The organism is Olsenella sp. AGMB03486 (assembly GCF_040884255.1).
Taxonomy (GTDB): Bacteria; Actinomycetota; Coriobacteriia; order Coriobacteriales; family Atopobiaceae; genus Olsenella_L; species Olsenella_L kribbiana.
Window position 1 is genome coordinate 1 of sequence record NZ_JBEVTM010000002.1, and the last position, 57,671, is coordinate 57,671.

Here is a 57,671-nt window from a genome sequence, read left to right on the forward strand (position 1 = left end):
TGCTCCGCGCAGCATGCTCAACACCCATGCCATATCTGACGGGATGGGGCAGCTGCGGCATGAAGCAAGTTTTCTGTGCTGGCAGATGTCTCTGCCGTGTACAACTGACGCATATCCGTGAGAAGGGATGGCTATGGCTACAATCGAGGACGTGCACGAGTTCCTGAAGCATACGGCACCGACCTATATGCTTGCGACAGTGGATGAGAAGGGTAACCCGAGGGTGCGTCCCTTCGGCACGGCAGACCTCTTCGAAGGCAGGCTCTATATCCAGACCGGCAAGAAGAGGGAAGTCTACAAACAGATCGTTGCCCATCCCGAGGTGGAGATCTGTGCCTGGAAGGGTGCCGACTGGTGGCGCATACAGGGAGAGCTGGTGCCGGACGAGCGCATCGTGGCGAAAAAGCACATGCTCGATGCCTATCCCGGACTCAGGAAGATGTACGACGAGAACGACGACAACACTATTGTGCTCTGCTTCAGGCATGCGACTGCCACATTCACCTCGCTTGCCGGCAAGCCATCCGAGACCGTGAGCTGGTAAGCGGAAGGCGCGCAGGCAGTGCAGCAGAGTCGCCCTCGGGCGGCTCTTTTCGTCTAGAGGATGCCTTCTGCCATAAATAAGACGATGAGGAGGGCATCTATCGCAAGGAAGAGCCAGAGACCCCAGCGGAAGTAGGCCCTCCTTGTCTTGTGGTGGAAAAGATGCATGCCCAGAAGGGCGCCGGGGGCGCCTCCGGCAAGGCCGACGCCCAGAAGGACTGCTTCAGGGATGCGCGAGCCAACATGCACAGCCTGGTGCTTGTCGATAGCGAAGAGGGCAAAGTCGGCGAGATTCGCGATTGCGAGATAGATGGCAAGTGGTGTGTGGTCACGTGCAAGCGATGCGAAGAAGGCATCTGCCGTAACAGAGATGGCGCCCGATGCCAGGATCAGGATGAGGACCCAGAGGATGGAGAAGGCAAGGCCGCAGAAGAAGCGGGCGACTGTTGCTTTCGCTATGTGTGTGCGGGTCACGAGAAAGGCAGCAAGCGTGCCGAAGGCGCCTCCTGCGGCAGAGACTGCAGCCCAGAGCGGCCAGGGAAGAGGGTCTTTGCCCCTCCGGTCACGTCCGAGATCGCAAAGCATGATTGCGAAGGCAATGAGGCTCACAGCAAGGATATAGGCAGGCAGGACAAGCTCGTGCGGCATGGTGGCTCCTTGGATTGGATCATCCCATGATAGCAGGCAGCGCAGGAGGCTCCTGATTCTGCTCATCCTCCGATGCCCTCATCTGAACGGAAATACTGCTGTCTCGCATCCAATGCGCTGCACGCCTGAAAGCATGCTGGAAGACTGTCTTGCCATATCGCATGGAAGCAATATATGCCTCATCTTTTCCAGGGATGCGATGTCAGATGCCATCCCCTGCAGTAGGGGCAGCGGTAGACTTCGAGACCATAGGTACCGTGCTGGGCACAGGCGCGGGCGGTCTCTTCTGCCTCTGCGCGCGTTGCATAACGCTGCTTCGAGAGGCAGGCCTTCATGAGGCGGGCTTCCTCCTTCTGGTCTGCCGCTTCGCGCTGATGTGCCTCTTCTGCGGCAAAGGCATCATCCATGCCGCCAAGGCCCGAGAGGAACTCCTCCCGCTCTCTCGCACGTGCCGAGTGCTTCCTGCTGCCCATGGTCTTCCTCCTGCTCCTCTTCAGGAGACATATTGCCGAAGAGTCCTGCTCTATGCAGAACGTAGGACCGATTCCTCCAAGCTCCCACAAGAAGGGCATGTCTGCCTGATATGTCTGGCATCTATGGCAGAAACGTATTTGGGGCATGGATGTCCTGATGGACCGAAGGGTAGAAAGAGACCGATGCAAGGGCTGTCCCGGCTGGGTGCCGGGATGCAGAGGAGGACATGATGGAAATTCCGGGAAACAAGTCGGTCATGACACCAGAAGGCGTCTATATCATCGCTACCTACGACGAGAACGGCGTGCCGAATGCGATGAATGCTGCCTGGGGCGTGCAGTGCGGAGAAGGGGAGATTGCCTTCTTCCTGGGCACGCACAAGACGACAGAGAACCTCAAGGCCACAGGCGCCTTCACGGTCTCATTCGGAACGGCGGATACCGTCGAGATATCTGACTATTTCGGCATTGCCACAGGCAGCAAGGTGAACAAGATCGAGCAGGCTGGCGTCCATGTCCACAAGAGCGCCCATGTCGATGCTCCTGTGATCGAGGAATATCCGCTCACGCTCGAGTGCACGGTCGAGCTCTTCGACGAGGAGCATGGCCTGCTTGTCGGCAAGGCCGTAGCGGAACAGGCAGATGAAAGCATCCTTACGGATGACCATGTCGATCTCGGCAAGCTTCGTCCCATCATCTTTGACCCCTCCGTCAATGGCTACCGTGTGATCGGCGAACAGGTCGGCACGGCCTGGCATGACGGGCTGGGACTCATGAAGAAGTAGCTGGAGGCCGGCAAAGGAAATGGGGGCTGCCATATCGCTGTGGCAGCCCCCATTGCTCTGCAGCTGGATCTGCCTGAGCAGACTTAGTGGGAGCGGTGGAGCTCTTTGTGCAGGGGCTGGCCTACTGCCTCCGGAGGAGCTCTTCCATATAGAGGCCGACGCCGCCTTTGTCATTGCTCTGGGCAATATGGTCTGCTGCGGCAAGGCATTCAGGCCGTGCATTTGCCACGGCCACGCCGTCTCCTGCTGCCTTGAGCATCGCGATATCGTTGCTCGAGTCGCCGAAGGCAACGGTCTCCTCCACAGGCACGCCCAGGTGGTCTGCCAGCCAGAGGAGCCCTGCTCCCTTGTCTGCGCCGTTCTTCGTGACTTCTACGTTGCAGGGCTGCGAAGAGGCCCTGATGAGGTCGGAAAACGAGTCCACGGCCTCCCAGACCCTGTCTCTTGTGTCGTTGTCGAGATAGAAGATGTTGATGCGGCAGATGTTTTTGGCTGCATCGATCATGTCCTCGACGCTTCCCGGATAGCAGGTCCTGACTTCCTTGATGTGAATGCGGGTGGGCTCGGTCACGGGAATCTCGTCGAGGAAACGCCAGCGGTCCTCTGCGGTCAGGACATGGCCATCCGCGAAGAGGTCGAATGTTATGGGCAGGCCCTCGAGGGCACGGAAGAGCTGATGGACCTCTTCCTTCTCGATGTCCACCTCATGAATCACCTCGCCGCGATCGAGATCTGCGACGAGGGCACCGTTGCAGCAGATCGCATAGTGCACACAGCCATACTCTGCAATGGAAGAAGGTATGCCATTCGTGTTCCTGCCGGTGCAGGGGACAAACTGGATTCCTCGCCCGCATGCCTCTTCGAGCATCTCACGGTTCTTGTCCGGAATGGTCTTGTCCGTCGCGAGGAACGTGTCGTCGAGATCGGAGAATATGAGGCGTACCATGGGTCTCCTATCAGATTTATTGGCAACCAACTACTTGTTTCTGGGGGACAAGCCGTGTGCTGGGATTCCTATTCCGATTCAGGCATTCTCCCAAGGTAGGCAAGAATGCCTCCGTCAACATACAGAATATGGCCATTCACGAAGTCTGAGGCAGATGATGCCAGAAATACCGCTGGTCCTTTGAGATCGTCGGGTGTTCCCCAGCGACCGGCAGGAGTTTTGGAAAGAATGAAAGAGTCGAAAGGATTCCGCTTCCCGTCAGGAAGGCGTTCGAGAAGGGGAGCAGTCTGCGAAGTCGCAATATAGCCAGGGCCAATCCCGTTGCACTGGATATTGTATTTTCCGTATTCAGAGGCGATATTGCGCGTAAGCATCTTAAGGCCGCCCTTGGCAGCGGCATATGCTGATACAGTTTCACGGCCAAGCTCGCTCATCATCGAGCACAAGTTGATGATTTTTCCAGACCGACGTTCGACCATATCTGGCAACACTGCCTTCGACATGATGAATGCTGATGTGAGATCAGTGTCGATGACTTTCTTCCAGTCTTCGAGACTCATTTCATGCATTGGAAGGCGTTTGATGGTAGCCGCATTGTTCACGAGGATATCGACTGCGCCAAACCTACGTTTAATGTCCTCGATCATTTCGTGCATCTGGCGCTCATCCGTAACGTCATTGACATAGCCGGTCGCAACGATTCCTTCGTCGCGGTATTGGCTCAAAGCCTTGGACAGATGCTCCTTGCTGTGGCAGTTGAATACTACCTTTGCGCCGGCTTCGCCAAGAGCTGAGGCAATCGCGAATCCGATGCCATGCGATGCCCCTGTCACAAGGGCAACCTTGCCTTCAAGACTGAACATCTCTTTACATTCCATTGACTTGCTCCTTTCGAAACTGCTTTCTTTTCAACGAAATCGAAGAATTGCAGCGTACTGACCTGGGGTTCTTCTCTTTAATTGTGGAAACCGTAAGAAAACGCAAGAAAAAAAGGTTGTATAAGCTGTAATCTTCGAAAACAACCTTCAGTGCAGAACCATGCCCCCTAGGATACGAATTGGATAGTGCCAATAAAATACCAGATAAATAGCCTTAAATGCTCGATAAAAGTAATCTTTAATGCCAGAGATGATTGCCTCTATAGAATTTAAGTACCGTTTACGAACGAAAATATACCGCTTGCCTATGGTGCGCTCCTGGCAGCAACCAAACAGCCGATAGTAATGATCGCGAGCTGGAAGACAGGAGGCAAAAGCAATGGAACTTAATGAACTGCTTGACGAAGACATCATCGAGCTTGATCTGAAAGCAACAACAAAGGATGAGGTGCTCCACGAACTCTCGAAGTTGCTCCTGGCTCATGACTACATAGATGACGTAGAAGGATTCGTATCTGACATATATGCACGCGAAGCCGAAGGCATCACTGGTATGGGAGATCACATCGCGATTCCGCATGGCATCAGTTCCCATGCCAAGAAAATTGGAATCGCCATCGGCAGGACATCCTCAATGGTCGAGTGGGAGAGCTACGACGACGAGCCGGTAAATCTCATCTTCTTGTTCTGCATTCACGGTGCAGAAAACTCAGGAACTTATACAACCAAACTTCAGGCAGAAGCCGAACTTGCCAGACGTTTGGGGAGCGCCGGAGTTATTGACAAGCTTCAGCACGTCGAGTCAAAGAAGGAGCTGATAGACGTTCTTACCAAGTAGCAGATAACGACAGCAATGGGGTTCGAGAGAGGATTAGCTTCATGAAGATTGTCGGAGTAACCGCCTGCACAGCTGGAATTGCACACACGTACATCGTCGCGCAGAAGATTCAGGAGGCTGCCGAAGCCGCAGGGCACCAGTGCAAGATCGAGACTCAGGGCACGATCGGTGCAGAGAACGTCCTCACGGAAGACGAGATTCGTGATGCGGACGTTGTAATAATCTGCCATGACATTGCGGTAGACAAGAGCCGCTTCAAGGACAAGCGCGTTGTCGATATCCCCATCAGAATTGCAATGAAAAATCCGAAGAGCCTCATCGCGACGATTGAGAAGAAGCTCAACGTGTAGTTGTTGTGTTTCGGGTTGGCAAGGACAAGGCAAGAGGAGAGAGAAAGAAGAAGGAAGGAGTTCTCATGGCAGAGAAAAAGAAGTTCGAGATCCAGAAGCCAGTCATGACGGGCATCTCATACATGATCCCAATGGTTGTCGCAGGTGGCATTCTCGGCGCTCTGGCAAAGGGCTTCGGTGGCTACACCATCGGCTCGCTTTACGATACTACAGGATGGGCAACACCATTCTCGGGCATGGAGCCATTTACATGGCAGGGCTTCTGGTGGGGTGTCAACATGCTCGGGACCTACGCGATGAATTTCGCGGTAGCAGTCCTTACGGCAGGCATTGCTTATGCCATTGCTGAGCGTCCTGGCATTGTTCCTGGATTCATCATTGGCTATACATCGGCAATGTCAAAGGCAGGCTTCCTTGGCGGCCTTCTCATGGGCTTCGTCATTGGCTACTTTGTTCTGTGGATGAAGACCTGGAAGCTCCCGAAGTGGGCAGTAGGCCTTATGCCGGTGTTTATCATTCCTGTCATTTCGACTCTCGTATGTGGCGGCGTATTCCTCTGCTTCATTGTTCGTCCGCTTGCATCTGTCATGACGGCATTTGAGGGCTGGATTGTCTCGCTCAATGGCGGTTCGAAGGCTGTGATTGGTGCGGTTATTGGTGCATGCATGGGCTTCGATATGGGCGGCGTTGTAAACAAGACGGCTTCCATGGCTGCAAATGGTCTCGGTGCTGATGGTGTCTATGGTCCTATGTCTGCAAAGATTATCGGCGGCATGACTCCTCCCTGCGGTGTCTTCATCGCAAGCCTCATTGCCAAGAAGAAGTTCAGCCAGGCAGAGCGCGATACGGCAATTACTGCATTCCCGATGGGCCTCTGCTTCATCACTGAAGGCGTTCTTCCCTTCGCAGCAGCAGATCCTCTCCACTTCATCCCTGCATCCATGGTTGGTTCTGGAATTGCTGGCGCTATTGCAGTCGGCATGGGCGTTGAGTCGGTTGCCGGCCATGGCGGAGTCTTCGTCTTCCCGATGATGACCAATCCGCTCTGGGCTGTTATCGCCCTTGTTGTCGGTTCGCTCGTCACTGGCGTTATCTACGCAATCATCAAGAAGAAGCCGGAGGAGGAAGAGGGCGCCGAGGAAGAGATTGTTGACCTCGACATTGACTTCTAACCCAAGGCAGTAAGCCGATCTAACCTCAAAGAGGAAGAGAGTCCAAACTCATGCTAGTTTCCATGAAGAGCATCCTCGACCACGCAAATGAACACACCTATGGTGTCATGGCAGTAAACAGCATCAATATCGAGATGGTGCGTGCCGTGATTACAGCAGCGGAAGAGGAGCGCTCGCCAATCATCGTGCAGATGGGGCCTGGGCAGATTGCAAAGCACGCCCATCTCGATGAGATTGTTCCGGTTGTCAAGGAACTTGCCAAGAAAGCTACTGTGCCTGTTGCCTACAATCTCGATCACGGTTCGAAGCTCGAGGACGAAATCCGTGCAATTCAGTATGGTTTCACGAACGTTATGATTGATGCCTCCTCTCTTCCTTTTGAGGAAAACATCAAGCAGACTTCGACTGTCGTCAGCCTTGCACATCCGATGGGGATTTCTGTTGAGGCAGAGCTTGGCCATGTCGGACAGGCAGCAGATGGTGACGGGCGTACTGACGATATGTACACCAATGTTGCCCAGGCTCGAGAATTCGTGGACCGCACGAAAGTCGATGCACTTGCTGTTGCAATCGGAACTGCTCATGGAAACTATCCTAAGGGATATGTTCCTGTTCTCGACTTCAACCGTCTTGCTGAACTCAAGGACGAGCTGCAGATGCCGCTTGTGCTGCACGGTGGGTCTGGATCGGGCGAGGAAAACCTTCGCAAGGCAGTCGCGGGAGGCATCAACAAGATCAACGTCTGCACCGATGCGTTCCATGCTGCGAAGGATGCCATGACAGACCTTCTCGCCGAAGATCCGAAGGCCGATTTCATGGCACTCCAGATTGCGGCAGAAGCAGGCGTGAAGAAGTTCGTTAAGAACTATATCCATATCATCGGGTCCAACGACCAGTACGTTTATGGCGGAGCCTATTCGGATTCGAAGGAATAGCTCTTTGTGGGGTGCGGTGCATCTGCGCCGCACCCTTCGAATTTGGGACATCTTAGAAAGCAGGTCAGACAATGAAGATTGCATTGATCAACGAGTTCTCGCAGGCATCCAAGAACGAAATCATTCTCTCGACGCTCAAAAAAGTAGTTGAGCCCCTTGGGCACACCGTTTACAACACTGGCATGCAGCAGATTGACAATCCGAACGATTTGCCTTCGGATTACACCCCCGAGAATCCTCGCCTTACCTATCTCCATATCGGCATCCAGGCTGCCCTGCTGCTCAATTCCAAGGCAGTTGACTTTGTTGTGACAGGTTGCGGCACGGGGCAGGGTGCTCTGATGAGCTGCAATATGTATCCTGGCGTCGTTTGCGGCTACTGCATCGAGCCGACGGATGCCTATCTGTTCCTTCAGATCAATGATGGCAATGCTCTTTCTATTCCGTATGCGAAGGGCTTTGGCTGGGGTGCCGAAATCAATCTCGAGAACATCTTTACGAGGGCTTTCAGCTCTCCGAAGGGCATGGGATATCCTGCGGATCGCAAGGAATCGCAGAACCGCAACGTCAAGCTTCTGGACGATGTGAAGAGGCGCGTTGCGAAGCCGCTTCCTGACATCATTCGTGCACTCGATCCAGAAATGGTCAAGACCGCTCTCACTGGCCACTTCCTGGACTGCTTCTATGCCAATTGCCAGGATCCGGAGCTCGAGGCTCTTGTCAAGGAATTTGCCGAGTAATGGCCTGCTGACAGCAAGCCCCCGGTTCACGAGACTCTATGCGCCGGTGCCATTGGTTAAGGCGCCGGCGCATATGTCTTTTCAGGAGAAGATAGCGATGCAAATCTCAGAGGTAATACAGCTTATTTCTGCAGGTGTTGGAATATGTCTTCTGGCAAAGGCGCGCGTTTCTTTTGCCGCCAGAGCTGCAGAAGATTCAAATGTGAATTCCTACACCCAAGCAGAGAAGAGAACGCGGATTGCTTCCATGATCTGCATCGGCGTTGCGCTTGTGCTCGTCTTCTTTCCCTTTTAGATAGCTAGATGACGGAGGTTCCCATGAATCTATTCAGCTACGATGCATCACGGCCGCTCGACATCATCTTTCTCGGGAGAATAGCTCTTGATTTCAATCCCGCATATAGCGATACCGTCAAGGAAGAATTCAAGCCTCTCAAGGACGTGCATTATTTCGAAATGTTCGTCGGCGGATCTCCAGCAAATATCGCGGTAGGAATCACGCACCATGGCATGAAGGCGGGATTCTTTGCCAAGATATCCGATGATCAATTCGGCGACTACGTATTGGATTATTTCAACCGTCTGGGAATCGAGACATCGCATATCACAAGGTGCACCAATGGAGAGAAACTCGGCCTCACCTTCACCGAAATGCTGAGCCCGTCGGAGTCCGACATCCTCATGTATAGAAATAACGCCGCCGATCTGAGCCTGAATGTCGATGATATCGATGCGGATTACATTAGCAAGGCGAAAGCCATCTTGATTTCTGGCACAGCATTGGCGTCGAGCCCGTCCAGGGAGGCTGCTCTCAAGGCCGTTCTTCTCGCAAAGAGACTTGGAACCAAGGTAATCTTCGATATCGACTATCGTCCATACAATTGGGAAAACGACGATGCGATCTCAATCTACTATTCTGCCATTGCTAAAGAGGCAGATATCATCATGGGCTCGCGTGAGGAGTTCGATCTGACGGAACGGCTTGTTTTGCCCGGCATGGATGATAGGCAGAGCGCATCCTATTGGCAGGACAGAGGCGCCTCCATTGTTGTCATCAAGCATGGCATGCAGGGGTCGACAGCCTATACGAACGATGGCAAGAGCTATTCGATAAAGCCTTTCCCGGTGGAAGCCAGAAAGGGTTTTGGTGGTGGAGACGGATATGGCTCAGGTTTCCTCTATGGCTTGTTCCAGGGATGGGATATTGCCCGCTGTCTGGAATTCGGTTCTGCTGAAGCATCGATGATGGTAAGAAGCAATAACTGCTCTGATTCTCTGCCAACAGCATCAGAGGTGGCCGAGTTCATCAAAGACGAGAAATCACGCTACGGAGAGATGGTGGCACGTGCGTAGTGTTTCGTCCCAGAACCAGGCATGCAATGATGGGCGCAGCTCCGATTGCGAAGTGAGGGAATCCAAGCTGATACATCTCGTCATGAGAATCGTCATCTATTGCATTGGGCTTGTGCTGCTTGCTGCTGGCATAGTCGTTCAGACAAAGAGCGGGCTGGGTGTTGCTGCCCTGACATGCTTTGCGACCGCGCTTGCTGCTGTGCTGCATGTGACACTCGGATCGATGGTGTTTGCGACCTATGTCATATATGTCGCGATACAGGCATGGATTACGCGCAAGCATTTCAGGCCGAAGATTCTGCTGGAGTTGCTCTTCTCCGCAATGATGGGCGGATTGGTAGATTTAATGTCTGCTTGGTTCGTATTCAGTCCTAGCAATATGTTCCAGCAGGTCGTTCTCATGCTTCTGGGACTGGCAATAACTGCAGTGGGCGTCAGCACGGTTGTCGGCATGGATATCGTGCCTAACGCACCTGACGGTCTGGTCCAGTCTATCGCGGACAGCCTGGGAAAGAAGTTTGGAAGCATAAAGGTAGTTTTCGATACAAGCCATGTGGCTGCATCCTTGATGCTTTCAGTCTGCATGCTGGGCAATCTTGCCGGTTTTGGGCTTACGACCGTGGTCTCCGCACTGTTCCTTGGCCATGTCATCAATATTGTCGATCGATTCCTCCAGAAACCACTACGTGGTCTTGCATTTGGAAATTAGCTTTGATTGGAAGTGCATAAAGCGTGGCACGCGAATTTCTTGTACCAAAGAAAATTGTCAATGGCGAAGGCGCATTGACTGAAGCAGCTTCTGCTATTGCTGGCTGCGGAACGAAAGCCCTCATTGTTACAGATGCTGTCATGAAAAAGCTGGGCAATCTGCAGCTGCTGACGGAAGCTCTCGACACGTTCAGCGTGCAGTATTCGGTATACAGCGAGGTCAATTCAGAGCCGACAGACAAGATGGTCTATGAAGGAGTCAGACGTTTTGCTGCAGATGGATGCAATTTCCTGATTGCTCTTGGCGGCGGCTCGCCGATGGACACCATGAAGGCCATTGCCCTCATGAATGGCTATGAAGGCAGAATCTCCGATTTCATGGGCAAGAAGTTCACGAGACCTACTTGTCCTATGGTAGCCATCCCAACAACAGCAGGAACTGGTTCCGAAGCGACGCAGTTTACCATTATCACTGACACCTCTGCACAGGTAAAAATGCTGATAAGCAGCGAGTCGCTCATTCCGGATATTGCTGTAATCGATCCGATATTTACGAAAAGCGCTCCGCATGGAGTCACGGCAAGTACAGGGCTCGATGCTCTCTGCCATGCGATCGAATCATATACTTCTCGAAAGGCCCAGCCGCTTTCCAAAGTGTTTTCGCTTTCAGCAGCGAAACTGATTTTCGATAATTTGGGAAAATGCTACGAGGTGCCAGATGATATGGATGCACGATCTGCAATGTCGCTGGCTGCCTTGCAGGCTGGGATAGGGTTCAACAATGCTTCTGTCACGATAATTCATGGTATGTCCAGACCCATTGGTGCCCTGTTCCATGTGCCTCATGGACTCTCAAATGCGCTGCTCATGGAAGCATGCCTTCGTTTTGCAGCTGTTGGTGCACCTGACAAATTTGCTGCTATTTCTCGCTATTGTGGATTGTCTGATGACCTGAGTGACGAGGCAGCTGCCGAATCTTTGATCGAGAGAATTCATGAGCTGCTGGTTGAGCTCCACATTCCAGCAATGTCTGAGCTGGGTATCGGAAAGGATGCCTTCTACGGCGCCCTTGACAAGATGGCTGATGACGCTCTTGCAAGCGGGAGCCCCCAGAATACGTGGAGACAGCCGAGCAAGCAGGACATCATCGCGCTGTACAAAGAAGTCTACAGGTAAGGTTGCTTATGGACTCGACCGTCTTGACCGCTCTTGTAATAGTGCTGGCTGCTTTTCTTGTTGCACGCGGTGTCCAACTCTGGCCTTCGTACAGCGGAACTATCTACCAGGAGCTGTTTTCCAGCTTTCTTGAATACTTTTGGCGCATGAGATTCAAACACGACCTTTCTGCATCTTCATATCTAAAGAGCAGGATCGGAAACCACCGTATCGTATACAACGCTGCAATCGGGAAAAAAGGTGCAAAGCTGGCGGACTTCATCACGGTATTCAGCGAGCATGGCTTCGTGTCGATCTGCTCGCTGCCATACAGCGGGAATATCTCTTCAGCAACAGGGAATGGCAAGTGGAAGGTGACGCAGCAAGGAAAGACGGTACGGATACCTTCGCCATTGGTTCTGATCGCGCAGCAAAAGCAGTTTCTGAGGAAAACCCTTGGCGACAAAGTGCCGGTTAAATACGTAATCGCATTTGGCAATGGGTCTGTTTTCGAGCATATCAGCTCGCCGGTGCCGGTCAGGACAGCGAAAGAGGCTGTCGAAGACCTATGCGATATGCGTGAAGGCGGGATAGGCCCCGATGAGGTAGCTGAAGCATTTGGGCTGTTCAGAGAGGCATGTATAAATGACTAACCTGAAGAACAAGAACGATACATACACGCTCTCCAATGGTGTCCGCATCCCATGCATCGGGTATGGGACCTATAAGACACCGGCTGATGAGACCGGAAAGGCTGCGGTGCTTGCTGCGCTGCAGCTCGGATTCAGACATATCGATACTGCCACTTCCTATCATAATGAAGAGATGGTTGGCTGTGCTATAGAAGAAAGCGGCATTCCCCGCGAGAGCCTCTTCATTACAAGCAAGCTCTGGAATGATGATCAAGGTTATGAAGAGACGCTTGCAGCATTCGAGCGGAGCTGCCAATGGCTTGGGACGGACTATCTCGATCTCTACCTCATTCATTGGCCTATCTGCCCTGGGTTCCAGGAAAGCTGGCACGAAAGAATCTGGGATACCTGGAGAGCTTTCGAAAAGCTTTATGCGGATGGAGCAATCCGTGCAATCGGAGTAAGCAATTTCCTGCCTCATCATCTTGATGTGCTTGCGCAGCAGGCAGATATCATGCCAATGGTGGATCAGCTCGAACTGAATCCGTCATATCAGCAACGCGAAGCGGTGCAGTACTGTAAGGAAAGAAGTATTCAGCTTGAGGCATGGGCGCCCCTGATGAGAGGTAAGGCATTCTCGAATCAGAAGCTGAAGGCCATTGCCGCCCGCCATGGCAAGGATGTTGGCCAGATATGTGTGAGATGGTCTCTGCAGAAGGGATTCCTGCCATTGCCAAAATCGGTTCATCCAGAACGGGTCAAGTCAAATGCAGAGGTATTTGACTTCTCGCTTTCGGCTGAGGAAATGGAAACCCTCGATGCAATGAATACAACCACCGAATATACCTTCCACCCAGACCATTGCGATGAGTGGTTCCGGAAACCTGCGCGATAATCTGAGCCGTTGAAGGTTCAAAGCTATGGAGGTATCCTGATGAGCCGCCAGCAGGATAAGATGCTAGCCGATGAACGGCGAGCCAGGATTATGGAAGAACTCGAGCATAAATCCACAGTGCTTGTTGCGGATCTCTGCAAGAAGTTCGATGTGTCGGAAGTTACTGTCAGAAGCGATCTGAAGAAACTTGAAGATGCTGGCAAGCTGCGTAGAACCCGCGGTGGCGCTGTGTCAATCATGCGCACCATCACGATTTCCTATCCTGATCAGCGCATGAATGTTAACTCAGCCGCAAAGCGGGCGATTGCTGCAAGAGCAGCCGAGCTCATATCGGATGGCGAATCTCTGATGGTCGATACCGGCACGACGACTTTCGAGTTCGTGCGCTCCCTTGCTGGCAAGCGAGATATCACTATCGTGACAAGCGATCTCTCCATAGCGACCTATGCTGATTCGAATCTCCCACATGCTGATGTCATCTGCATTGGCGGCCATTTGAGGAAGAACCATCGCTATCTCACGGGCATGATGACCTTGAAGAACCTTTCGGAAATCTTCGTGGATAAAGCCGTTCTGGCGACAGATGCATTCACGCCTGGCAAAGGCTTCACGACAGAGTTCATGGGCAATGCAGAAGTCAAACGGAGCTTTCTGCAGCAAGCCAGAGACAAGATCATGCTGATGGATGCCTCAAAGGTCCGGGCGCCACGCTTTATCAAGTTCGGCGATGTGTCTGATTTTGATGCATTGGTCATGGACTATGACCCGGATGGCAAAGTCAGCAAAGCCATAGAGGAATCTGGCGCAGATACCAAGCTGGAACTGATCGATGACGATTTGATTGTCGGGCAGGATGTCGATAGCGATATAGGCAGAGAGCGGACTAGATTCAGCTAGATGTAGCTGCTCGCTTCCAGCCGATGCAGATAATAGGAGTTTCGATGCGGTATACGGAATGCACATCTCTTGGGACAAGGCTCTCCTCTCTGGGGGCCGGCACCTGGTCCATGGCAGGGAAGAATGCCTATGGGCTCGTCTTCGGAAGGGCTGATGAAGCGCGTCCGGTGGAGACGCTGCGCACGCTTCTCGACGAAGGCGTCAATGTGATCGATACGGCACCGATCTATGGGATGGAAGGCGCTGCGGAGAAGCTTGTCGGCAGGGCTCTCCAGGATGGCTACCGCGAGAAGGCGTTCCTTGTCACGAAGTTCGGCGACTACTGCGATCCGGCAACCGGTGCACGCGTGATAGATGACAGCAGGGAAGACATCCTGCGGGAGATAGATGCCTCGCTCGAAAGGCTTGGCACCGACCATATCGACCTCTACCTCATGCACTATCCGGATGAGAAGGTGCCAATCGAAGAGACCATGGATACGCTGAGAGAACTTCTGGAAGAAGGGAAGATCTCGCATATCGGTGTCAGCAATGTTAGCATCCCGCAGCTCGAGGAGTGCATGCGCTTCGCAAAGATTGATGCCGTCGAGCTTAGGTACTCGATGCTTGACAGGCAGAATGAAGAGACGATGAAGTGGGCACACGACAAGGGGCTGGCGACGCTCACGTATGGAACGCTCGGCGGCGGCATCCTCACCGGTGCCTTCAGGACCCTTCCTCACTTCGAGGAGAAGGATATCCGCTATACGTTCTATACCGGCTTCAAGGAGCCCCTGTTCTCGAAGGTGCAGAAGCTGCTTTCCGATATGGATGCCGTTGCAGCGAAGCATAGGCGTCCCGTCTCCCAGATAGCGCTTGCCTGGACAATGCAGAAGGAGTTCGTCACGACAGCTCTTGTGGGATGTTCATCTCCTGCGAGGGCGAAAGAGAACTGCGCCGCTGCGACGCTTGAGCTCACAGCAGACGAGATGGCGCTTCTGGATGAGTCCATCGAACGCAATCTCGCCTAGCCGGTTGCATTGTCTTCGGGCATAGGCGCAGCATATGCCAAGGCACTGGCCGAGCAGGGTGCAGATGTAGCCATCCTTGCCCGCCGCAAGCAAAAGCTCGAGAGAGTAGCCGAGGAGTGCCGCTCTTTCGGCGCGAAGTGCCTGTCTGTCGTCTGCGACGTGACGGCCGAAGACAGCATCAAGGCTGCCGTGCAGGAAATTGCAGATGCCTTCGGCCGTATCGATGTCCTCATCAACAATGCCGGCGTCTGCGAATTCTCGCTGCTTGAAGACCACACGACCGAACAGTGGAACAAGGTCATCGCGACCGATCTCACGAGCGCTTTCCTCATGACAAGAGAGGTCGAGCCCTATTTCAAGAAGCAGGGCTATGGCCGCGTGGTGAATACCGCATCTGTCGGTGCTCTCGAAGCGGGCGCCATGCAGATCAGCTGTCTTGCTGCCAAGGGCGGCATCCTGCAGGTCACGCGTGAGCTTGCAGCCGAGCTTGCGCCCTTTGGCGTGCTGGTCAATGTTATCGCTCCGGGCGTCTTTGCAACCGAGATGACGGATGGCATGCTCGAGGCTGAAGGTTCTCTTGTCCTCAAGAACCGCACCTGCCTGAAGCCGCTTTGCAGAGCCCAAGGAGCTGTGCCCGCAGATGCTGCTTCTGGCATCCGAGGAGAACACGTACTGCACGGGACAGACATCTATGTTGATGGCGGACTGACCTCTCAGCTCTGATAAATAGGCAGATTTAGAATTGACAGGCCGGGACCCCTCTGCATCGCAGGGCCCCGGCTTGCTCTGTGACAACTCTATGTAAAGCCCCATTCAATCTGACATGCTAGTTATGGCTAGAGTAAGCTTTGTCTTGCAAAACATTGATATGTCAAAGAGTGGAGCTGGCATGTCTGAGGACGAGAGGGGAGCCAAAGCGCTCCGGGAGGGCCGCACCCTCACCGATATGCACATGCTGGTGGTCAGAGCCTACCATGCCCAGACGAACTATCTGAGGGCACAGGTGGCCCATGCCGGCCTGGGCCCGGGGCAGCCGAAGGTGCTGAGCTATCTTGCTGTGCATGGGCCTTCATCGCAGTCCGATATCGCACGCTTCTTCGAGATCGACTGTGCAGCCGTGTCGCGCATGTTCGACTCCCTGCTGAAAGGCGGCTTTGTCCGCATCTTCAAGGGGTCCGATGCCCGCATGAGGCAGGCAGAGCTCACCCAGAAAGGCCATGAAGCGCTGGCCGTCTGGGAAGCAGCCTGCGACGAAGCGGATGACATCATGCTTTCCGGCCTTACGGAAGAGGAGAGGCAGACGCTTGCGAAGGGACTCGCGAATATCCATGACAGCTTCGCATGCCTGGAGAAGAAGGAGACGCATGGTGCCTAGAGAAGCCACTGCCGACAGGGCGGCCCAAAGCGCAGGAGCAGACGATCTCAAGATCGTGGGCGCTGCCCTGAAGCCCTACCGCCGTGCTTTCCTCATTGCAACCATATGCGCCTTTGCCGAAGCGACGCTCGAGCTCTTCATCCCGTTCATGATGGCGCAGATGGTGGACGTGGAGATTCCTGCCCAGGATGTGCACGGCATCTTCCTCGTCGGTGCCGAGATGGTCGCCCTTGCCGTCATTGCGGGCCTGCTGGGCCTTGGCTATGCACGCTTTTCCGCTATTGCCTCGATGGGCTTCGGCGCGAACCTGCGCGAGACAGCCTATGCCCATGTGCAGAAGCTCTCGTTTGCGAATCTCGACTCGTTCGAGACCTCGTCTCTGGTGACGCGTCTCACGACCGACATCACGGTGATACAGAATGCGCTGGTCCAGGGCTTCAGGCCGCTTCTGCGCAGCCCGGTCATGCTTGTTATGGGCCTGGTCCTGTCATTCACCATGAGCGCGAAGCTTGCAGTCGTCTTCGTCGTCGTCCTGCCCTGCCTGGCGCTTGCGCTCTTCCTTATCGTGTCGCATGCAGCGCCGCTCTTCGCGAAGCTCCAGTCCTCGATGGACCGGCTCAATTCCGTCCTCGAGGAGAATCTTGTCGCAATACGTGCCATCAAGGCCTATGTGAGGGAGCCCTGGGCAGAGGAGCGCTTTGCCGAGGTCAACAGGAGGCTTGCCGGCACGGCTACCCAGACGTTCTCTACAGCTGTCTTGAACCTGCCGGTCTTCCAGCTTGCGATGAACGTGACGAGCATCGCGCTCCTGTGGTTCGGAGGTCAGCTCATCCTGGCAGGAGAGCTCGGGGTGGGTGCGCTCACCGGCTTTATGAGCTACGTGCTCCTGATCATGAACTCGCTCAACATGTTCTCCAATGTGTTCCTGCTGCTGGCGCGTGCGCTCACGAGCATCCACCGCGTGGGCGAGGTGCTTGAAGAGACGCCGGCGTTAGCGCAGCTGCCCCGTGGCAAGGCGCTCGGGCAGGTGCCTGATGGCAGCATCGCGTTCAGGGATGTGAGCTTCCAGTACGCTGCCGATGCGGAAAAGCCGGTGCTCTCGCATATCAGCTTTGCGGTCCCTGCGGGGACGACCCTGGGCATACTTGGCGGCACGGGTTCTGGCAAGAGCTCCCTCGTGCAGCTTCTGGCACGCCTCTACGATGCCTCAGAAGGTACGGTTGAGGTCGGAGGCCACGATGTGCGCGACTATGCATTGCCGGCCCTGCGCGATGCTGTTGGCATCGTCCTTCAGAAGAATGTGCTCTTCACGGGCACGGTGAGGGAAAACCTCACGTGGGGCAATGAGGAGGCAACGGACGAAGAGCTCCTCGAAGCCTGCCGGATTGCCTGTGCAGACGAGTTCCTCGAGCGCATAGGCGGCCTTGACGGAGACCTGGGACATGGAGGATCGAACGTCTCGGGCGGCCAGCGCCAGCGCCTGTGCATCGCGCGCACGCTCCTGAAGAAGCCGAAGGTCCTGGTATTCGATGATTCCACGAGCGCTGTGGACATGATGACAGATGCAAGGATCAGGAAGCACCTCGCAGAGCTCACCGATGTCACGAAGGTCATCGTTGCCCAGCGCGTGGCATCTGTGGCCGAGGCAGACAAGATCTTGATCCTGGATGACGGAAAGATCGAAGGCTTCGGCACGCATGAGGAGCTTCTGGCAAAAGACCCAATCTATCAGGAACTCTGCCACTCGCAGGGCTTGCTCGGAAAGGAGGCATGAGATGGCAGGAAGAGGAGCGGCTCCGGCACGTCCGAAGAATCTCCGCCATACCCTCAGGATCCTTCTGGGATACATGGGCCATGCAAAGATGCAGATGCTTGCCGTCGCCGTGCTCGTGACGATTGCAGGCCTTGGCAACCTTCTTGGCACGTACATGATCAAGCCGGTCGTGAATGCCGTGGCGGCAGGGGAGTACGGCCGCTTCGTGCATCTCGTCGTCCTCACGGCCATCATCTATGCTCTGGGCGTCGCCTCTGCCATGGGCTATACGCAGATCATGGTGAGGGCTGCGCAGAAGGTCGTCTTCGATATGCGCCGCGATCTCTTCGCGCATATGGAGCACCTGCCGCTCTCCTGGTTCGACCGTACCCGTACAGGCGATGCGATGAGCTTCTTCACGAACGATGTGGATACCGTCTCCGAAGCCCTGAACAACGGCTTCGCTGCCATGGTGCAGGCCGGCATCCAGATGGTGGGCACGCTCATCCTCCTCTTCGTCCTCGACTGGAGGCTCACGTTCATCACGGTCGGCTGCGACATTGTGATCTTCTTCTACATCCGCTTCTCCGGCAGGCGCTCGAAGCGCCTCTTCTCGAAGCAGCAGAAGACTCTGGGAGAGCTTGATGGCTACGTCGAGGAGATGATCTCTGGCCAGAAGGTCGTGAAGGTCTTCAACCATGAGAGGGAAAACCTCGAAGGCTTCAGGGCCTTGAATGCCAGCCTCCAGCAGTCCGGCACCTCTGCCCAGGCCTACGCTGCCACGATGGTGCCTGCCACGGTATCGATCAGCTATGCGAACTATGCAATCGTCGCCGTGGCAGGAGCGTTCCTTGCGCTTTACGGCTCCATGGATGCAGGATCTCTGGCAAGCTACCTTGTCTTCGTGCGCCAGGCAGCGATGCCAATCAACCAGTTCACGCAGCTGGGCTCGTTCATGCTGACCGCCCTGGCCGGAGCCGAGCGCATCTTCCAGGTGCTCGAGCTTCCGCAGGAAGAGGACGAGGGCACGGTGCGCCTTGTCCGCACGGCAAAGGATGAGTGGGCCTGGAAGAAGGAAGACGGCGAAGAGGTGCCTCTCAAGGGCGATGTGCGCTTCCACGATGTGACGTTCGGCTATGTGCCGGGACAGACCGTGCTCAAGGATCTCTCCCTCTATGCAAAGCCAGGCCAGAAGATTGCCTTTGTCGGTTCCACGGGTGCTGGCAAGACGACGATCACGAACCTCATCAACCGCTTCTATGCGCTGAATGCAGGCACGATCACCTACGACGGGATTGATATCTGCGACATGCAGCTGGGAGCCCTCAGGGAGTCTCTTGGCATGGTCCTTCAGGACACGCACCTCTTCGAGGGGACCGTTGCAGACAACATCCGCTTCGGCAAGCTCGACGCAACTGATGAGGAAGTGCGGAAGGCAGCAAAGGTTGCCAATGCCGACTCCTTCATTAGCCGCCTTCCCAAGGGCTACGATACGAAGATTGCAGCAGACGGTGCGAACCTCTCGCAGGGCCAGCGCCAGCTTCTTGCAATCGCCCGTGCTGCCGTGGCAGACCCGCCGGTCCTCATCCTCGACGAGGCGACGTCGAGCGTGGATACCCGTACCGAAGCCCTGATCCAGCGCGGCATGGATGCCCTCATGCAGGGACGCACGGTCTTCGTTATCGCACACCGTCTCTCGACCGTGCGCAATGCGAACGCGATCATGGTGCTCGAGCATGGCAGAATAGTCGAGCGCGGCACGCATGAGGAGCTCCTGGCCCAGAAGGGTGAGTACTGGCAGCTGGCGACAGGTGCCCTCGAGCTCGAGTAGCAGAATAGACAAGAGTCAAAGCTCATAAAGAAGGCCTCGGACATCCGGTGTCCGAGGCTTTTCTTGTCTACCGGTGCTGGCTTCTCTGGTGCGGGCTGCTCTTGCCCTGCGGTTTTCTGCCTGGCTCGTGTGGGCGCTTGCTGCCTGCCTTTCCTTTCGGGCCCTTGCCGTGGTGGTGCGGAGCGCCCTTCTCCTGTCTCGGCGGACGGGTCGGCTTCACGAGGCACTTCGGTCTATAGCCGATGAGGTCCTCGCGGTGTGCCTTGTGGAGCGCTTCGACGACGAGGTCGTAGTTGTCCGGGTCGCGGTACTGGATGAGGGCGCGCTGCATGGCCTTCTCATGCGGGTTCGTCGGGCAATAGACCGGCTTCATCGTCCTCGGATCGAGTCCCGTATAGAAGATGCAGGTCGAGACCGTGGACGGCGTCGGATAGAAGTCGCTTACCTGCTCGGGGTTGTAGCCAAGGTCGCGGCAGAACTCGGCAAGCTTCACGGCCACTTCCATCGTGGAGCCGGGGTGGCTGCTCATAAGGTAGGGAAGGACATACTGCTCCTTGCCAGCTTCCTTGCTGTACTTCTCGAACTCCTTGCAGAAGCCCTCATAGAGATCGTTCGAAGGCTTGCCCATCACATCGAGGACCTCGGAGCACACATGCTCCGGTGCCAGGCGCAGCTGGCCCGAGGTGTGGTACTCGGCAAGCTCCTTGATGAAGGTATGGTCGGAGTCGAGCATCGCATAGTCGAAGCGGATGCCGCTCCTGATGAAGACCTTCTTGACGCCGGGAAGCTCGCGGAGCTTCCGGAGCAGGTGCACATAGCGCTTGTGGGAGACCGTGAGGTTCTTGCAGGGAGTAGGAGAGAGGCAGCGCCTGTTCGTGCAGGCACCTGCTGTCGCCTGCTTCTGGCAGGCACGGACCATGAACTGGGCAGTGGGGCCACCCACATCGTGGATATAGCCCTTGAAGTCAGGGTCGTGGGTCATGGTCTCAGCCTCGCGCAGGAGCGATTCCTCGCTTCTGGCCTGGATGATCCTGCCCTGATGGAAGTTGAGGGCGCAGAAGGCGCACTCGCCGAGGCAGCCCCTGTTGCTTGCAAGGGAGAACTTCACTTCCTTCAAGGCAGGGATGCCGCCTTCTGCGTCATACATCGGATGCGATGCACGCGTATAGGGAAGCTCATAGACTTCATCGAGCTCCTCTGTGGAGAGCGGCTTTGCCGGCGGGTTCTGGATCACGTAGATGTCATGCGGATAGGGCTCGACAAGCGCGTGCGAAAGGAACGGATTGAGGTTTCGGCACTGGATGCCGAACGACTCTGCGTAGACCTTCTTGTCGCTGTTGAGTTCGTCCCAGGAGGGAAGGATCACAGGCCGGTCGCACTGCTCATAGCTCCGGGCACGGTAGACCGTTCCCTGGATCCAGGAGATGTCTTTTGCTTCTATGCCGGAGGCAAGGGCATCTGCGATCTCCACAATCTGGCGCTCTCCCATGCCATAGACGATAAGGTCGGCACCGGAATCGAGGAGTATCGAGCGCTTCAGCTTGTCAGACCAGTAGTCATAGTGGGCAAGCCGTCTGAGCGATGCCTCGATGCCGCCCAGGATGATCGGCGTGTGCTTGTACGTGCGCCTGATGAGGTTGCCATAGACCACGTCAGCATGGTCCGGGCGCTTGCCCATGACGCCACCAGGGGTGTAGAAGTCCTCGGTTCTGTGGTGCTTTGCCACGGTGTAATGCAGGACCATCGAGTCCATGTTGCCGCCGCAGATGAGGAAGCCGAGCTTCGGCTCTCCCAGGATCGTGACAGAGGCAGGATCGTGCCAGTCGGGCTGGGGGATGATGCCGACACGGTAGCCATGCTCCTCGAGGACACGGGAGATGATGGCAGGGGCGAATGATGGATGGTCCACATAGGCATCGCCGATTACGAAGACGAAGTCGCACTGGTCCCAGCCATGCGCTTCCATGTCAGCCTTCGAGACCGGCATGAACTGGTCGCGGGTAGGCTTCGGCGTCACGGGAGGAACAGGTCCTCCGTGCTTCGAGTGATGCTCTGCCTTCTGCTGCGGCGCATGCTGTGCATGAAGTGCCTTCGGAGCATGCTGGTGCTGTGCCTTGGGCTTGCCTGCGCCCTGTGCATGCGCATGGCTGTGCTCATGGGCAGACGGCCCCTTCTTCTGTTCGGGTCCCTTCCTGCCTGAAGGCTTCGGTCCGTATTTCTGCATGGCTCACACGCCCCTTGGATCTAAAGAACTGTCAGCATAACGATAGCGGATGGAAGGGGAGATGAGATGGGAAGATGTAGTGTGCTAGCTGTGCAATGCACAGGGAGGAGAAAGGAGCTTGCGGCCGCCGCAAGGCTTTCAGGGATATGTAGAAAGGGGCTTTAACGACCCATATATCGCAAATTTTCCGAGATTGGGTCGTTAAGCCATCCCTACTGCTGTCCTACAGGAGAGCGATCTGGCATTGCAGTGAGTCCTTACGAGATGTTGCTTGGTAGCTATCTGGCTGGCCTTAGATGACAAGGAGGTAGGTCTCTTGTGCCATTTTTACCCTACACCATGTTCCTGGAAGTTGGCGTGTAGGGTAAAACGCATTGCTCCGAGATACGAAGGAGTCCCTGCAAATGCGCGAGGACTTCTGAACAGACAACACGATTCTCTTTGCGGGGAATACAAGAGGACTTACTCTGCTGTGGACGTATTTTCTTCTGTCTGCGCGTCTGATTCCTCTTGAGCGTCGGCCTTCGCTTGGGCGATGAGCCATGCGTTTCTGAGCTCATCAAGTGTCTTGTGGGTCTTTTCATCGATGGCCCACTCATATACGTCTACTGAGCTCCATCCATATACACCTTGAAGCCACGCATTGAGACTGATGACATTGCCAGAAGCGAGCTTTACTTTTCCATCCTGCAGTAGAGTTACGCGCTGATCTTCATGATTCTTGGCATAAAGGGTCGCGCCTACGTCTACGACTCCAGCTTCAATGAGCTGCTTGATTCTTGGCTTGCTCTTCCTTGTGCGTCCGCTCACCCTTCTTGATTTGCTTGTTTGGGAGGTGGTGTGCGAGACGCCAACATAGAGGTCTTGATAGGAGCCAAGCGGCAGAATCTTTGTGGAGTGAATCAGCGTATTATCTCCGACCTGATAAGGGGTCAGACGATAGCAGGAGATATCGACATTGTTTGCATCGAGCCAGGCAACAGCAGAGATAGTCTGGTCGTCAAAATCAGAGGCAACAAGAATGATGCGCTGTTGCGCATTGAAGGTCTGAATATCATTGTCGTCGATGAACTGGTTGAGCTTGCGTGTAGCAACTTCTGTTGACGTGAGCTTGTCGGTATCAGTGAATTCGCCCTTGTGCTGTTCGACGTAGCGGCCATAGACATATTGGACAAGCTCATCAATTGTTGTGATGCTAGCACAGGTGGCTGCATATCGAATTGCCTGGAATTCGAAAGCCTCAGCACGCATCTTGATATCGGCTGGGTCTCTCTTGATTTCAATAAGGACGATGTTGCCATCCCCATCCAGAGCAGTAAGATCGCTTCTGGCCTTTTCCTCATTCACAACCTGTTCGCCAATGACGAGCATGTTCTCGTCATCATCACATACCAATTCAATGTGCTTGCGGAGGAGGTCTTCGACGTCGCTTTCCTTCATGCCCAATTCAGCGAATGTCTTCTCAACAACATTGCCTTGATCTTCATCGTCCATCAGATAGAGCATCTGAGTCTCCTCTCGATGATGCCATCTCCGTCCAGCATGGCCTTTAAGTGCTCTGCGTTGCCGATGGGGCTTGAACGCTATTCGCGACTTTATACAGAGCTGAAAGAAAATTGTTGTACAACAAAGCCAGAGACTCTTGCCTGCGGCGAACGGTATGGCAGCATGATTGCGCTTGGCTTTGATGGCTCCTTCTGTCCTATGTTTTTAGAATACTAAGCATCTGGGCAATCTGCACTGGAATGCTGGATGGTGTCTGACGGGGTGAGATTATCCAGAAGAATGGATTACATCAATCTGCATATTGTCAAGCATATTTTTGTGAGTGGAAGAATAAGCTGGTGAACGTTCTTCAGGCTGTTGTTTGCGTGCATAGGCGTCCGAATGGGCTATCTGACAGTTTTTCTGCAGCAGCCAGTTTCCTTGTGCAAGCCTTTTACCTGCTGAAATAGAGCACACATCTTGGGTATACGCCGCATTGACTGGAACTCGAGGAAGGTGTATGCGCTGGTAGCCAGCACAGTCCGAGAGGGAAGGCCGAATTGCGTGCCGAGCGCGTTTCTATGCGGTATCATAGATGCCGTATGGGTTCAATCCGTATTGGGAAGTACCGGTTTGGGCGCGTAAAGTGCTGCAGGACTTGTCCTGCGGCCGCACGTTTGCACAGCCGCCGCAAGGCGGACCGTATCGCTTCGAAGGAGAGGATATGGCAAGAAAGTTCAAGTCGATGGACGGCAACGAGGCCGCTGCGTGGGTCTCGTATGCGTTCACCGAGGTGGCGGGCATCTACCCGATCACCCCGTCCAGCCCAATGGCAGACCACGTCGATCAGTGGGCAGCCCAGGGCCTGAAGAACATCTTCGGCACGCCTGTCAAGGTTGTCGAGATGGAGTCTGAGGCAGGTGCTTCAGGCACCGTGCACGGTTCCCTTGGTGCTGGTGCTCTGACGACCACCTACACGGCATCTCAGGGCCTGCTCCTCATGATCCCGAACATGTACAAGATCGCTGCTGAGGGACTGCCTGCAGTCTTCCACGTCAGCGCCCGTACGGTCGCGACCCATGCTCTGAACATCTTCGGCGATCACTCTGATGTCATGGCTTGCCGCCAGACCGGTTTCGCAATGCTCGCTGAGGGCAATGTCCAGGAGGTCATGGACCTCGCTCCTGTGGCACACCTTGCTGCCATCGAGGGCGGCGTGCCGTTCCTGAACTTCTTCGACGGCTTCCGCACGTCCCACGAGATCCAGAAGGTCGCTATGTGGGACTTCGACGACCTCAAGGACATGCTCGACATGGACGCTGTCCAGCGCTTCCGTGACCACGCACTCAACCCTGAGCATCCGCATGCCCGTGGCGCGCACGAGAACGGCGATATCTTCTTCCAGCATCGTGAGGCCTGCAACGCGACCTACGACAAGCTTCCTGAGATCGTCCAGGCATACATGGACAAGATCAACGCGAAGCTCGGCACGAGCTATCACCTGTTCGACTACTATGGCGCCGAGGACGCAGACCGCGTCGTCGTCTGCATGGGCTCCTTCTGCGATACGCTCGAGGAGGTCATCGACTACCTCAACGCCCACGGCGAGAAGGTCGGCCTCGTGAAGGTCCGCCTGTACCGTCCGTTCGACATCAAGTCCTTCGTGGCAGCACTCCCGAAGACCGTCAAGAAGATCGCTGTCCTCGACCGCACCAAGGAGCCGGGCTCCATCGGCGAGCCGCTCTACGAGGATGTCGTCGCTGCTCTCTACGAGGCAGGCCGTTCTGACCTCGTCGTGACCGGCGGCCGCTATGGCCTGGGCTCGAAGGACGAGCCGCCTGCGGCAGCATTCTCCGTCTACGAGGAGCTCAAGAAGGACCAGCCCAAGCGCGAGTTCACGATCGGCATCGTCGACGATGTCACGAACCTCTCGCTCCCGATGGATCCGGATGCTCCGAACACCGCAGCCCCTGGCACCATCGAGTGCAAGTTCTGGGGTCTCGGTGGCGACGGCACGGTCGGCGCGAACAAGAACTCCATCAAGATTATCGGCGACCATACCGACAAGTATGTCCAGGCATACTTCCAGTATGACTCCAAGAAGACTGGCGGCGTGACGATCTCCCACCTGCGCTTCGGCGATTCCCCGATCCGCTCGCCGTACTACGTCACGAAGGCCGACTTCGTCGCCTGCCACAACCCCTCCTACATCATCAAGGGCTTCAAGATGGTCCGCGATGTCAAGCCGGGCGGCACCTTCCTCGTGAACTGCCAGTGGTCTGACGAAGAGTTCGCCGAGAAGCTTCCTGCCGAGGCAAAGCGCTACATCGCGAAGAACAACATCTCCGTCTACCTGATTGACGCTATCGACCTTGCTGCCAAGGTCGGCATGGGCAAGCGCACGAACACGGTCCTTCAGTCCGCGTTCTTCGCTCTCGCCAAGGTCCTGCCTGCTGAGGATGCTCTCCAGTACATGAAGGATGCTGCTGAGAAGTCCTATGCCAAGAAGGGCCAGGCAATCGTCGAGGCCAACTGGAAGGCAATCGACGCCGGCGCAACCGCATTCCACAAGTTCGAGGTGCCTGCTGACTGGGCAGATGCTCAGGATGCACCGAAGACCCTGACGCTCGAGGGCCGCGAGGCTATCGTCAAGCAGGTCAAGGACCTTCTCACCCCGATCAACCTGATGGACGGCGACTCCCTGCCGGTCTCTGCCTTCAAGCAGAACCCGGATGGCCAGTGGGAGCTGGGCGCTTCTGCCTACGAGAAGCGCGGCACCGCAGTCATGGTTCCTCGCTGGGATTCCTCGAAGTGCATCCAGTGCAACAGCTGCGCCTTCGTCTGCCCGCACGCAACCATCCGTCCGGTTGTCATGAACGCTGAGGAGGCTGCTGCTGCACCTGCCCAGATGCAGATGACCGACCTCAAGGTCCCGAAGGGCACCGGCTACAAGTTCACGATCGCTGTCTCCCCGCTCGACTGCATGGGCTGCTACAACTGCCTGTACGTCTGCCCGAAGTCGGACGTCAAGGAGGGCGGCGCCCTCACCATGGTTCCTCAGGAGGAGGAAGCTGCTCAGGCAGAGGTCTGGGATTACGCCGTCAACAAGGTCACCGAGAAGTCCGAGCTTGCCAATGACAAGACCCCGAAGGCATCTCAGTACCACAAGCCGCTGCTCGAGTTCTCCGGCTCCTGCGCCGGCTGCGCCGAGACGTCCTATGCACGTCTTGTCACCCAGCTCTTCGGCGACCGCATGTTCATCTCCAACGCCACCGGCTGCTCCTCGATCTGGGGCAACCCGGCAGCAACCTCGCCGTACACGGTCAACGCTTGCGGCCATGGTCCGGCTTGGAACAACTCGCTCTTCGAGGACAATGCTGAGCACGGCATGGGCCTCGAGGTCGGCTATGAGGCAGAGCAGAACCGTCTGGTCGCAGCAACTGAGAAGCTGCTCGAGACCGAGGGCCTCTCTGACTCCTTCAAGGACGCTGCAACCGCATGGCTCGAGAACCGCAATGATTCCCTGAAGTCCCGTGCTGCTGCTGACGCCTACATCGCACAGCTCGAGGACAACGGCTCCGATGCTGCAAAGGAGATCCTCGCGGACAAGTCCTTCCTGTCCAAGAAGTCCTTCTGGATCTTCGGCGGCGACGGCTGGGCATACGATATCGGCTTCGGCGGACTCGACCATGTCCTCGCCTCTGGCCGCAATGTCAATGTCTTCGTCTTCGATACCGAGGTCTACTCCAACACGGGTGGCCAGGCATCCAAGGCTTCCAACCTCGGCCAGGTCGCGCAGTTCGCTGCTGCCGGCAAGACCACGAAGAAGAAGTCCCTTGCCGAGATTGAGATGAGCTACGGCTACGTCTACGTGGCACAGGTTGCCATGGGCGCCAATATGGCTCAGACCCTCAAGGCCATTGCTGAGGCTGAGGCCTATGACGGACCGTCGCTGGTTATCGGCTACAGCCCCTGCGAGATGCACTCCATCAAGAAGGGCGGCATGATGCACTGCCAGGAAGAGATGAAGCGTGCCGTGGACTGCGGCTACTGGAACCTCTTCCGCTTCAACCCCGCTGCTCCGGAAGGCAAGAAGTTCACGCTCGACTCCAAGGAGCCGAAGGGTGGCTATCAGGACTTCCTGATGAACGAGGCGCGCTACGCTTCCCTGACCCGCTCCTTCCCGGAGCGCGCAAAGGAGCTCTTCGCTGAGAACGAGGAAGCTGCTATGGAGCGCTACGCGCACCTACTCAAGCTCAAGGATATGTACGCCGACGCATAAGGCATACGCACTCCAGAGCCTGATGTAAGCTCGAAGGACCGGAACCGAAAGGCTCCGGTCCTTCTTTTGTGAAGCTGCTATTTGCCCGCGACATGAAAGCGCCCCAACCAGCCTGTGCTGGATGGGGCGCTGCTTGTCTTTGCGTGCGCTTCTATGCCGGCGTGGCTTCGCTCCAGACGTGTCCGCACTTGTTGCAGAGATAGACATTGATAATGTTGCCCAGGCCATCTGGGTAGCTCTGCGTGCAGGTCACGTCGTCAGAGCCGCAGACCGGGCAGTCGGGGCAGGCAAGATAGGCATCAAGCTCGTCTCCTGATATCTCATGTGCTCCCATGGCTACTCCTCTTCGTCGGTATAGGCATTCGAATAGGCGGCTTTCGCAGAGATGCCGGGAAGCGACCCGATGCGTCCTGCCAGGGCAGAGATCGTGTCATCCGTCGCATCCACGGCGACGCTGATAACGTTCAGATGATGGGCACGGTAGGGGATGCCCATGCGGCCAATGATGCAGGGTGCATATTCATGCAGAAGGTCGTTCAGGGCACTGACAGAGTTGGGGTCTTCCACGATGATGCCGATAACGGCGACACGGGTCTTCAAAGGGTGCCTTCTTTCAGTCGGGCTTCATGTCCGCTTGGACTGAGTCTTCCATGCGGCGTTATACTCATATGTACCCGATTTGGAAGGCAGCACGAGCGGTGCTGCATGACAGGAAGGCATGTGAATATGCGTAACGTGACACGCCGCGAGGCTCTTGCGGCACTGGCTGGTCTTGGACTTACCGGATTCCTCGGAGCCTGCGGAAATTCTTCCCAGACCGCATCTTCCACCGCGCAGACCGAAGAGAAGACAGACGACGTTGTCGTCCGTGTCGCATCTCTCAAGGGCCCCACGACCATCGGCCTTGTGAACATGATGAACGATACGGCAGGCATTCCTGCTGACGGAGGAAATCTCTCCCAGGCAGGGGAGGCTGAGGAAGGCTCTGGCATCACCTATGCCTACCAGATGTCCTCTGCTCCTGACGAGGTGCTGCCGCTCGTGATCCAGGGCACAGCCGATATCGCGCTCGTGCCTTCCAATGCAGCTGCCGTTCTCTATGCAAAGACGAAGGGCGAGGTCCAGGTCATCGACCTTAATACCCTGGGCGTCCTCTCTGTCGTCACGGGCGACTCCTCCATTCAGCAGTTCGAAGACCTTGCTGGCAAGACCATCTACATCTCCGGCAAGGGCTCCTCTCCTGAGTATGTGATGAACTACCTCCTCGAGCAGGCAGGCATCGCGGACTCCGTCACGATGGAGTGGCAGAGCGAGCACACCGAGGTGGCATCGGTGCTTGCCTCGGATCCTTCGGCTGTGGGCGTGCTTCCGCAGCCCTTCACGACGGCGACGCTTGCCCAGAACTCTGCGCTGGCAGCCCCGATCGATCTTACGGATGTGTGGGAGAAGTACGCAGGAGATACCGGCTCCCTCTATGTCATGGGCGCCACAATCGTGCGCTCCGAGTTTGCAGAAGAGCATCCTCAGGCAGTCGCCGACTTCCTCTCCCGCCATGCCGCGTCTGTCCAGAAGAGCTCAGACGACGTGGCAGGAACGGCAGCGCTTGTTGTCCAGGCCGGCATCGTCGCGAAGGAGCCTATTGCCGAGAAGGCAATACCGCAGTGCAACATCGTATGCATGACCGGAGACGAGATGAGAGACGGCCTGACAGGCTACCTCCAGGTGCTCTACGACGCAGACGCAAGCTCTGTGGGCGGAGCTCTTCCTGAGGACGACTTCTACTACAATGCCTAGCTCTGTGCCTGAGAAGAAGCATTCAAGCTGGACCTCGCGCATTGCCGTCGCTGCCTTCTGGATTTTGGTCTGGGAGGCGGCGAGCCTTCTTGTGGGGAGTCCGATCCTCTTTGCAGGACCCATCGATACGGTGCTGCGCCTGGTGAGCTTTGTGCCCGATCCTGCCTTCTGGGAAGCGCTTGCGCTCTCGTTTGCGCATATCCTGGCAGGATTCCTTGCAGGCTTTGCTGTGGCGCTCGTGCTGGGCTTCCTCTCCCACAGGTATAGGCTCATGCGCGAGCTTCTGGCACCCTTCTTCGATGCCCTGAAATCGATTCCCCTTGTCTGCATCATCGTCCTTTTGCTCCTCTGGGTAGGCTCGAAGAAGGTCTCAGGACTCGCAGTGTTTCTGGCGGTATTCCCTGCGGTCTATTTCAGCATGCTTGAAGGGCTCGATGCCCAGGACCCCAAGCTCCGCGAGCTCCTGCATGCAATGCAGACATCGGGCATGAGGATATTTTTCGCTGATACCTGGCAGCAGCTTCTGCCCTTCCTTCTGGGGACCGCGAGGAATGTGTGCGGGATGGCATGGAAGGCAGGCGTGGCAGCTGAGGTCATAGGCACTCCCCGGGGCACGATCGGCGAAGCCGTCTATCAGTCGAAGCTCCTGCTCGAGACAGCAGACCTCTTTGCCTGGACCATAGCGATCGTGCTTGCCTCCTGGGCCTGCGAGAGGGTCTTCCTGGCGCTGCTCAAGGCAAGCGGCAAGGGAGCACTTCGTCTAGCACTCAGAGGACGGCACAAGGCAGAATCTTCAGATGCTTCAGCCACAGTGTCTGTTCGCGATCTCACATTGGGATATCCTGCGGCAGATGGGGCATCTCCGACGGTTCTGACACAACATCTGGCCTTCACGCTTCCGGCAGGCACAAGATGGATCCTGACGGATGCCTCAGGTGCCGGCAAGACAACCTTCATCAGCTGTGTATCGGGGCTCTCAGAGCCGCTCTCAGGCTCGATAGAGCGCCCACACGACATATCGCTCATGTGCCAGGAGGCACGGCTTGTAGAGGCCTATACACCCGAAGAGAATGTGGAGCTCACTTCTGTGCTCGTATGCGATGAGGTGGAAGCGCTTCTTCGGGAGCTTCTGCCCGAGGATTGTCTGGGCAGGGCCGTGAGCGAGCTTTCGGGAGGCCAGAGACGGCGCGTCGAGCTTGTCCGCGCCCTTGCCCATGCATCAGGGCTTGTGCTTCTCGATGAGCCCTTCGCCTCGCTCGACGAAAGAACACATAAGGAGGCTGCTGCCTTCATCCTGAGGCATCTGGAAGGCCGCACGCTCATCGTTGCCTCCCATGCACAGGGAGACCGGGAGCTTGTAGCTGCTGAGGAGCTCGAGCTTTTCGGCCGCTAGGCGCAGAAAGCAGAATCTTGCTGTTGAGGTGGACACCAATCTCCGCACACTGCTAGGCAGTGAACCTTCCTGCATGCTCCATGGGGGTCAGCCATCCCAGACGCTCCTGCCTCCTGCGATCGCTGCAGCAGCCGGCGTGCCTGCCTGCAGGCGCCATGGCCCCCTCGGAGGGAGATGCGCCGCGTCTCCCATCTGCTCCTCCATCCGTCCCCAGAAGCTCCCGATGCATGCATTGTCCCGGCAGCAGTGCCCGCCTGGACATGGACTGCCGAATCCCGAGCTCCCTGGGCCTGTTCGGATGCCGTCGGGAAGGCCAGGCCCCTGAGCTGGCCATATGTGTCCAAAACGGGCCTCTCTGCCATCTCGGCCTTCCCGCGCGCCCTGATGGCCCTCTGCCTCTCCGCGGCTTTCTGCCTTCATGGCAGCGTCTCATGCATTCTTCCCTGAACCACTCCGAGCAGACGGACGATCCCGTCCTGACCTCGTCCACCGCATCCAGCGGGATGGGATAGGCTCTCTTCCTTCGTGAACCTGCCATCGATCATATATGGAGCCCCGTTCCGCCCGTGGCCTGCTGCCGGGCGGAATCGAACTGTTTCGCGATTCCGAATCGGTTGTGCGGAATACGGGGTCCAGGTCATCGTCTGCTTCACCCAGAGACATCTTCTGAGGCGGAAGTATGTTCGGGGGGTGCTCCCTGAGGCAGTGTGCTTGTCGCGTCCTGTGATTCCGCATGCGCAGCGGCGAGTGTGTCATTCAGGACAGAAAGCACCTTCTCGCGTATTTGGGCAGACTGCTTCAGGGGAATCGGGACCTTCTCGAAATCGCCGAGCTGTATCTCCTCACGGGATACCTTCGAGACATACAGGACATTTACGGCGTAGCTTCTGTGCACCCGCACGAAATAGCCAGGGAAACGGCTGAGCAGGTTGGTAAGCGAATCGCGGATTCTGAAACGCTCTGTCTTCTGGCAGACACAGACATACTGGTGCTGCGCTTCGAGATAGAGCACGGAACGTGGCACTACGACATGGGTCACGCTATCAGAATCTTTCAGGATGAGCGGTCTCTCTTCCGGCAGAAGGGAGACCGGCTGCATATTCCTGGAGTCTTTCACGAAGAATTCCCGGATGCCCTCGGATGTGTGCTCGAGCACAGGTGCCGAGATGTGCAGATGCACAAGCTTCGGGCCTTGGGCAGTGAGCCGCCAGATAAGCGTTGCGCGCCCATTGATATCAGGCTTGTCCTGACGCAGCACCCGAGCGCAGACGAGCGTGACACAGGTATGCGTATCGCGGTAGATGCTGGAGTTGGAATCTATGGCATATTCAAGCTGTGCAAGCAGGGGCTGCGCCTTGACGCAGAAGTCGACGATTGCAGATTTGCCAGATCCTGGCGCTGCAGCAAAAGGCCCGGCAAAGGTGCAGTCCTCTGCAAGAAAGGGGATGCATTCCTTCACGTGGCAGGCCATCAGCTGGAGGATGAACTCCCGCGAGATGGATGTCGGATCGGACCTGAGCAAGCTGCCTCTTATCCGCAACATGAGGAATATAAGAACAGCATCAAGCTTATCTGAAAGTGCTGATTGATTCATTTTCTTTCAATCCTGTTTGGGCGTCATTCAGACCAAAGTGGCTTTAAGGAAAAAGTTTGCTGTTAAAAAAAGACACAGTTCGTCCTACACGCAGGCAATAACGAAAGCATATGAGGCTGCTCATGAAGAAGACGCTTGAATGGACACATCCAGCATTGCATCTCGTTCAGAAGGCACTTGTGGCTGCTGTCGCGATCATTGCGGCAGTGGGGCTCTTCGCCGTGCCTGTGCCTGCATATGCAGACAGCACGCTCTCGCTGCCTGCGCCTGACCACGCGAAAACTGCCGAGCTCGATCCTGCAACAGGCAAGATCAAGATTACGCTCAGCGTTACGGGCAAGACTGACGCAAGCCAGTCTAAGACCAGTGCGAATGTCATCGTTGTCCTCGATACCTCAGGATCGATGGATGAGATCGTCGATCAGAGTGCTGTCAAATATGAGAAGGAAGACAGCTGGGACAAGGGCGGCAGGTACGGTTTGGTGCGGGGCCAGTATGTAAAGCTGTACCAATCTGATGACAATGATGGCTATTACTACTACAACAACGGCTATGGAAGATGGTATACCGGACAGCGCTATAAGCGTGCTGCTGGCACGAGGCTTGCTGTTGCCAAGCAGGCACTTTCTAATCTTGCCGACCAACTCATCTCTTCGACCGATAGCACCGTGAAGATTGCCCTCGAGACATTCTCAGATAATGGCAATGATGTAAGCGCATATTATGGTGCAGGAAAGGCTGATGACTTCAAGAGCCTTGTGAATGGAACCGTTGCTGATGGTGGCACGAACTGGGCAGATGCTCTCGCAAAGGCGAATGAAAAGGCTGCGGATCCGGCAGAGAAGTCTACTCCTACTTATATCGTCTTCCTGTCTGATGGCAAGCCGACGTATGGCATGTACAATGGTTATCGCTATGGTGATGGCACCGAGAGCCAGAAAAACTTGAGCTACCTCGATGATTTTGTCACTGATGCTGTCAATACGGCAAATGCGAGGCCAGACAATGTCTATGGCTTCTATGCAATCTATACCGGCTCTGATGCCAAATCTAGCATGAACAGCTTTGCTGGCCGCACAAATGCTTCGCCGGACGGAGCTGCAATAGACGGTTCGGATAGTACCGCTCTCAACAATGCGTTCAACAAAATTGTCACGACTATCCAGTCGAGCATTTCGTATACCAACGTCAAGATCACTGACCCCAATTCTGATTTTGTGGAATATGTTCTCCCCACGGATTCTAACGAGCCGACATTTACCTATACGAAGGGTGGCGAGACTTGGAGCGATGCACCTGCTGCCTATGTCGAGAATGACAGTGTTGTATGGGATCTCGGCAACCGCACGCTTGATCCAAACGTGACCTATTCCGTAAGCTTCGAAGTCAAGCTTAAGCAGGAAGCATACAATGCTGCTGCTCCGGCGGGTGACGAGAATCCAGTTACAACTGTTGATACCAATAAAATGGCGCAGCTTGCCTATAGCACTGTGATTACGAAGGACGGTAAAGCTGGTGACCCGACCGTCCAGGACCCTGTTGCTATTCCATCGCGTCAGGTAGATGTTCCGACATCTAAGCTTGTCATCACGAAGACCTGGGTTGGCGAAGGCGACAAGCCGAGCTCCATCACGCTTAAGATTAAGCAGGACGGTCATGACTATAAGACAGTGACTGTGCAGCCGGATGCCGCTGGCAACTGGGCGACCACGGTTGATGTTGCCACTGGTCCTGATGGTCATTCCTACACCATCGATGAGGAGCCAATCAGTGGTTGGACAGAGACCACTAAGGCCGCCGGTGTCACCTTCAAGAACCTCTTCACTGAGTACAGCGACCAGAACATCGAGAATACTTTCCAGTCCGGTAAGCTGACTCTTACGAAGAAGATCAAGGGCAATGCTGCAAACACTTCCGACACGTTTAAGTTCGATCTGAGCTGCCCCGAGCTCAAGAACAAAGAGTTCACGAGTGGAAACAAAACCATCTCGTTCGATAGCGATGGCAAGGCGACTGTCGATCTCACCAACGGTGAGACCATCGAGCTGAACAATGTTCCTGCAGGCAAGGCCATCGTTATCACTGAGCGTGCTTCGGATACTCCAAATGCGAAGATGACGACTGTGGCCAAGGTTGGCAACGATACTACGACCTTTGACAAGGATCAGGCCAAGACAGTCCGTGCGACTGTTGCAGATGGCGGGACCACGGAAGTTGTCTACACGAACCGGACCGATATCGCTCCGGACACTGGTCTTGATATCTCCACTACATCCCAGGGCGTGCTTCTCGGTGTGGCTGCAGCAGGTGCAGCAACGCTCGCAGCAGCTGCCATAAGGAAGAACCATGGCGAGCGAAAGGAGAGGTAGACGGCAGAGCACTGGGCGCCAGGGACAGATGGCACAAGAGCCCCAAGATCCGCAGGAGCTATCCCTGGAGCTCATAGCGCAGAAGCTCGACCAGCTCACATGGCGGCACAGCCTCATGGGAGTGGACGAGCGGGAGGTATGGCACGTAATAGAGAGGCTGGACGAGATGTACCGGCAGCTCTACCGCGAACAGGAAGTCCGCTACGAGGCTCTGCTCAAAGAAGCCAGACAGCAGCACCTGACGTCATCCCCCTCCGACGAAACGAGACCTCTCGTAGTCAGAAATCCACAACGGATTCGTGGCTAGAAGGGTTCCATGCAGATATTCTCCAAGCTCCGACTCACGAGGCAATCGAGAAGCGAAGAAGACGCTTCGAGACCCAGAGGTCGGTAGCGGGTACCTTGCTCAAGCTCCTGATATTCGTTGGAGCTCTGTATCTGGTCTTCTCTACGGTCTTCGGGTTCTTCCGGGTTGCAGGCAATGCAATGCGGCCGACGGCAGGAGATGGGGACCTGGCACTGACGACGAGGATCTTCGACTCGCTTGAGACGAACGATCTGGTTGTCTACGAACACAGCGGAGTGCTTCAGCTCGGACGTGTGGTTGCACAGCCAGGAGATTCGGTCGAGATTGACGATGACGGAGACCTTCTCGTCAACGGCAACCTGCAGGCTTCGGTCACGCAGGGAACCACGGAGAAAGGATCGGGTTCCTTCGAATACCCGGTTGTCCTAGGGGATGGGCAATACTTCATCCTCAACGACGACAGAAGCTCTACCCAAGACTCGAGAGAGCTTGGCCCGGTTGGTCTTAACGAGGTCAGAGGAAAGCTCATAGCGCTCCTAAGGCTCCGTGAGATATAGGTAAATCCTTAGAGGAAGGGATTCATCATGAAGTTCAGCACCAAGAAGTTCGGGAGCATCGCAACCGCTGCAGTGCTTGCAGGGACCATGGCATTCGTGCCAGCCACCGCACTGGCAACCCCCGTGTCCTCTACGGACACCGGCCTGACCAAGACCTGGGTTGTGCCTTCTGACGCACAGTTCACGGACGAGACCTTCAACTTCACGCTTCACTACAACGGCAATCCAGATCCTGTTGGTTCCAACCCCACTGCTGACCCGACTGGCCTTGACGGGAAAAACAACAAGACTGTGTCCCTCACGAAGGACGCATTCTCTGGTGATGGCACCAAGACCGCAACGAAGAACTACGCGCAGCTCTTCGACGGCATCGACTTCAGCAAGCCCGGTATCTACTCCTTCACGCTGACCGAGCAGAAAGGCATCAACCAGAACATCGTTTACGACACCAATACTTCCTACACGGTGAAGGTCTGGGTCACCTGGGCTACGGTCAATGATGATCCTAATGGTGCACCTACTTCTGACACCCAGATTGCTGCCGTGAAGGCGTATGACGCTGATGGTACTAAGGAGCCTAACGGCGCTATCTTCAACAACACCGACCCCAACGGCAACCTGACCGTCAGCAAGACTGTCAAGGGCATCGCCGCCAACACCGACGACGAGTTCTCCTTCAAGGCCGAGCTCAAAAAGGGCAATGATGATCTGACTGGCTCCTATGAGTACACGAAGACTGACGCTTCTGGCAAGACCACTAATGGCACATATAAGAGTGGCGATCCCTTTACTCTGAAGAACGGCGAGACCTTCGTGATCAAGAATCTCCCGAAGGATGCTACTTATACCGTGACCGAGACCGACGCCAAGGGCTATGACTCCACCGATGTTACCGCTGAGGGCACGACGACTCAGAAGACCACGACGGGCTCCGGCACTATTAGCCAGGATCACGAGAACGACAACGTCGCTTTCGTGAACAACAAGGGCTTCCTTCCCCCTGTGACCGGCATCACGATGAACACCCTGCCGTTCGCAGTGGTCGCCACGGTTGCAGTTGCAGGTGGTGCAGCCCTCGTTATCTCCCGTCGTCGTCACGCTGGCGAGGACTTCTAAAGAGCGATGAGTGCGGCAGCAGACACCTTCGGAACCTATGGAAGGTACGGGCACCAGACAGCTGGTGCCCGTGCTGCCCGCATCTTTGACCATGCTGCTACGTGGGTCATGGCAATCGTCCTTCTTCTGATCGGAGGACTTGCAGGGTATTCCCTCTATGATTCCTATCAGGTTGTGGAAGGGTCAGACCTCACGCAGTACCGACCTGGAGGATATGGGTTCGGAGAGCTTCTTGCGATGAACCCGGATGTTTGTGCCTGGCTTACCGTTGACAACACAGGCATCGATTATCCCGTCGTCCAGGGTGCCGATGACTTCGAGTATCTGGACAAGGATGCGACGGGTGCAAGCTCTGCGTCAGGATCTCTTTTCCTGGACAGCGCCTGTGACCGTAACTTCACCGAGCCCTATGAAGTCATCATGGGACACCATATGGTGGCTCACAAGATGTTCGGCGACCTCGACCTCTTCCTGGATCAGAGCTTCTTCGATGCGAACAAGACAGCCAAGCTGTACCTGCCGCAGGAAACGCTCGAGCTCGAAGTGGACGCGGTGCTCACAGACAATGCTTACGACCAGGTCATCTTCGGGACGCCTGCAGAAGACGGACAGGTGGCAGAGGTCGTGCAGAAGGCGGAGAGCTCGGCTGTGCACTACCGCGAAGGCAGCCTCTCTTCGGAAGATCAGATCATCTCGCTTTCGACCTGCTCTTCCGATGCGACGGATGCGAGGACCATCGTGCTCTGCAAGGTGGTTGCGCGCTATGCACAGGACAATGCAGGAGACTAGCGATTCTGTGCCTGCTCGCTGGGCAGGCATGAGGCATACAGGATGCCGGAACCCCCAGTTCACGGCTACAACAGAGAAGGACACAAGGATATGATCAGGCAGAGCAAAGTTGGATCGTTCCGCAGAAGCGGTGCACGCGGACTCGCCTTGTTCGTGGCAGCTCTGGGTCTCATCTGCGCCGTCATTGCCGGAACCGCAGCTCCCGCGTATGCGTATGAGAAGGCAGAAGCCTCCATCCCGGTAGAGATCACGCTCTCAGGCGATACGGCTGAGTCTGTTCCCGGTTTCACGGTTACGGCTATGCCTCAGAACGAGGCAAGCGCCAAGGCTCTCGCTGCTGATGCGCTCACCTTCGATGCAGCTGCCAAAGCTTCATTCGCTGTCACGGCAGATGAGCCAGTCGAGTACTCCTACAAGGTGACCCAGACGGCAGGCACTGCCGAGAACTGGCAGTACGATACGCGCACCTACCAGGTGACCGTGCAGTTCTGGAATGACAACACGGAGAAGCTGACACCCAAGGTATTCATCTACGAGCTCGATGAGTCTGGCAAGAAGGTCGGCGGGGCCGAGCTCTGCACGTTTGACAACGTGTACACGTCACCTGCAGTGCCTGAGCCGAAACCGGAGCAGAAGCCTGCGGAGCAGAAGGCAGAGAAGAACCCGGATACGTCCGATACGAACTCTGTCACGATGATCCAGGCACTCTCTGCGCTGGGAATCGCTTTTGTCGGCATCGCGGTCTGCATGAAGTTTGCTCGGCGCAGGAACGAGAAGTAGTTTCTCGGTACATAGGCAAGAAGAGAGGCTCTTCCGGATATCCGGAAGAGCCTCTTCGTATAGGGCCTTGCTATACGGTTAGCAGGACTGCTCGATGAAACGCTTCAGGGTATCGATGCCCAGACCGGTCTGTGCCGAGGTGATGACACAGGCCATCTCGTCGACGCCGAAGGCAGCAGCAAGCTTCCTCAGCTGTGCCTGCTGCTTCTGGCGGGAGAGCTTGTCTGCCTTGGTAAGGGCAATGATGAAGGGAAGGCCTGCTCCCTTCAAGTAGTCGATCATCTGGAGGTCAAGTGCCTGGGCATCGAGCCTGATGTCCACAAGGGCTATCACGAGATTGTGTGAGCGCTCGCTTGTGAAGTAGGCATCGATGAGGTCGGCCCAGCGCTGCTTCTCAGCTTGGGAGCGCTGTGCGAAGCCATAGCCAGGAAGGTCTACGAAGTGGATGCCATCAGCTTCGAAGAAGTTGATGTTGGCGGTCTTTCCTGGCTTTCCTGAGACCTTGGCAAGGGACTTCCTGTTGAAGAGTTTGTTGATCAGGGAAGACTTGCCTACATTGGAGCGGCCGACGAAGGAGACCTCTGGGGCCTTCGACTGCGGCAGCTGCTCGACCGTGCCATACGAGGCAAGATAGCGGACCTGTTCATAGCGGATTCCCATGGATCAGACCTCCTGTATCTGGGGAGCATACGGAGCAAGAAGCTCGGAGATGGTTCCCTGGCTGACGATAGTGACCTTGTGCATGGCACGGGAGATGGCGGTATAGAGGCGGCGCCTTGCAAGCGGCGTTGCCGGATAGACATCTGCCTGCGCATCGGGGATGATGACCGCATCGAATTCCAGTCCCTTGGCAAGGGAGAGGTCGAGGACGACAACGCCCTTCAAAGGCAGGATATCATCTGGCTCCATGACACGGACCGATTTCCCGAGCTGCTTTCCGAGCCAGTTGGCACGAGCTGACGTATCGCAGACAAGGGCCGTGAGGCCATCTGCATCGTGCGCTTCATCCACAAGCTCCTTGAGCTTGGCAAGATAGCTCTCGGTATCCTTTGCCTCAAAGATCTGCGCCTTCGTGCCTTCGCGCTGGACCGAGGTGGCGTGGATGTTCTCGTCCTTCTCATAGAGCCCCATGAAGAGGGAGGTGATCTCAGGGGTGGAGCGGTAGGAGGTGAGGAGCCTGAGCTCCTGGATATCCTTGCCTTCCTCGCCGAAGCCTGCATGGACGAAGACATCCTTCATGTTCTGGAAGGTGGCAGTGCCTTCCCGGATGGCCTGATGCTCGTCGCCCAGGAGCATGAAGTGGGCGCCGGAGAAGTAGCGTGCCATCACCATGAGCTGTGCTGCGGTATAGTCCTGGACCTCATCGACCATCACATAGCGGGCCTGGCGGTCGCCGGCACCGGTGATGAGGGAGCGGAGATACAGGTACTCCACGGCATTGAGCTGGTGTCCTACAAGCCTCTGGCCGATGCGGTCAATCCTGAGCCAGCCTGCAGCTTCAATCGTGTCATGGGCGCCTGCGTAGCGTGCCTCCACGTACTTCTTGGCAAGACGGACCGTATCCTCCTCGTCGAGGGGATTGATGGGCTCGCCGAAGATCTGCACCTGCTCGTCGAGGTCTATGCCCAGCATCTCTTCGTGGACATCGTCGTCCTTCGCAAGGGCGGCAAGCCTCTGGTTCAGCCTCTCATGGAGCACATCCTTCACGAGCGCCACAAGGCGTGGTCCCAGAGGGGTTCTCGGGAATTTGGCAAAGGCATTCTTCACCTGCGATGCCTTGATGAGCTGGGTGTCGCCGATACCGACGCCACGGATATCGTCCTCTTCGAGCTCGAGTCCTTCTATTGCCTTCTCCATCCTGAGAAGCTCTTCGGGATCGGTCTTTGTGCCGTCTGCACGGTCCTGGATGCCTTCGTGCACAAGGAAGCCGCGCCAGGTGAAGGTCTGGGGATTGGACTCTCCCAAGGAGGGGAGCACTGTATCGATGTAGCGCTGGAAGACGGCGTTCGGCGTGAAGAGATAGACCTGGTGGGGATTCAAGGTCTCCCTCTGCTGATAGAAGAGATAGGCGATGCGCTGGAGCATGACGGAGGTCTTGCCGGAGCCGGCAATGCCGTTCACGAGAAGGACCGGTATGTCCTCATGGCGGACGACGGCATTCTGCTCCTTCTGGATCGTGGCGGTGATGGCCTGGAGCTTCTCCGAGTGGTGCTGCTTCAGGGCATTGAGCAGAAGCGAATCCTGGATAGCGACCGTCGTATCGAAATACATCCTGAGGCGCTCGCCCTGCAGGTCGAACTGCCTTCTCAGAAGCAGCTCCACCTCGCGCTTCTTGCCGTTCACCTCATAGGAGGTCTTGCCCATCTCCTGGTTGTAGTAGGTCTCGGCGACCGGGCTTCGCCAGTCGATCACGACAGGATGGGAATCCCTGTCCATGACGCCAGAGACGCCGATGTAGATGTCGCGCGGCGGCCTGTTGGGCCTCATGCGCAGCGAGACCTTCGCGAAGTAGGGCTGGTTCAGAAGAACGAGAACGCGCCTCAGCTTCTCTACGTCGAAGTCATGAGCCTGGTTGTAGGCATCGATAACGGAGTTCAGGGTCTCGATGGCGGCAAGGGTTTCCATTGCCTCGTCTTCGCCGCCGAAGTCCTGCGTTACCTCTTCGGACATGTCGCGCAGATCCTGCGCTGCTGCCTTGTGGGTGACTTCGAGCCTGTGGGTGAGCTCGTCTCTGAGCTCTATGAGCTTCTGGTAGGTCTCCGAGAGATGCTCCTGCTCTTCTTTGAAGACAGGATCGTCCCTGAATTCCTCGGGTATCTGGATATCTGCCATACATCCTCCTGGTGCCTGGATCGGTGCAGAGCTTGAAATTTCGCAATAAATAATTGTGCCCTATAGAGAGGCATTCCGAACACGTGCTCAGAAGAGTTCCAGAAAATGAGGGTGATTCATCCTGCTGTGGCCACTGTCAGAGGACATAGGGCTGTCTCATAAGGATGCTCAGAGACTGGCAGAGGGATGCTTTTGCTTTCACACACTGCGAATGCAGAGGCCTTACTCCTGTCGGGGCCCATCTGGCATGAGGGGACCTGCCAGATTGTGGCAGCTGCTGCTCGTCGCAGCCAACCCGCCGTATGGCGATGACGGCAATGGCATGCCGTTCATCCGGCAGATGGGCCGCTGAGGAAGACGGAGCGTACTTTTCAGGGAATGCTATTGATTATGAAGAAAGAAAATGAAGCACGAGTCTTTCAGTAAAATAAAATTAGAGATACGCAAAAGCCTGTAATTGTGTCTGAAGTATGGATTAGAGCCTTCTGCAATTGTTGCGCAACAGATTGCTGAGAGCTCTGCATTACCTCTCTAAGGCAGACAGCGTATCTATCGGAACTCTATGCTGCGATGGCTGCAGCTTGAAGGCATCTGCAGAGCAGGACAGGAGGCATCGGCTGTGGAAGGAGACAGACTCTTTCCTCTGATATGCCTGGAGTATGAACCGGGCAGCATCGATGCGGCAGTCGATGCCCTGGATGATGCCCTCGCCCGCGATGTTGCCTCGATGGAGCTCAGGTATTACCGGGGAGACTGCCTCCGCTGTCAGGAAGAAGCGTTGGGCCTCGCTGCGAAAGACGATGCGGCTGTCCGGGCGACAGCAGCTGCCTATTGCGGATTTGCGCTCGAAGCTGCAGGAGATGCCAGTGGCGCTGCATTTTGGCTCAGGAAATGCATGGAGACGGGCATCCATGCCAGAGCAAGGCTTGAGGCAATGACGGGGGACAAGCGCTCTGCGAGTGCTGACGAGGCTGATATAGAAGAGCTCTATACCCTCCTTCTGGTAGGAGATCTCTGTGCTGGAGCGCTAGGCTGCCTGAAGGAACGCCAGGGCAAGTTCGACTATCTCTCAGCCAGGAGCCTCACGTCGCCTCTCCGCATGCTTGGCTGCATCGCTGCTGCAACAGGCGCTCTGAACGATGGAAGATATGCCTATTCCAGCGGCCTTCTCAAAGGCATCATCTCGACCAGCAGGATTCACTATCCGCTCCTTGTAGCAATAGCCCAGCTTGTCATCGCGATCGATCTTGTCATGCTCGGCGATGATGAAGCTGCCAAGAATGAGTTCATGGAGTCCTTCGAAGTGCTTCGGAAGGACAATCTCCTGCAGCCCATTGCTGGCATGTACCGTGGCCTCATGGGCCTTCCCGATGCCTGTCTCAGGAAGAGATATGGCCGGATACTGAAGGAGCTGCAGAGCAGGGCACAGACAGCAAGCTGTCTTGCAAGGGATGCAAACCCACGTATCGGAGAGCTTCCTTCAAGCCCGCTCTTGAAGCCTCAGGAATCCTCGTTCGTGCAGCTCGCTGCTCTTGGCAAGACAAATGACGAGATAGCTGCCTTCATGGGCGTCACGACCCATACGGTGAAATACCATCTCTCGAATGCCTACGCGAAGCTCAACATAGAGGGCCGCGCAGAGCTTGTGCCTGCGAGCAGCCAAGCACAGGTATCTCCTAAAAGATACCTGTAATACAGGCCTTTTACACAAAACTAGCCACATTCTGGCTACCTGCGGCTAAACGGTTCAGAAAACCCTTACGTACCATTAAGAACGTGAAACTGTATTGCGATAGCGGCGAAAGTCGCTTCCGCCGAAAGACGATCGAGGCTGCAGATGAAGAACATGCTTTCAGGAAAGCAAAACGCTCTGGCCAGGATGAAGAACGGGCTCGTGGCGCTGGCTTCCATGCTTGCGTTTGCGGTCTTGATGTTCATGCCGACGCAGGCGCTGGCGACGACGTATTCAGCTACCGTCACTCCGACAATGGAGAATGCTTCTGTCGGGTATGTCAGCTATCACGACGCGTCTGGTGCAGCCTCGGCGACAATTTCCGGGGTAACCGGGCCTTTTACCATCGATGAATTTGCAAAAACGGCTGATAGGTGGTGGGATCCTTCCTCTTATAACGGCTATCTCGTGTTCTTTGTTAAGCCAGCAGACAACTATCTTCTTACTGGCCTGGGTGCTAATGGCAATGGCGACATCTATTCCGTCAAAGCTACTGACTACGGAAACCTTAGAAACTATCCGGGAATCAACGATTTGGTCAAACAGGCTAGGGATGCTGGCTACGTAGGCTTCTTCGGATACTCGCGCACTCAATCCAATGCCAGCAACGTAAATGCGGAGTTCACAGTAAAGGGCGAGCAGCCAACGTTCGCTCTTGCCGCTTCGAGCAACAAGACTTCAGACGTCAAGCCAGGCGATGAACTGACCTTCACGCTGACGGCTACTCCTGCCACATCGGTCAACGGCAAGACACTTACGACTGAATCCGTGAAGTTGAACAGCGTCACGGTGAATGGCCAGACCATTACCAATGTTACGTTGACAAGGCAGGACGATGGCACCTATCAGGGAACGCTTCCTTATACAGCCACGGCTGAGGACTGCGCTTCGGGATCTGTCTCACTTTCTGCAGAGGCAGCCATTACCTATGGATATGCCCTCGGTGTCAAAGATACGACTGGTGTGACGGGCACCATCAATACCGAAGCAACGATTACGACCACTGCAAGCACAACTTGCAAGATTGCAGATAACTACGGCGTCTCATATACGTTCACAGGCGATGTGCCAAGCGGCGTGACGGCTCCGACTGATAGCAATCGCTATTACGAGGGCCAGTCCGTGACGGTTTTGGCTGCTGATCCGAAGACTGTCAGGAACAGCGAAGGATACTATACCTTCGATGGCTGGACACTGAACGGCACCTCCGTAAAAGAAGGGTCTACAGAGACTATTCCTGAGGGTGGCCTCATTTTTGTAGGACACTGGACAAAGCACACAAACCCGACGCTGACCATCACCAAGTCCGTCGCAGGGAATTTCGGCGACAAGACGCAGCAGTTCGGATTTACACTTAGCCTTACGGATGATTACGGCAATGCATACGCTGATGCATCTGCCATGGGCCTCACGAACGAGGGCAACGGTACCTATAGCTTCAGCTTGAGCGATGGCGATCATATCTCCATTGTCATTCCCTATGGCTATTCCTATCGCATCACGGAGAACGATCCTGATGCTGGTTCGACGGGTACTGCCAAATACACAACCACGATATCGGGTGCTGGTTCGACTTCGGGGCGTACCGCTACTGGCTCGAACCTTACTGCCAATGCATCGGTTACCTACACCAATACAAAGGATGTCACTCCAGATGTCGGCGTGAATCTCGGAAGCTCTGCGCCCTATGTGGCCGGCCTTCTTGCAATCGGAGTTGCAGCTTTTGGCTTCTTCAAGAATCGCATTCATGAGAGCAGGTAGGGCGGGTCTGAGTAGATGCCAAAACATATCAGTGATCAGAGCAAGCATCTCAAAGGTGCAGAGGCAGAGACCAGGAACCTGAGGGTCAAGGCTTCTTCCCAGGTGGTATCTGACGCGCTGACGGCTGAAGAGCAAGAAATCGTCAACTGGCTTAAGACCGTGAAGTTCAAGAAGGTTGGGATAGGTGGTGTGAGTGAAGAGGATGTCTGGAAGAAGATCTCAGAGCTCAACAGCCGATACGATGCCGCCTTAAGGGCTGAACGTGCTCGCTATGACGCACTGCTTGAGCGACAGCGACGTCAGAGTGCGGGAAACGGTTTTGGCTCCGGGAGACACTATGGCTAGATTTACCGAATCCGGAGGCCTTGCAGCAAAGATCATTGCGGGGCGACGCGATAAGGCCAGAACACGTGAAGGCTGGATTCATCTCGTACTCAATGTGGCAATTCTAGCTGCGGTGTTGCTTGTCGTCTTCAGCTTCGTTCTCTGTGTCTTCAGAGTGTCAGGCAATGAGATGTATCCGAAGATGCAGGACGGCGATCTTGTTCTTGCTTGGAGGCTCGCAGGCGGCTACACGAAGGATGACGTAGTTGTCTACACGCTTGATGGCGAGGAACGAGTAGGACGGGTTGTCGCTAAGGAAGGAGACATCGTTGACATCTCTGATGATGGAACGGTGTCTGTGGATGGAACGACGGAGAGCGATGCGCTCTATGTGACCGAGAAGGGAGATGCAGTTGAGTACCCTTACGCAGTACCCAAAGGCTATGTCTTCATTCTCGGTGACTACAGAACGCAGGCTGAGGATAGCAGGGATTTCGGTGCTGTATCAGTCCAGGATGTTCAGGGAACAGTGATTGGTCTTCTAAGAAGGCGGAACCTCTAGTTCCAGAAGTAGGTATCAAGCACGCAAGTGCTTCGAATACAAGAAGTATCAAAGAAGCGTTGTTTTCAACGGAAGGGGATCAAATGTACGCTAGGTTCTACAAGGGCATGACTGCTGTTGCAATCGCAGCAACCATGGCGCTGGGCGGTGCCGTGCCCGCACTGGCAACGACGTCATCAACTAACGGCAGCTTTGGCGTTACCTATAATCTGACCGGTCAAGGCAGCTCTCTTGCTGAAACGCTGACTTTTGAAGCTGCGGCTGAGAAGGTTACGGATGCCGCCGCAGGTGTGACGACCGCAAATATGCCGCTGATTACCATCGACAACGTAAATTTTGATGCTGGTGCACTTAACTCTACGACCTCCACGACGAGCAAGACCGCTGTAATTACGGTGCCGAAAACTTATACGAGCGTCGGCAAGTATTATTACACGGTTACTGTCGGACATAACACTCACAATGCTGGCGTTGCGTACAATGGCGATACGCTTGAGGTTGAGGTTCAGGTCACAAATGGCACGGATGGCAATCTTGTAGCCCAGGTTGCGTATGTCAAGGATGTAACCAATGCCAACAAGAAGCTCAGCGCTACCGATGGCATTGACTTTGCTTTCAAGACGGGTGATCTTTCAGTCAGCAAGACGGTTCAAGGCAACCTCGGCGACCTTAGCAAGTACTTTGCATTTGATGTTACTTTCACTGCGCCTGCAGGTCTTACGTATGGAACCTATACGATTGACGGCGGATCTGATGGATCAGGTAACCCTGCAACTGTTTCTCTTACCGCAGGAGAATCTACTAAAGTTACTGTTTATGCAAAGAGCGGTGATACGGTGAACCTCCAGGATCTCCCTGCCGGTGTTACCTATACAGTTTCCGAGCATGATTACTCTGCTGACGGATATACCTCGGAGCAGACCGCAACACCTGATGGCTCTATCACTGGTGGAGATACGGATGCTGCTGCTTGGACAAACACCAAGGGCCAGGATACTCCGGATACCGGTGTCTTCCTGAACAATGCTCCTTACATCGCAATCCTTGGTGGCGTTGGAGCTGCTGCCATCATCGTTATCAACCGTCGCCGTCACGCAAATGACGAGGACTAGTCTCTAGTCGCGACGAATAAGCACTGATTCCAGAAAGGAGGGTTCCATGTCATCTTCGAAGGCTTTGCACGCTTGCGAGCATGTCTTCAATTTTGTCGTGGCAATCCTCCTTCTGGGCGGTGCCCTCTTCGCTGGATATTCTCTCTGGGACAATCAGCAGGTTTACGCTAAGGCATCCGATGTTATGAACAATCTCTTAAGCATGCGTCCTCAGGAGGGTGGAGACAACGGCCCAACCTTTGATGAGCTTCGTGCCATCAATCCTGATGTCTGTGCCTGGATTACTCTCGAGGGGACCCAGATTGACTATCCTGTCGTGCAAGGCGAAGATGATCTCGAATATCTGAACAAAGACGTCTATGGCGATTTCGCTCTTTCGGGAAGCATCTTCCTTTCGAGCCTGTGTTCGAATGATTTCAGTGACGCCTATTCTCTTATCTACGGCCATCATATGGCCAATGACTTGATGTTCGGAGATCTTGACTTCTATAAAGATGATTCCTTCTTCGAGCAGCACAATACCGGTGTCCTTATGACTCCGGATACTACCTACGGTCTCCAGGTTTTTGCTGTGATGACCGTAAATGCATCTGACGACACGATCTTTTCGCCCACGTCCTGGAAGCATGACTGCTCCGGAGTTGTCTCTTACGCAGCTTCCAATGCCAGTTTGATTAATAGGGACGTAGCCGATGAGATCGGGGCTTCTGGAGAAAACGAGCGCATAGTGTCGCTCGCTACATGCTCGTCTGATAGCACAGAGGCACGTACGGTCGTACTGGCACGCATTGTTCCGTATACGGGTCAATAGGAGCAAGTGAGGTATAGCATGCGGAGACAGATTAGAAGACTGGCAATGGCTGTGATGGCAGGTGCCTTGCTGTTTGCTGGTCTCATTGCACATCCGGCATATGCTCTCCAAGGAGATACTGATTCGGTCACTATTCCTGTGAGTGTGACCACAACAGGACAGGGAATCCCTGGGGAGACGTATACCATCAAGGTCGAGGCGCTCGATGGCGCACCGGCTCCTGTTGAAGATACTGTTGCTCTCCAAGGTAGCGAACTCAAGGGCGATACCTATACCGGCTCCTTCGATATCTCCATGAAGGATGCCACGGTCGGTGTCTATACCTACAAGGTATCGCAGATTGCTCCTGAGGATTCAACGGGACGTGGCTCCTATGACACGACGGTCTACTACGTGCAGGTTACGTTCGAGCATCCAAATGGCGATATGTCCAAGACCGATGTGATTGCTGCTGTGCATATTGGTTCACTTGCGGGCGAGAAGACGGATGCTTGCGCCTTTACGAATGCTTATGCAAATCTTCCTGCAGGAAAGTCTGATCCTCCGGTATCGAAGCGCATTGCTGGAGATACCCCTGTAAACAAATCTACCTTCACCTTTGTATACGAGGCTATCGATGGTGCCCCCATGCCTGAGGGAGCAGTTGATGGAAAGATCGAAGCAACTATTGACGGCGAAGGTGAGGTCGAATTCGGCAACGCAGAGTACACGCAGGCTGGTGTCTATAACTACAGATGCTATGAAGTGAATGATGGCATTGATGGATATATCTATGACACGACGGTCTATACGGTACGGGTCGTTGTCACCGAGACGGTCAATGGTTTCAATGTTGAGCGTACTATCGTAAACGAAAAGGGTGACGTTGCTGACGGGCTTGACTTCACCAATACGTACAAGGCTGCAGCTGCAACGCCTGCTGTGACGAAAGCTGCGAACCCGGATACGTCCGATACGAACAATTGGCTCGCTGTTGGCGTAATTGCTGCACTTGGCGTTGCTCTTGTCTATGCATCTCGCAAGACTGCCAAGAGCGCAAAGGATAACGAACAGAAGTAGCCATCTTCCAAACAAGCTTCCTTGACCAAAACGGGCATCCTCTCGTGGGTGCCCGTTTTATCTTGCTCTTCTGAAACTGCACATGAACTGAATGAGATGTGGCGATTTCCGGATCAATCTTTCAGGTTCAGGAATGCCAAACAGATTCTCTCGGTACCGCCTTATCGTTCTAGACGATAGGTATTGGATGCATCGCCTTCTGGTTCCGATGCAGTCTCCATACGGGAGTTAATCTATGCAGAATGGCTCTGACCAAGGCTTCAAGCGCGTGCTTGATGCCCGACTTGTCCTTTCCATCGTTGCGGCTGGCATCATGTCCTTCTCGGGCGTCTGCGTCGAGACGGCCACGAACATCACGTTTCCTGAGCTCATGACCGAGTTCGGGATCGATACCTCGACCGTGCAGTGGATGACGACAGCGTATTTGCTTGTGCTTGCGGCTATCGTCCCGACGTCGTCGTTCCTCAACCGCCGCTTCCCGACGAAGCGCATCTTCGCAATCGCGATGCTCTTCTACATTGCAGGCATCGTGACCGGCTTTTCTGCCATCTCATTCCCGATGCTTCTCTTGGGACGCATCCTCGAAGGCATCGGTACCGGCATGGCCCTTCCTCTCATGTTCAACATTATCACCGAGCAGGCACCGCTCGACCATATGGGCGTCATGATGGGCATCGGCACGCTCGTCACTGCTATGGCTCCTGCCGTCGGTCCTTCTGTCGGCGGCTGGCTTGCTGAGAACTTCGGCTGGCGTGCCATCTTCGCAGCGCTTCTGCCGGTGCTTGCAGCTGCCTTCTTCCTCGGCATCTTCTCGATCCGTCAGAGCCATGAGGTTGTGAAGGAGCCCTTCGATGTGGCAGGCTGGATCCCTCTCGTGATCTCCTTCGGCTCCCTTGTCTTTGCAATCGACGGCGGCGGCACGAAGGGCTGGCTTGCACCTCAGACGCTTCTGCTCTTCGTGCTCTTTGCCGTGATGCTTGCCCTCTTCGTGCACCATGAGAAGGCCTGCGAGCGCCCGCTCATCCATCTCTCCGTCTTCTCCTCGAAGCAGTTCGATCTGGGCGTGCTTTCGCTCATCTGCCTCCAGTTCTGCGTCCTTGGCCTCTCGTTCCTGCTTCCGAACTATGCCCAGCTCGTTATGGGTGCCAAGCAGACAGAAGCCGGCACGACGCTTCTTCTCGGCTGCTTCGTCGGCGCCTGCATTGCCCCGTTCTCGGGACAGCTGCTCGATCGTCTCGGTGCAAGGAAGCCTATCGTCTTTGGCGCCTCCTCGGCCCTCATCTCCTGCGTGCTCTTCGCCCTGCTGAGCGACCATATGCCGACGATGGAAGCAAGCATCGTCTACATCCTCTATGCCTTGGGACAGAGCTCTATGGTGGGCAACACGATGACGGTATCTTTGAAGGCGCTGCCGAAGGAGACGAAGGCTGACGGCAATGCCGTGATCAACACGCTCCAGCAGCTCTCGGGTGCTGTGGGTACCTCCGTCGTCACCGCTCTTGTCAACGCTGCCCAGATAGGGGCAAGCGACATGGCGCTTGCCACAATGGCAGGAAGCAGGACCGCCTACACGCTCCTCGCCTGCATCATGATCGTCCCGCTTCTCTCCATGATCTGGGTCACGGGGCACCAGACGGAAGCGTAAGGCAAGACAGAGCAAGCTTCATCGGCGTGCGACACAGGAGAGGTCCTCTGCCGCACGCTCTGCTCGAGAAGCGATGCATCTGCCATGCAGCCCTGCTGGCACATCCACAGAGCGGCATGCGGCTTAGAGCCGTATCAGGACTCGGGATTGATGCGATCGGCAGAACTCTTTTCCGTATGCAGGGAGGCTCCGATGCAGCAGGTCGATCTCGCCTGTTCCAACTGCCTGTAACGGGTCGTGCCCCACGGTGACGGCACGTATAGCACGCCCGAATACTGCGGATCGGTCTTCATGCTTGATGCTGGCACAGCCGTCGCTGCAAAGGAGACGAGGAAGAAAGAGCCTCCTGCGAAGAAGAAGGCGCCCTCTGAGGGAGGTCTCAAGCGACTCTTCCAGAGCTTCTATGAGGGCCTCGACAATGAGGACCGGATGGAGCTTGAGAAAGACCTCTGCTTCGCGGGGTTCCTCCAGACGCGCAAGAAGAAGGAAGCGCAGGCACGCCAGCACTTCTTCAGGGGAGAAGACAGCGCGCAGCCCATCTATCTTGTTCTCGATACGACGATGTTCGGCTCCGGCAAGAAGGGCCTTGCTGTCACGGACCAGGGCATCTTCTACAACGATGATGGAGACAATGACGGAAAGAGGGAGTGCGCAGGCGAAGTTCAGGCGCTCGAGCGGACGCATCGAGATCAATGGCAGAGACCCCTGCTTCATCGCAGATGAGGGTCCGGCATGCATCCTTATGGCGTGCATGCAGAGGTTCCAGGGATAGGGCTTTCATCTCATGCTCTGCTGCGGCGAGGGGGCCGATACGTGCCCCTCGCCGCTTTCCTTTGGATGGCGGCTTTGCGGGTCCCGTATACTCGAGATTGGTATGAACGAATGGCTGCCCCTGCGAGGGCATACGACCTGACAATGACAGGAGGATCCACATGGCAGAAATCAAGAATGTCGTGGTTGCCGGAGGCGGTGTCCTGGGCTCGCAGATTGCTTTCCAGTGCGCCTATACGGGACACAACGTGACCATCTGGCTCAGGAGCGAGGGTTCCATCGGGCGCTGCCAGCCGAAGCTCGATGCCCTGCATAAGAGCTACCACGAGGCTATCGAGGGAATGAAGACGGCCAAGAGCGCGGCAGACCCTGCCTGGTGCCCGGGCATCGCAGACTTCGACAGCTTCGACCCCGAGGCATGTGCAAAGCGCGTCGATGAGGCCTATGAGTCGCTTTCGCTCGAGCTCGATCTCGGCAAGGCCGTGGCCGATGCCGACCTCGTGATCGAGTCCATGGCAGAGGTCGCAGACCAGAAGGCTGCCTTCTTCAAGAAGCTTGCGCCCCTCATGCCCGCAAAGACGATTGTCGTCACGAACTCCTCGAGCCTTCTGCCGTCCCAGTTCACGAAGGACGTGGGACGCCCTGACCGCTACCTTGCCCTCCACTTCGCCAATACGATCTGGAAGCACAATGTCTGCGAGGTCATGGTCCAGGAGAAGACGAGCGCCGAGTCCTTCGATGCGGTCTTCGACTTCGCGAAGTCCATCCGCATGATTCCGCTTCCGGTGAACAAGGAGAAGGCAGGCTACCTCCTGAACTCCATGCTCATCCCCTGGATGCTTTCGGGCCTGGACCTTCTGGCCAATGGCATCTCCGACCCTGCTTCCATCGACCTTGCCTGGACGTCTGGCACAGGCGCTCCGAAGGGCCCCTTCCAGGTCTTCGATACCGTCGGCCTCACGACGGCCTACAACATCGTCGAGCAGTACCAGAAGGTGCCGGGCATCGCGACCCCGCTCCTGAAGAAGATGATGCTTCCCTACAACTTCAAGGGCATGGAGAAGGTGCTCAAGAGCTACATCGACGCCGGAAAGCTCGGCATGGCGGCAGGAGAGGGCTTCTACAAGTATCCGAAGGACTAGTCGGCATACCTATATATGAGAGCGTCTTGGGCGGCCTTCCGCAGGGAAGGCCGCCCTGCTGCTATCTGGTGGCATTCTTGGTGCGTGCAGACATGCTAGTTTTCTGATTGGTCAGAGATGCTCCCGAAAGCATGGCTCTGAAGGGCGCAGAGCACGGAATTTTTGGCCTTGGTGTCTGAGACGGGCATCCGGATCCCTATCAGATGGCCTGTGACCTGCAAAGACTCTTTCTCGTGGGAACGTTAGCAGTGTGTCGGGATTGTGGTTGGGGTAACGTTCACCGAATTGTGAACGGTTCTCGTCCAGCTTTCGTGAAATTTCACTTGCGTGGGCTCTTGAAAAAGTAATACGCTCTTCACAGCTTGAAACTAACATGCTAGATTAAGGCATGGGACAGGGTGTCATTCGGTGTGCGCACCAGGAAGGGCACATATCGGATGGCGCTTCCCACCCTGTCTTGTGTCCGGGATGTCCAAAGAAGGGATACAGCCGATGAAGAACTTTATGGACGACAAGGACTTCCTGCTCTCCACCCCTACGGGCGAGCAGCTCTTCCATGACTATGCAGAGAACATGCCTATTCTCGACTATCACTGCCACATCTCCCCGAAGGAGATCTGGGAGGACAAGTCCTTCTCTTCCATCACGGAGGTCTGGCTCGGCGGCGACCACTACAAGTGGCGCCTGATGCGCGCCAACGGCGTGGACGAGCGCTACATCACCGGCGATGCACCGGCCCGCGAGAAGTTCCAGAAGTGGGCAGAGACGCTTTCGCGCTGCATCGGCAACCCGGTCTTCGAGTGGAGCCACCTCGAGCTCAAGCGCTTCTTCGGCTATGAGGGCGTCCTCAACGGTGACACCGCAGAGGAAGTCTGGCAGCTTGCGAACAGGAAGCTCGCCACGCCCGAGTTCTCCTGCAGGAACCTCATCCGTCGCTCCAATGTGCGCCTGATCTGCACGACGGACGACCCCGCCGACTCCCTCGAGTGGCACAAGAAGATCGCTGCTGACGATTCCTTCGATGTCCAGGTCATCCCGGCCATGCGTCCTGACAAGGCTCTTGGTATCGAGAAGGAGGGCTTCGGTGCCTATGTGAAGAAGCTCTCTGAGGTTGCCGGCATGGAGATCAACTCCTTCAACGACTTCGAGCGTGCCCTGTCTTCACGCTTCGACTTCTTCAACGAGATGGGCTGCCGCGCTTCCGACCATGCACTCGACTACGTCGTCGATGTGCCGGCAACGGACGCAGAGCTCGAGGACATCTTCCAGGCCCGCGTCGAGGGCAAGCAGGTCTCTGAGGAGGACATCCTCAAGTACAAGACCGCATTCATGAAGTTCGCTGCTGCCGAGTATGTGCGCCTTGGCTGGGCCATGCAGATCCACTTCGGCTGCAAGCGCGACAACAACCAGACGATGTTTGCGAAGCTCGGCCCTGACACCGGCTATGACTGCATCAGGAATGGCCAGAAGGCAGCAGACCTTGCAGACTTCCTGAACGATGTGAACGAGACCTCCGGCCTCCCGAAGACGATCCTCTACAGCCTCGACCCGAACGACACGACCATGATCGATACGGTCATGCAGTGCTTCCAGGAGGCCCCGTGCGCAGGCAAGCTCCAGAACGGCTCTGCCTGGTGGTTCAATGACTGCGAGACCGGCATGAGGGCACAGATGACGACACTGGCAAACGAGGGCGTTCTTGGCAACTTCATCGGCATGCTCACGGACTCCAGGAGCTTCCTGTCCTATCCCCGTCACGAGTACTTCCGCCGCGTTCTCTGCGGCCTTCTCGGCGAGTGGGTCGAGCAGGGCAAGTATCCGAACGACCCGAAGATGCTGGCAAAGATTGTCCGCGACATCAGCTACAACAACGCTGTCCGCTACTTCGGCTTCGATCTCGACGAGCAGTAAGAGATAGGGAGATTCGTTCCAATGGAAAAGCTCAGCTACAAGACGCTCCAGGATATGGGCTACAAGGGCTATCTCGTGCCAAAGGGTGCTCCTGAGAAGGTGCTCCAGTTCGGCGAGGGCAATTTCCTCCGCTCGTTCGTGGACCGCTACTTCGACTATGCAAACGAGAAGACGGGCTGGAATGGCAAGATCTGCATCCTGCAGCCGATTGACGATGCTGCCCATGACTATGGCTTCATCAAGGGTCTGAACGCACAGGACTGCCTCTACACCGTCCTCGAGCGCGGCAAGCTTGACGGCAAGACCTACGACGATGCAAGGCTCGTGAGCTCGGTTTCCCGCTGCCTCAACCCGTTCAGGGCAGAAGACCTCGAGGAGCTCAAGAAGGTCGCCACCTCTGACGACCTCGAGCTCGTCGTCTCCAACACGACCGAGGCTGGCATTGCCTACGATCCGACCTGCAAGGCAGAAGACGCCTGGCCCTCGAGCTTCCCAGCGAAGCTTGCCAAGACCCTGCGCTTCCGCTTCGATGCCGGCAAGGGCGGCCTTACCATCCTTTCCTGCGAGCTTATCGACCACAATGGCGCAGAGCTCGAGAAGATCGTGAAGCGCTACGCTTCCGACTGGGGCTGGGAGAAGGAATTCACCGAGTGGCTCGACAAAGAGTGCCTCTTCTGCACGACGCTTGTCGATACCATCGTTCCGGGCCGCATCCGCGACCCCAAGGAGGCAGCAAAGGTCGCAGAGCGCCTCGGCTACGAGGATCCGTTCCTCGCGGTCCGCGAGCCGTTCCAGATGTGGGGCATCGAGGGCGACGACAAGCTTGCTGCTAAGCTGCCGTTCATCCAGTCGAAGGAGCCGGGTGTCTTTGTCACCCCGGATGTGACCCCGTACAAGAAGCGCAAGGTCCGCATCCTCAATGGTGCACACACGGGCTTTGTCCCGGGTGCCTGGCTTGCCGGGTTCAATATCGTCCGTGACTGCATGCACGATGACACGATCCGTGGCTTCATGAACACGATGCTTGAAACCGAGGTCATCCCGACGCTCTCGAAGGAGCTTGACCGTGCCGACCTCGAGGCATTCGCTGCGGCTGTCGAGAACCGCTTCGACAACCCCTTCATCGATCACCAGCTGCTCTCGATCTGCCTGAACTCCACGTCCAAGTGGCGTGCCCGCGACCTGCCGTCCCTTCTTGACTATGTCGAGCAGGAAGGCAAGCTCCCGAAGTGCCTCACGATGAGCCTTGCTGCGCTCATGGCATTCTATACGACGGGCGCCGAGGGCCTTGCAGACGATGGCCTGCACCTCAAGCGTGCTGACGGCACCGAGTATGTCGCCCAGGATGATGCTTCCGCTCTTGCCTTCTTCGCAGAGCGCAAGGATGCCTCCACGGAGAAGCTCGTCGACGATGTCCTTGCCAACACCGACATGTGGGGTCAGGACCTGCATGAGGTGAAGGGCCTTCGTGACGCCGTCGTCGCAGACCTCGGTCTCATCCGCCGCGAGGGCACGAAGGCTGCCTTCGCAAGCTGCCTGAAGTAGGTATACGTTATGGCACCTATCGTACATATCAATCCGGAAGACAACGTCGTCGTGGCGCTCCGTCCCCTCAAGAAAGGGGAGACCTTCTCCTTCGAGGGCAGGGAAGTCACGGCCACAGAGGACATCCCGCAGGGCCACAAGATGGCCGTGGCAGAGCTCGGCGTAGGCTCCACGGTCGTGAAGTATGGCCAGGCTATCGGGCACGTGACGGCAGACGTCCATCCTGGCCAGTGGATCCATACCCACAACATGAAGACGAACCTTTCGGGCGAGGTGGAATACACCTACGAGCCGACGCATCCTGAGCTGGCTCCAGTTGAGCCCCAGACCTTCATGGGCTACCGCACGAAGGATGGCCGCGCCGCCACAAGGAATGAGATCTGGATCATCCCGACTGTGGGATGCGTCAATGGCATCGCGCAGACGCTCGAAGCGCAGTGCCAGGACCTCGTCCAGGGTACGGTAGAAGGCATACATGCCTTCACGCATCCTTTCGGCTGCTCCCAGACGGGAGCGGACCACGAGCAGACGAAGAAGCTGCTCGTCGCACTTTCACGCCACCCCAATGCAGCCGGTGTGCTGTTCCTTTCCCTGGGGTGCGAAAACTGCACGCACCAGCAGATACTGGATGAGCTGGGGGAGTACGACCCCCAGCGCGTGCGTTTCCTCACCTGTCAGGACGTCGAGGATGAGCTGGCCTCGGGCCGTGCCATCATCGAGGAGCTTGCCGAGCTGATTTCCCATAACAGAAGAGTTCCCATTCCTGTGTCCGAGCTCGTTGTCGGCATGAAGTGCGGCGGCTCTGATGGCCTCTCCGGCATCACGGCAAACCCGACGATCGGCCGCGTGAGCGACATGGTCGTGGCCCAGGGCGGCACGTCCGTCCTGACCGAGGTGCCCGAGATGTTCGGCGCCGAGAGCTTCCTTCTGGGACGCTGCGTCTCGAAGGAGGTCTTCGATGCAGCCGCTGGCATGCTCAATGGCTTCAAGGACTACTTCCTGAGACATCATGAGGTCGTCTACGACAACCCGAGCCCGGGCAACAAGCAGGGTGGCATCACGACGCTTGAGGACAAGAGCTGCGGCTGCGTCCAGAAGGGCGGCAAGGCCCCTATCGTCGATGTCCTGAAGTACGCCGACCAGGTGAAGAAGCAGGGCCTCAACCTCCTCTGCGCTCCTGGCAACGATATGGTCTCTTCGACCGCGCTTGCTGCTGCCGGCTGCCACGTGATCATGTTCTCGACCGGACGCGGCACGCCCTTCGGCGCTCCTGTGCCGACCATCAAGGTCTTCACGAACACGGCGCTCTCGAAGAGGAAGCCCAACTGGATGGACTTCAATGCTGGCGTGATTGCTGACGGCGATGCCACGATCGACGAGGCAGCGAAAGACCTCTTCGACCTCGTGCTCAAGGTTTCCTCGGGCGAGAAGACCTCGACTGAGCGCAGGAACTGCCACGAGATCAGCATCTGGAAAGACGGCGTCGTCCTCTAGGACGAACGCTTCAATGGGGCCCCTGGATACCTTTTTGTCCAGGGGTCCTCTCTATCGGGGAGGGATAGGCATGGATATCAAGACAGTCTGGCGCTGTGCCCGTGCTGCCGTGATCGAGCTCGATGACGGCGGGCTCTATGACACGTTCTTCAGCTGGGAAGTCTATGTGAATGGCCAGCGCCAGGGCACGACGAAGAAGGTCGAGACCTATGTGGATGGCCTCGTCCCAGGCCAGCGCAATGTCGTGAAGTTCGTGAACGGCGACGAGGTCTACGAGGCAGGCGTCACGACACCCCAGGAGTCTGCAACGATCGACGTGCGCGACTGCGGTGCCAAGGGTGACGGCAAGCACGACGATACCGT

At 56.0% G+C, this 57,671-nt stretch carries 53 protein-coding genes (1 of these 53 running past the window's edge); 42 read left to right on the forward strand and 11 right to left on the reverse strand.

Annotated features, from left to right (window positions below):
- Positions 1-133 precede the first annotated feature (133 nt).
- Positions 134-544 carry a pyridoxamine 5'-phosphate oxidase family protein gene (locus ABVS03_RS01060; protein ID WP_368017658.1) on the forward strand — a complete coding sequence of 137 codons (411 nt, stop codon included), beginning with the start codon at positions 134-136 and terminating at the stop codon, positions 542-544.
- Between the two features lie 53 nt (positions 545-597).
- Here the strand turns inward: ABVS03_RS01060 and ABVS03_RS01065 are convergent, their stop codons facing one another.
- Together ABVS03_RS01065 and ABVS03_RS01070 are read right to left on the reverse strand one after the other, a co-directional pair.
- Positions 598-1,191: a DUF1294 domain-containing protein gene (locus ABVS03_RS01065; protein ID WP_368017659.1), complete on the reverse strand. Its 594-nt coding sequence runs from the start codon at positions 1,189-1,191 to the stop codon at positions 598-600.
- A gap of 179 nt (positions 1,192-1,370) precedes the next feature.
- Positions 1,371-1,664, reverse strand: coding sequence for a hypothetical protein (locus tag ABVS03_RS01070; protein WP_330972094.1), 294 nt, complete (start codon positions 1,662-1,664; stop codon positions 1,371-1,373).
- Between the two features lie 230 nt (positions 1,665-1,894).
- Between ABVS03_RS01070 and ABVS03_RS01075 the strand changes: the two genes are divergently transcribed.
- On the forward strand, positions 1,895-2,449 hold the full coding sequence (locus tag ABVS03_RS01075) for a flavin reductase family protein (RefSeq protein WP_368017660.1): 555 nt from the start codon (positions 1,895-1,897) through the stop codon (positions 2,447-2,449).
- Between the two features lie 121 nt (positions 2,450-2,570).
- On the opposite strand, the gene ABVS03_RS01080 is transcribed toward ABVS03_RS01075, so the two are convergent.
- The gene (locus ABVS03_RS01080; RefSeq protein WP_368017661.1) at positions 2,571-3,395 is read right to left on the reverse strand and encodes an HAD family hydrolase; all 825 of its coding nucleotides are present in this window, start codon (positions 3,393-3,395) and stop codon (positions 2,571-2,573) included.
- Between the two features lie 68 nt (positions 3,396-3,463).
- Positions 3,464-4,273 carry a gluconate 5-dehydrogenase gene (locus ABVS03_RS01085; protein ID WP_368017662.1) on the reverse strand — a complete coding sequence of 270 codons (810 nt, stop codon included), beginning with the start codon at positions 4,271-4,273 and terminating at the stop codon, positions 3,464-3,466.
- Between the two features lie 379 nt (positions 4,274-4,652).
- On the opposite strand from ABVS03_RS01085, the gene ABVS03_RS01090 reads away from it, so the two are divergent.
- The 17 genes from ABVS03_RS01090 (at position 4,653) to ABVS03_RS01170 (ending at position 19,917) form a co-directional block, all read left to right on the forward strand.
- The gene (locus ABVS03_RS01090; RefSeq protein ID WP_368017663.1) at positions 4,653-5,111 is read left to right on the forward strand and encodes a PTS sugar transporter subunit IIA; all 459 of its coding nucleotides are present in this window, start codon (positions 4,653-4,655) and stop codon (positions 5,109-5,111) included.
- 41 nt (positions 5,112-5,152) lie between these two features.
- Positions 5,153-5,461, forward strand: a complete 309-nt coding sequence (locus ABVS03_RS01095; RefSeq protein ID WP_368017664.1) for a PTS fructose transporter subunit IIB — start codon at positions 5,153-5,155, stop codon at positions 5,459-5,461.
- Between the two features lie 65 nt (positions 5,462-5,526).
- Positions 5,527-6,633 (forward strand): PTS fructose transporter subunit IIC, encoded by a 1,107-nt coding sequence (locus tag ABVS03_RS01100; RefSeq protein WP_368017665.1) that lies wholly within the window; start codon positions 5,527-5,529, stop codon positions 6,631-6,633.
- Between the two features lie 50 nt (positions 6,634-6,683).
- Complete coding sequence (locus ABVS03_RS01105) at positions 6,684-7,568, forward strand: ketose-bisphosphate aldolase (RefSeq protein WP_368017666.1); 885 nt, start codon at positions 6,684-6,686, stop codon at positions 7,566-7,568.
- 71 nt (positions 7,569-7,639) lie between these two features.
- Positions 7,640-8,308, forward strand: a complete 669-nt coding sequence (locus ABVS03_RS01110; RefSeq protein WP_368017667.1) for an RpiB/LacA/LacB family sugar-phosphate isomerase — start codon at positions 7,640-7,642, stop codon at positions 8,306-8,308.
- A gap of 73 nt (positions 8,309-8,381) precedes the next feature.
- Positions 8,382-8,603, forward strand: coding sequence for a hypothetical protein (locus ABVS03_RS01115; RefSeq protein WP_368017668.1), 222 nt, complete (start codon positions 8,382-8,384; stop codon positions 8,601-8,603).
- 23 nt (positions 8,604-8,626) lie between these two features.
- Positions 8,627-9,661, forward strand: a complete 1,035-nt coding sequence (iolC, locus tag ABVS03_RS01120) for a 5-dehydro-2-deoxygluconokinase (protein WP_368017669.1) — start codon at positions 8,627-8,629, stop codon at positions 9,659-9,661.
- An 82-nt stretch (positions 9,662-9,743) separates the two neighbouring features.
- The gene (locus ABVS03_RS01125; RefSeq protein WP_368017670.1) at positions 9,744-10,370 is read left to right on the forward strand and encodes a YitT family protein; all 627 of its coding nucleotides are present in this window, start codon (positions 9,744-9,746) and stop codon (positions 10,368-10,370) included.
- A 23-nt stretch (positions 10,371-10,393) separates the two neighbouring features.
- On the forward strand, positions 10,394-11,545 hold the full coding sequence (locus ABVS03_RS01130; RefSeq protein WP_368017671.1) for an iron-containing alcohol dehydrogenase: 1,152 nt from the start codon (positions 10,394-10,396) through the stop codon (positions 11,543-11,545).
- Positions 11,546-11,553: 8 nt separating this feature from the next.
- The gene (locus tag ABVS03_RS01135; protein ID WP_368017672.1) at positions 11,554-12,177 is read left to right on the forward strand and encodes an NERD domain-containing protein; all 624 of its coding nucleotides are present in this window, start codon (positions 11,554-11,556) and stop codon (positions 12,175-12,177) included.
- On the forward strand, positions 12,170-13,051 hold the full coding sequence (locus ABVS03_RS01140; RefSeq protein ID WP_368017673.1) for an aldo/keto reductase: 882 nt from the start codon (positions 12,170-12,172) through the stop codon (positions 13,049-13,051). Before ABVS03_RS01135 ends, ABVS03_RS01140 begins: the two co-directional genes overlap by 8 nt.
- Positions 13,052-13,090: 39 nt before the next feature.
- Complete coding sequence (locus ABVS03_RS01145) at positions 13,091-13,948, forward strand: DeoR/GlpR family DNA-binding transcription regulator (RefSeq protein WP_368017674.1); 858 nt, start codon at positions 13,091-13,093, stop codon at positions 13,946-13,948.
- A gap of 44 nt (positions 13,949-13,992) precedes the next feature.
- Complete coding sequence (locus ABVS03_RS01150; protein ID WP_368017675.1) at positions 13,993-14,958, forward strand: aldo/keto reductase; 966 nt, start codon at positions 13,993-13,995, stop codon at positions 14,956-14,958.
- 9 nt (positions 14,959-14,967) lie between these two features.
- Positions 14,968-15,681: an SDR family NAD(P)-dependent oxidoreductase gene (locus ABVS03_RS01155; protein WP_368017676.1), complete on the forward strand. Its 714-nt coding sequence runs from the start codon at positions 14,968-14,970 to the stop codon at positions 15,679-15,681.
- A 166-nt stretch (positions 15,682-15,847) separates the two neighbouring features.
- Positions 15,848-16,333 (forward strand): MarR family winged helix-turn-helix transcriptional regulator, encoded by a 486-nt coding sequence (locus tag ABVS03_RS01160; protein ID WP_368017677.1) that lies wholly within the window; start codon positions 15,848-15,850, stop codon positions 16,331-16,333.
- Positions 16,323-18,107, forward strand: a complete 1,785-nt coding sequence (locus ABVS03_RS01165; RefSeq protein ID WP_368017678.1) for an ABC transporter ATP-binding protein — start codon at positions 16,323-16,325, stop codon at positions 18,105-18,107. The genes ABVS03_RS01160 and ABVS03_RS01165 overlap by 11 nt, the downstream gene beginning before the upstream one ends.
- Position 18,108: 1 nt before the next feature.
- Positions 18,109-19,917, forward strand: coding sequence for an ABC transporter ATP-binding protein (locus ABVS03_RS01170; RefSeq protein WP_368017679.1), 1,809 nt, complete (start codon positions 18,109-18,111; stop codon positions 19,915-19,917).
- Positions 19,918-19,984: 67 nt separating this feature from the next.
- Here ABVS03_RS01170 and ABVS03_RS01175 read toward each other — a convergent pair whose 3' ends face one another.
- Complete coding sequence (locus tag ABVS03_RS01175) at positions 19,985-22,141, reverse strand: YgiQ family radical SAM protein (RefSeq protein ID WP_368017680.1); 2,157 nt, start codon at positions 22,139-22,141, stop codon at positions 19,985-19,987.
- A 462-nt stretch (positions 22,142-22,603) separates the two neighbouring features.
- Positions 22,604-23,647, reverse strand: a complete 1,044-nt coding sequence (locus ABVS03_RS01180; RefSeq protein WP_368017681.1) for a hypothetical protein — start codon at positions 23,645-23,647, stop codon at positions 22,604-22,606.
- 703 nt (positions 23,648-24,350) lie between these two features.
- On the opposite strand from ABVS03_RS01180, the gene nifJ reads away from it, so the two are divergent.
- A complete protein-coding gene (nifJ, locus tag ABVS03_RS01185) occupies positions 24,351-27,908 on the forward strand; it encodes a pyruvate:ferredoxin (flavodoxin) oxidoreductase (RefSeq protein WP_368017682.1) in 3,558 nt (1,185 codons plus the stop codon).
- A 151-nt stretch (positions 27,909-28,059) separates the two neighbouring features.
- Here nifJ and ABVS03_RS01190 read toward each other — a convergent pair whose 3' ends face one another.
- Both ABVS03_RS01190 and ABVS03_RS01195 read right to left on the reverse strand, forming a co-directional pair.
- Positions 28,060-28,242 carry a hypothetical protein gene (locus ABVS03_RS01190; protein ID WP_368017683.1) on the reverse strand — a complete coding sequence of 61 codons (183 nt, stop codon included), beginning with the start codon at positions 28,240-28,242 and terminating at the stop codon, positions 28,060-28,062.
- Positions 28,243-28,244: 2 nt separating this feature from the next.
- On the reverse strand, positions 28,245-28,508 hold the full coding sequence (locus ABVS03_RS01195; protein WP_368017684.1) for a TM1266 family iron-only hydrogenase system putative regulator: 264 nt from the start codon (positions 28,506-28,508) through the stop codon (positions 28,245-28,247).
- 126 nt (positions 28,509-28,634) lie between these two features.
- On the opposite strand from ABVS03_RS01195, the gene ABVS03_RS01200 reads away from it, so the two are divergent.
- Positions 28,635-29,702 carry an ABC transporter substrate-binding protein gene (locus ABVS03_RS01200; protein WP_368017685.1) on the forward strand — a complete coding sequence of 356 codons (1,068 nt, stop codon included), beginning with the start codon at positions 28,635-28,637 and terminating at the stop codon, positions 29,700-29,702.
- Positions 29,703-29,706: 4 nt separating this feature from the next.
- Positions 29,707-31,095, forward strand: a complete 1,389-nt coding sequence (locus ABVS03_RS01205) for an ATP-binding cassette domain-containing protein (protein ID WP_368017686.1) — start codon at positions 29,707-29,709, stop codon at positions 31,093-31,095.
- A 649-nt stretch (positions 31,096-31,744) separates the two neighbouring features.
- On the opposite strand, the gene ABVS03_RS01210 is transcribed toward ABVS03_RS01205, so the two are convergent.
- Positions 31,745-32,617, reverse strand: a complete 873-nt coding sequence (locus tag ABVS03_RS01210; protein WP_368017687.1) for a LytTR family transcriptional regulator DNA-binding domain-containing protein — start codon at positions 32,615-32,617, stop codon at positions 31,745-31,747.
- Between the two features lie 194 nt (positions 32,618-32,811).
- On the opposite strand from ABVS03_RS01210, the gene ABVS03_RS01215 reads away from it, so the two are divergent.
- The 6 genes from ABVS03_RS01215 (at position 32,812) to ABVS03_RS01240 (ending at position 38,607) form a co-directional block, all read left to right on the forward strand.
- Positions 32,812-35,058: a DUF5979 domain-containing protein gene (locus ABVS03_RS01215; protein WP_368017688.1), complete on the forward strand. Its 2,247-nt coding sequence runs from the start codon at positions 32,812-32,814 to the stop codon at positions 35,056-35,058.
- Positions 35,036-35,365 (forward strand): hypothetical protein, encoded by a 330-nt coding sequence (locus ABVS03_RS01220; protein ID WP_368017689.1) that lies wholly within the window; start codon positions 35,036-35,038, stop codon positions 35,363-35,365. The genes ABVS03_RS01215 and ABVS03_RS01220 overlap by 23 nt, the downstream gene beginning before the upstream one ends.
- A 95-nt stretch (positions 35,366-35,460) precedes the next feature.
- Entirely contained in the window at positions 35,461-35,922 is a 462-nt protein-coding gene (lepB, locus tag ABVS03_RS01225; protein ID WP_368017690.1) for a signal peptidase I, read from the forward strand.
- 27 nt (positions 35,923-35,949) lie between these two features.
- On the forward strand, positions 35,950-37,038 hold the full coding sequence (locus ABVS03_RS01230) for a DUF5979 domain-containing protein (protein WP_368017691.1): 1,089 nt from the start codon (positions 35,950-35,952) through the stop codon (positions 37,036-37,038).
- Between the two features lie 6 nt (positions 37,039-37,044).
- Entirely contained in the window at positions 37,045-37,827 is a 783-nt protein-coding gene (locus tag ABVS03_RS01235) for a class B sortase (RefSeq protein ID WP_330972117.1), read from the forward strand.
- Positions 37,828-37,917: 90 nt separating this feature from the next.
- Positions 37,918-38,607 (forward strand): FctA domain-containing protein, encoded by a 690-nt coding sequence (locus tag ABVS03_RS01240; protein WP_368017692.1) that lies wholly within the window; start codon positions 37,918-37,920, stop codon positions 38,605-38,607.
- Between the two features lie 78 nt (positions 38,608-38,685).
- On the opposite strand, the gene yihA is transcribed toward ABVS03_RS01240, so the two are convergent.
- The gene (yihA, locus tag ABVS03_RS01245; RefSeq protein ID WP_368017693.1) at positions 38,686-39,267 is read right to left on the reverse strand and encodes a ribosome biogenesis GTP-binding protein YihA/YsxC; all 582 of its coding nucleotides are present in this window, start codon (positions 39,265-39,267) and stop codon (positions 38,686-38,688) included.
- Positions 39,268-39,270: 3 nt separating this feature from the next.
- Complete coding sequence (locus ABVS03_RS01250) at positions 39,271-41,439, reverse strand: UvrD-helicase domain-containing protein (protein WP_368017694.1); 2,169 nt, start codon at positions 41,437-41,439, stop codon at positions 39,271-39,273.
- Positions 41,440-42,058: 619 nt separating this feature from the next.
- Between ABVS03_RS01250 and ABVS03_RS01255 the strand changes: the two genes are divergently transcribed.
- From ABVS03_RS01255 to ABVS03_RS01320, 14 genes are all read left to right on the forward strand, one after another.
- The gene (locus ABVS03_RS01255; RefSeq protein WP_368017695.1) at positions 42,059-43,132 is read left to right on the forward strand and encodes a LuxR C-terminal-related transcriptional regulator; all 1,074 of its coding nucleotides are present in this window, start codon (positions 42,059-42,061) and stop codon (positions 43,130-43,132) included.
- Between the two features lie 144 nt (positions 43,133-43,276).
- On the forward strand, positions 43,277-44,932 hold the full coding sequence (locus ABVS03_RS01260) for an SHIRT domain-containing protein (RefSeq protein ID WP_368017696.1): 1,656 nt from the start codon (positions 43,277-43,279) through the stop codon (positions 44,930-44,932).
- 15 nt (positions 44,933-44,947) lie between these two features.
- Positions 44,948-45,277: a hypothetical protein gene (locus ABVS03_RS01265; protein WP_368017697.1), complete on the forward strand. Its 330-nt coding sequence runs from the start codon at positions 44,948-44,950 to the stop codon at positions 45,275-45,277.
- Positions 45,270-45,818 (forward strand): signal peptidase I, encoded by a 549-nt coding sequence (lepB, locus tag ABVS03_RS01270; RefSeq protein ID WP_368017698.1) that lies wholly within the window; start codon positions 45,270-45,272, stop codon positions 45,816-45,818. The genes ABVS03_RS01265 and lepB (ABVS03_RS01270) overlap by 8 nt, the downstream gene beginning before the upstream one ends.
- Before the next feature lie 83 nt (positions 45,819-45,901).
- The gene (locus tag ABVS03_RS01275; RefSeq protein ID WP_368017699.1) at positions 45,902-46,930 is read left to right on the forward strand and encodes an FctA domain-containing protein; all 1,029 of its coding nucleotides are present in this window, start codon (positions 45,902-45,904) and stop codon (positions 46,928-46,930) included.
- A 46-nt stretch (positions 46,931-46,976) separates the two neighbouring features.
- The gene (srtB, locus tag ABVS03_RS01280) at positions 46,977-47,741 is read left to right on the forward strand and encodes a class B sortase (RefSeq protein ID WP_368017700.1); all 765 of its coding nucleotides are present in this window, start codon (positions 46,977-46,979) and stop codon (positions 47,739-47,741) included.
- A gap of 45 nt (positions 47,742-47,786) precedes the next feature.
- Positions 47,787-48,800, forward strand: a complete 1,014-nt coding sequence (locus ABVS03_RS01285; RefSeq protein WP_368017701.1) for an FctA domain-containing protein — start codon at positions 47,787-47,789, stop codon at positions 48,798-48,800.
- A 235-nt stretch (positions 48,801-49,035) separates the two neighbouring features.
- Complete coding sequence (locus ABVS03_RS01290) at positions 49,036-50,445, forward strand: DHA2 family efflux MFS transporter permease subunit (RefSeq protein WP_368017702.1); 1,410 nt, start codon at positions 49,036-49,038, stop codon at positions 50,443-50,445.
- A gap of 237 nt (positions 50,446-50,682) precedes the next feature.
- Entirely contained in the window at positions 50,683-51,168 is a 486-nt protein-coding gene (locus ABVS03_RS01295; protein WP_368017703.1) for a hypothetical protein, read from the forward strand.
- Positions 51,169-51,377: 209 nt separating this feature from the next.
- The gene (locus tag ABVS03_RS01300) at positions 51,378-52,358 is read left to right on the forward strand and encodes a 3-hydroxyacyl-CoA dehydrogenase (RefSeq protein WP_368017704.1); all 981 of its coding nucleotides are present in this window, start codon (positions 51,378-51,380) and stop codon (positions 52,356-52,358) included.
- Positions 52,359-52,850: 492 nt separating this feature from the next.
- A complete protein-coding gene (gene uxaC / locus ABVS03_RS01305) occupies positions 52,851-54,269 on the forward strand; it encodes a glucuronate isomerase (protein WP_368017705.1) in 1,419 nt (472 codons plus the stop codon).
- A 21-nt stretch (positions 54,270-54,290) separates the two neighbouring features.
- Positions 54,291-55,814, forward strand: coding sequence for a tagaturonate reductase (locus ABVS03_RS01310; RefSeq protein WP_368017706.1), 1,524 nt, complete (start codon positions 54,291-54,293; stop codon positions 55,812-55,814).
- A 9-nt stretch (positions 55,815-55,823) separates the two neighbouring features.
- Positions 55,824-57,308, forward strand: coding sequence for a UxaA family hydrolase (locus tag ABVS03_RS01315; RefSeq protein WP_368017707.1), 1,485 nt, complete (start codon positions 55,824-55,826; stop codon positions 57,306-57,308).
- Positions 57,309-57,378: 70 nt separating this feature from the next.
- Positions 57,379-57,671: the beginning of a glycoside hydrolase family 28 protein gene (locus ABVS03_RS01320; RefSeq protein WP_368017708.1), read on the forward strand. It continues 1,300 nt past the right edge of the window; only the first 293 of its 1,593 coding nucleotides appear in the window; it begins with the start codon at positions 57,379-57,381; its stop codon lies off the right edge, out of view.

What these genes read in the sequence shown, in the direction of transcription:
- ABVS03_RS01060 (WP_368017658.1), top strand. Translation starts at nt 134, where the DNA reads ATGGCTACAATCGAGGACGTGCACGAGTTCCTGAAGCATACGGCACCG.
- ABVS03_RS01065 (WP_368017659.1), bottom strand. Translation starts at nt 1,191, where the DNA reads ATGCCGCACGAGCTTGTCCTGCCTGCCTATATCCTTGCTGTGAGCCTC.
- ABVS03_RS01070 (WP_330972094.1), bottom strand. Translation starts at nt 1,664, where the DNA reads ATGGGCAGCAGGAAGCACTCGGCACGTGCGAGAGAGCGGGAGGAGTTC.
- ABVS03_RS01075 (WP_368017660.1), top strand. Translation starts at nt 1,895, where the DNA reads ATGGAAATTCCGGGAAACAAGTCGGTCATGACACCAGAAGGCGTCTAT.
- ABVS03_RS01080 (WP_368017661.1), bottom strand. Translation starts at nt 3,395, where the DNA reads ATGGTACGCCTCATATTCTCCGATCTCGACGACACGTTCCTCGCGACG.
- ABVS03_RS01085 (WP_368017662.1), bottom strand. Translation starts at nt 4,273, where the DNA reads ATGGAATGTAAAGAGATGTTCAGTCTTGAAGGCAAGGTTGCCCTTGTG.
- ABVS03_RS01090 (WP_368017663.1), top strand. Translation starts at nt 4,653, where the DNA reads ATGGAACTTAATGAACTGCTTGACGAAGACATCATCGAGCTTGATCTG.
- ABVS03_RS01095 (WP_368017664.1), top strand. Translation starts at nt 5,153, where the DNA reads ATGAAGATTGTCGGAGTAACCGCCTGCACAGCTGGAATTGCACACACG.
- ABVS03_RS01100 (WP_368017665.1), top strand. Translation starts at nt 5,527, where the DNA reads ATGGCAGAGAAAAAGAAGTTCGAGATCCAGAAGCCAGTCATGACGGGC.
- ABVS03_RS01105 (WP_368017666.1), top strand. Translation starts at nt 6,684, where the DNA reads ATGCTAGTTTCCATGAAGAGCATCCTCGACCACGCAAATGAACACACC.
- ABVS03_RS01110 (WP_368017667.1), top strand. Translation starts at nt 7,640, where the DNA reads ATGAAGATTGCATTGATCAACGAGTTCTCGCAGGCATCCAAGAACGAA.
- ABVS03_RS01115 (WP_368017668.1), top strand. Translation starts at nt 8,382, where the DNA reads ATGTCTTTTCAGGAGAAGATAGCGATGCAAATCTCAGAGGTAATACAG.
- iolC (WP_368017669.1), top strand. Translation starts at nt 8,627, where the DNA reads ATGAATCTATTCAGCTACGATGCATCACGGCCGCTCGACATCATCTTT.
- ABVS03_RS01125 (WP_368017670.1), top strand. Translation starts at nt 9,744, where the DNA reads ATGAGAATCGTCATCTATTGCATTGGGCTTGTGCTGCTTGCTGCTGGC.
- ABVS03_RS01135 (WP_368017672.1), top strand. Translation starts at nt 11,554, where the DNA reads ATGGACTCGACCGTCTTGACCGCTCTTGTAATAGTGCTGGCTGCTTTT.
- ABVS03_RS01140 (WP_368017673.1), top strand. Translation starts at nt 12,170, where the DNA reads ATGACTAACCTGAAGAACAAGAACGATACATACACGCTCTCCAATGGT.
- ABVS03_RS01145 (WP_368017674.1), top strand. Translation starts at nt 13,091, where the DNA reads ATGAGCCGCCAGCAGGATAAGATGCTAGCCGATGAACGGCGAGCCAGG.
- ABVS03_RS01150 (WP_368017675.1), top strand. Translation starts at nt 13,993, where the DNA reads ATGCGGTATACGGAATGCACATCTCTTGGGACAAGGCTCTCCTCTCTG.
- ABVS03_RS01160 (WP_368017677.1), top strand. Translation starts at nt 15,848, where the DNA reads ATGTCTGAGGACGAGAGGGGAGCCAAAGCGCTCCGGGAGGGCCGCACC.
- ABVS03_RS01165 (WP_368017678.1), top strand. Translation starts at nt 16,323, where the DNA reads ATGGTGCCTAGAGAAGCCACTGCCGACAGGGCGGCCCAAAGCGCAGGA.
- ABVS03_RS01170 (WP_368017679.1), top strand. Translation starts at nt 18,109, where the DNA reads ATGGCAGGAAGAGGAGCGGCTCCGGCACGTCCGAAGAATCTCCGCCAT.
- ABVS03_RS01175 (WP_368017680.1), bottom strand. Translation starts at nt 22,141, where the DNA reads ATGCAGAAATACGGACCGAAGCCTTCAGGCAGGAAGGGACCCGAACAG.
- ABVS03_RS01180 (WP_368017681.1), bottom strand. Translation starts at nt 23,647, where the DNA reads ATGCTCTATCTGATGGACGATGAAGATCAAGGCAATGTTGTTGAGAAG.
- nifJ (WP_368017682.1), top strand. Translation starts at nt 24,351, where the DNA reads ATGGCAAGAAAGTTCAAGTCGATGGACGGCAACGAGGCCGCTGCGTGG.
- ABVS03_RS01190 (WP_368017683.1), bottom strand. Translation starts at nt 28,242, where the DNA reads ATGGGAGCACATGAGATATCAGGAGACGAGCTTGATGCCTATCTTGCC.
- ABVS03_RS01200 (WP_368017685.1), top strand. Translation starts at nt 28,635, where the DNA reads ATGCGTAACGTGACACGCCGCGAGGCTCTTGCGGCACTGGCTGGTCTT.
- ABVS03_RS01215 (WP_368017688.1), top strand. Translation starts at nt 32,812, where the DNA reads ATGAAGAAGACGCTTGAATGGACACATCCAGCATTGCATCTCGTTCAG.
- ABVS03_RS01220 (WP_368017689.1), top strand. Translation starts at nt 35,036, where the DNA reads ATGGCGAGCGAAAGGAGAGGTAGACGGCAGAGCACTGGGCGCCAGGGA.
- ABVS03_RS01230 (WP_368017691.1), top strand. Translation starts at nt 35,950, where the DNA reads ATGAAGTTCAGCACCAAGAAGTTCGGGAGCATCGCAACCGCTGCAGTG.
- ABVS03_RS01235 (WP_330972117.1), top strand. Translation starts at nt 37,045, where the DNA reads ATGAGTGCGGCAGCAGACACCTTCGGAACCTATGGAAGGTACGGGCAC.
- ABVS03_RS01240 (WP_368017692.1), top strand. Translation starts at nt 37,918, where the DNA reads ATGATCAGGCAGAGCAAAGTTGGATCGTTCCGCAGAAGCGGTGCACGC.
- yihA (WP_368017693.1), bottom strand. Translation starts at nt 39,267, where the DNA reads ATGGGAATCCGCTATGAACAGGTCCGCTATCTTGCCTCGTATGGCACG.
- ABVS03_RS01250 (WP_368017694.1), bottom strand. Translation starts at nt 41,439, where the DNA reads ATGGCAGATATCCAGATACCCGAGGAATTCAGGGACGATCCTGTCTTC.
- ABVS03_RS01260 (WP_368017696.1), top strand. Translation starts at nt 43,277, where the DNA reads ATGAAGAACATGCTTTCAGGAAAGCAAAACGCTCTGGCCAGGATGAAG.
- ABVS03_RS01265 (WP_368017697.1), top strand. Translation starts at nt 44,948, where the DNA reads ATGCCAAAACATATCAGTGATCAGAGCAAGCATCTCAAAGGTGCAGAG.
- lepB (WP_368017698.1), top strand. Translation starts at nt 45,270, where the DNA reads ATGGCTAGATTTACCGAATCCGGAGGCCTTGCAGCAAAGATCATTGCG.
- ABVS03_RS01275 (WP_368017699.1), top strand. Translation starts at nt 45,902, where the DNA reads ATGTACGCTAGGTTCTACAAGGGCATGACTGCTGTTGCAATCGCAGCA.
- srtB (WP_368017700.1), top strand. Translation starts at nt 46,977, where the DNA reads ATGTCATCTTCGAAGGCTTTGCACGCTTGCGAGCATGTCTTCAATTTT.
- ABVS03_RS01285 (WP_368017701.1), top strand. Translation starts at nt 47,787, where the DNA reads ATGGCTGTGATGGCAGGTGCCTTGCTGTTTGCTGGTCTCATTGCACAT.
- ABVS03_RS01290 (WP_368017702.1), top strand. Translation starts at nt 49,036, where the DNA reads ATGCAGAATGGCTCTGACCAAGGCTTCAAGCGCGTGCTTGATGCCCGA.
- ABVS03_RS01300 (WP_368017704.1), top strand. Translation starts at nt 51,378, where the DNA reads ATGGCAGAAATCAAGAATGTCGTGGTTGCCGGAGGCGGTGTCCTGGGC.
- uxaC (WP_368017705.1), top strand. Translation starts at nt 52,851, where the DNA reads ATGAAGAACTTTATGGACGACAAGGACTTCCTGCTCTCCACCCCTACG.
- ABVS03_RS01310 (WP_368017706.1), top strand. Translation starts at nt 54,291, where the DNA reads ATGGAAAAGCTCAGCTACAAGACGCTCCAGGATATGGGCTACAAGGGC.
- ABVS03_RS01315 (WP_368017707.1), top strand. Translation starts at nt 55,824, where the DNA reads ATGGCACCTATCGTACATATCAATCCGGAAGACAACGTCGTCGTGGCG.